This is a genomic window from Paraburkholderia sp. USG1, assembly GCF_031570135.1.
Taxonomy (GTDB): Bacteria; Pseudomonadota; Gammaproteobacteria; order Burkholderiales; family Burkholderiaceae; genus Paraburkholderia; species Paraburkholderia dioscoreae.
Genome location: NZ_JAMWXW010000027.1, coordinates 57,672 through 114,024, shown reverse-complemented (window position 1 = coordinate 114,024; position 56,353 = coordinate 57,672). Strand labels below are relative to the sequence as shown.

The 56,353-nt window shown below is 59.3% G+C and carries 57 protein-coding genes, 1 tRNA gene and 1 pseudogene (1 of these 59 running past the window's edge); 26 read left to right on the top strand and 33 right to left on the bottom strand.

Translation table 11 applies throughout. The annotated features are described in order from the left end of the window. The first annotated feature begins 42 nt into the window (after nt 1-42). Complete coding sequence (locus NE850_RS29465; RefSeq protein WP_007179430.1) at nt 43-426, top strand: nuclear transport factor 2 family protein; 384 nt, start codon at nt 43-45, stop codon at nt 424-426. A 227-nt stretch (nt 427-653) separates the two neighbouring features. Here NE850_RS29465 and ybiB read toward each other — a convergent pair whose 3' ends face one another. Continuing rightward, entirely contained in the window at nt 654-1,625 is a 972-nt protein-coding gene (ybiB, locus tag NE850_RS29460) for a DNA-binding protein YbiB (RefSeq protein WP_165184383.1), read from the bottom strand. 228 nt (nt 1,626-1,853) lie between these two features. On the opposite strand from ybiB, the gene NE850_RS29455 reads away from it, so the two are divergent. Continuing rightward, complete coding sequence (locus NE850_RS29455) at nt 1,854-2,552, top strand: fumarylacetoacetate hydrolase family protein (protein WP_310699761.1); 699 nt, start codon at nt 1,854-1,856, stop codon at nt 2,550-2,552. Nucleotides 2,553-2,578: 26 nt separating this feature from the next. Then, nucleotides 2,579-3,223 (top strand): maleylacetoacetate isomerase, encoded by a 645-nt coding sequence (gene maiA / locus NE850_RS29450; RefSeq protein WP_007179427.1) that lies wholly within the window; start codon nt 2,579-2,581, stop codon nt 3,221-3,223. 85 nt (nt 3,224-3,308) lie between these two features. Here the strand turns inward: maiA and ftsY are convergent, their stop codons facing one another. Next, entirely contained in the window at nt 3,309-4,466 is a 1,158-nt protein-coding gene (gene ftsY, locus NE850_RS29445) for a signal recognition particle-docking protein FtsY (RefSeq protein ID WP_310699760.1), read from the bottom strand. A gap of 241 nt (nt 4,467-4,707) precedes the next feature. Here ftsY and rsmD point away from each other — a divergent pair, with 241 nt between their 5' ends. From rsmD to NE850_RS29430, 3 genes are all read left to right on the top strand, one after another. Continuing rightward, a complete protein-coding gene (gene rsmD, locus NE850_RS29440) occupies nt 4,708-5,322 on the top strand; it encodes a 16S rRNA (guanine(966)-N(2))-methyltransferase RsmD (RefSeq protein ID WP_007179425.1) in 615 nt (204 codons plus the stop codon). 111 nt (nt 5,323-5,433) lie between these two features. Continuing rightward, the gene (gene coaD / locus NE850_RS29435) at nt 5,434-5,949 is read left to right on the top strand and encodes a pantetheine-phosphate adenylyltransferase (RefSeq protein ID WP_007179424.1); all 516 of its coding nucleotides are present in this window, start codon (nt 5,434-5,436) and stop codon (nt 5,947-5,949) included. A gap of 201 nt (nt 5,950-6,150) precedes the next feature. Continuing rightward, nucleotides 6,151-7,137 (top strand): site-specific integrase, encoded by a 987-nt coding sequence (locus NE850_RS29430; RefSeq protein ID WP_310699759.1) that lies wholly within the window; start codon nt 6,151-6,153, stop codon nt 7,135-7,137. 132 nt (nt 7,138-7,269) lie between these two features. On the opposite strand, the gene NE850_RS29425 is transcribed toward NE850_RS29430, so the two are convergent. Next, nucleotides 7,270-7,455 (bottom strand): hypothetical protein, encoded by a 186-nt coding sequence (locus NE850_RS29425; protein WP_310699758.1) that lies wholly within the window; start codon nt 7,453-7,455, stop codon nt 7,270-7,272. 354 nt (nt 7,456-7,809) lie between these two features. Between NE850_RS29425 and NE850_RS29420 the strand changes: the two genes are divergently transcribed. Continuing rightward, nucleotides 7,810-9,684 (top strand): hypothetical protein, encoded by a 1,875-nt coding sequence (locus NE850_RS29420; protein ID WP_310699757.1) that lies wholly within the window; start codon nt 7,810-7,812, stop codon nt 9,682-9,684. 148 nt (nt 9,685-9,832) lie between these two features. Here NE850_RS29420 and NE850_RS29415 read toward each other — a convergent pair whose 3' ends face one another. Beyond that, a complete protein-coding gene (locus NE850_RS29415; protein WP_310699756.1) occupies nt 9,833-10,273 on the bottom strand; it encodes a DUF6641 family protein in 441 nt (146 codons plus the stop codon). A 167-nt stretch (nt 10,274-10,440) separates the two neighbouring features. Continuing rightward, the gene (locus NE850_RS29410; RefSeq protein ID WP_310699755.1) at nt 10,441-12,870 is read right to left on the bottom strand and encodes a DEAD/DEAH box helicase; all 2,430 of its coding nucleotides are present in this window, start codon (nt 12,868-12,870) and stop codon (nt 10,441-10,443) included. A 444-nt stretch (nt 12,871-13,314) separates the two neighbouring features. On the opposite strand from NE850_RS29410, the gene NE850_RS29405 reads away from it, so the two are divergent. Both NE850_RS29405 and NE850_RS29400 read left to right on the top strand, forming a co-directional pair. Then, on the top strand, nt 13,315-13,881 hold the full coding sequence (locus tag NE850_RS29405) for a site-specific integrase (protein ID WP_310699754.1): 567 nt from the start codon (nt 13,315-13,317) through the stop codon (nt 13,879-13,881). Between the two features lie 161 nt (nt 13,882-14,042). After that, a complete protein-coding gene (locus tag NE850_RS29400) occupies nt 14,043-15,176 on the top strand; it encodes a porin (protein WP_405044907.1) in 1,134 nt (377 codons plus the stop codon). Between the two features lie 68 nt (nt 15,177-15,244). On the opposite strand, the gene NE850_RS29395 is transcribed toward NE850_RS29400, so the two are convergent. Next, nucleotides 15,245-15,592 carry a winged helix-turn-helix domain-containing protein gene (locus NE850_RS29395; protein ID WP_310699753.1) on the bottom strand — a complete coding sequence of 116 codons (348 nt, stop codon included), beginning with the start codon at nt 15,590-15,592 and terminating at the stop codon, nt 15,245-15,247. A gap of 108 nt (nt 15,593-15,700) precedes the next feature. Between NE850_RS29395 and NE850_RS29390 the strand changes: the two genes are divergently transcribed. Both NE850_RS29390 and NE850_RS29385 read left to right on the top strand, forming a co-directional pair. Next, on the top strand, nt 15,701-16,330 hold the full coding sequence (locus NE850_RS29390) for a hypothetical protein (protein ID WP_310699752.1): 630 nt from the start codon (nt 15,701-15,703) through the stop codon (nt 16,328-16,330). Nucleotides 16,331-16,432: 102 nt separating this feature from the next. Further along, nucleotides 16,433-16,768: a hypothetical protein gene (locus NE850_RS29385; RefSeq protein ID WP_310699751.1), complete on the top strand. Its 336-nt coding sequence runs from the start codon at nt 16,433-16,435 to the stop codon at nt 16,766-16,768. Here NE850_RS29385 and NE850_RS29380 read toward each other — a convergent pair. The 5 genes from NE850_RS29380 to NE850_RS29360 all read right to left on the bottom strand — a co-directional run bounded on the left by NE850_RS29380 (nt 16,736) and on the right by NE850_RS29360 (nt 19,832). After that, the gene (locus NE850_RS29380) at nt 16,736-17,188 is read right to left on the bottom strand and encodes a hypothetical protein (RefSeq protein ID WP_310699750.1); all 453 of its coding nucleotides are present in this window, start codon (nt 17,186-17,188) and stop codon (nt 16,736-16,738) included. The genes NE850_RS29385 and NE850_RS29380 overlap by 33 nt on opposite strands. A 24-nt stretch (nt 17,189-17,212) precedes the next feature. Then, nucleotides 17,213-17,566, bottom strand: a complete 354-nt coding sequence (locus NE850_RS29375) for a hypothetical protein (protein ID WP_310699749.1) — start codon at nt 17,564-17,566, stop codon at nt 17,213-17,215. 206 nt (nt 17,567-17,772) lie between these two features. Then, nucleotides 17,773-18,264 (bottom strand): hypothetical protein, encoded by a 492-nt coding sequence (locus NE850_RS29370; protein ID WP_310699748.1) that lies wholly within the window; start codon nt 18,262-18,264, stop codon nt 17,773-17,775. 241 nt (nt 18,265-18,505) lie between these two features. Continuing rightward, on the bottom strand, nt 18,506-18,787 hold the full coding sequence (locus NE850_RS29365; protein ID WP_310699747.1) for a hypothetical protein: 282 nt from the start codon (nt 18,785-18,787) through the stop codon (nt 18,506-18,508). A 499-nt stretch (nt 18,788-19,286) separates the two neighbouring features. Next, nucleotides 19,287-19,832, bottom strand: coding sequence for a hypothetical protein (locus NE850_RS29360; protein WP_310699746.1), 546 nt, complete (start codon nt 19,830-19,832; stop codon nt 19,287-19,289). Between the two features lie 317 nt (nt 19,833-20,149). Between NE850_RS29360 and NE850_RS29355 the strand changes: the two are divergent. Together NE850_RS29355 and NE850_RS29350 are read left to right on the top strand one after the other, a co-directional pair. Further along, a pseudogene (locus NE850_RS29355) lies at nt 20,150-20,392 on the top strand (tyrosine-type recombinase/integrase); the annotation flags it as partial. A 403-nt stretch (nt 20,393-20,795) separates the two neighbouring features. Beyond that, complete coding sequence (locus NE850_RS29350; protein WP_310699745.1) at nt 20,796-20,972, top strand: hypothetical protein; 177 nt, start codon at nt 20,796-20,798, stop codon at nt 20,970-20,972. Between the two features lie 110 nt (nt 20,973-21,082). On the opposite strand, the gene NE850_RS29345 is transcribed toward NE850_RS29350, so the two are convergent. From NE850_RS29345 to NE850_RS29335, 3 genes are all read right to left on the bottom strand, one after another. Next, nucleotides 21,083-22,687, bottom strand: a complete 1,605-nt coding sequence (locus NE850_RS29345; RefSeq protein WP_310699744.1) for an EAL domain-containing protein — start codon at nt 22,685-22,687, stop codon at nt 21,083-21,085. Between the two features lie 178 nt (nt 22,688-22,865). Continuing rightward, nucleotides 22,866-23,975, bottom strand: a complete 1,110-nt coding sequence (locus tag NE850_RS29340) for an EAL domain-containing protein (RefSeq protein WP_310699743.1) — start codon at nt 23,973-23,975, stop codon at nt 22,866-22,868. 920 nt (nt 23,976-24,895) lie between these two features. Further along, entirely contained in the window at nt 24,896-25,330 is a 435-nt protein-coding gene (locus tag NE850_RS29335; RefSeq protein ID WP_310699742.1) for a hypothetical protein, read from the bottom strand. A 781-nt stretch (nt 25,331-26,111) separates the two neighbouring features. Between NE850_RS29335 and NE850_RS29330 the strand changes: the two genes are divergently transcribed. The 8 genes from NE850_RS29330 (at nt 26,112) to NE850_RS29295 (ending at nt 33,692) form a co-directional block, all read left to right on the top strand. Further along, on the top strand, nt 26,112-26,795 hold the full coding sequence (locus tag NE850_RS29330) for a hypothetical protein (protein WP_310699740.1): 684 nt from the start codon (nt 26,112-26,114) through the stop codon (nt 26,793-26,795). A 180-nt stretch (nt 26,796-26,975) separates the two neighbouring features. Then, entirely contained in the window at nt 26,976-27,932 is a 957-nt protein-coding gene (locus NE850_RS29325; protein WP_310699739.1) for a hypothetical protein, read from the top strand. A 113-nt stretch (nt 27,933-28,045) separates the two neighbouring features. Next, entirely contained in the window at nt 28,046-28,672 is a 627-nt protein-coding gene (locus NE850_RS29320) for an AAA family ATPase (protein WP_310699738.1), read from the top strand. 1,051 nt (nt 28,673-29,723) lie between these two features. Beyond that, nucleotides 29,724-30,275, top strand: a complete 552-nt coding sequence (gene phaP / locus NE850_RS29315; RefSeq protein WP_310699737.1) for a TIGR01841 family phasin — start codon at nt 29,724-29,726, stop codon at nt 30,273-30,275. Between the two features lie 248 nt (nt 30,276-30,523). Next, nucleotides 30,524-31,267 (top strand): acetoacetyl-CoA reductase, encoded by a 744-nt coding sequence (gene phbB / locus NE850_RS29310; protein ID WP_310699736.1) that lies wholly within the window; start codon nt 30,524-30,526, stop codon nt 31,265-31,267. A 96-nt stretch (nt 31,268-31,363) separates the two neighbouring features. Then, nucleotides 31,364-31,522, top strand: coding sequence for a hypothetical protein (locus NE850_RS29305; RefSeq protein WP_310699735.1), 159 nt, complete (start codon nt 31,364-31,366; stop codon nt 31,520-31,522). A 344-nt stretch (nt 31,523-31,866) separates the two neighbouring features. Next, nucleotides 31,867-32,874 (top strand): DMT family transporter, encoded by a 1,008-nt coding sequence (locus NE850_RS29300; RefSeq protein ID WP_310699734.1) that lies wholly within the window; start codon nt 31,867-31,869, stop codon nt 32,872-32,874. Between the two features lie 560 nt (nt 32,875-33,434). Beyond that, nucleotides 33,435-33,692 (top strand): YfhL family 4Fe-4S dicluster ferredoxin, encoded by a 258-nt coding sequence (locus NE850_RS29295; RefSeq protein ID WP_007179423.1) that lies wholly within the window; start codon nt 33,435-33,437, stop codon nt 33,690-33,692. 84 nt (nt 33,693-33,776) lie between these two features. Here the strand turns inward: NE850_RS29295 and hisC are convergent, their stop codons facing one another. The 8 genes from hisC to NE850_RS29255 all read right to left on the bottom strand — a co-directional run bounded on the left by hisC (nt 33,777) and on the right by NE850_RS29255 (nt 41,021). Continuing rightward, nucleotides 33,777-34,856, bottom strand: coding sequence for a histidinol-phosphate transaminase (hisC, locus tag NE850_RS29290; RefSeq protein ID WP_007179422.1), 1,080 nt, complete (start codon nt 34,854-34,856; stop codon nt 33,777-33,779). Nucleotides 34,857-34,926: 70 nt separating this feature from the next. Continuing rightward, on the bottom strand, nt 34,927-35,529 hold the full coding sequence (pth, locus tag NE850_RS29285) for an aminoacyl-tRNA hydrolase (protein WP_310699733.1): 603 nt from the start codon (nt 35,527-35,529) through the stop codon (nt 34,927-34,929). A 147-nt stretch (nt 35,530-35,676) separates the two neighbouring features. Next, entirely contained in the window at nt 35,677-36,294 is a 618-nt protein-coding gene (locus NE850_RS29280) for a 50S ribosomal protein L25/general stress protein Ctc (protein ID WP_007179420.1), read from the bottom strand. A gap of 160 nt (nt 36,295-36,454) precedes the next feature. Continuing rightward, the gene (locus tag NE850_RS29275; protein ID WP_006048037.1) at nt 36,455-37,411 is read right to left on the bottom strand and encodes a ribose-phosphate pyrophosphokinase; all 957 of its coding nucleotides are present in this window, start codon (nt 37,409-37,411) and stop codon (nt 36,455-36,457) included. 46 nt (nt 37,412-37,457) lie between these two features. Continuing rightward, nucleotides 37,458-37,534, bottom strand: a tRNA-Gln gene (locus tag NE850_RS29270). A gap of 52 nt (nt 37,535-37,586) precedes the next feature. Next, nucleotides 37,587-38,468, bottom strand: a complete 882-nt coding sequence (ispE, locus tag NE850_RS29265; RefSeq protein ID WP_007179419.1) for a 4-(cytidine 5'-diphospho)-2-C-methyl-D-erythritol kinase — start codon at nt 38,466-38,468, stop codon at nt 37,587-37,589. Nucleotides 38,469-38,544: 76 nt separating this feature from the next. Further along, the gene (gene lolB / locus NE850_RS29260) at nt 38,545-39,180 is read right to left on the bottom strand and encodes a lipoprotein insertase outer membrane protein LolB (protein WP_007179418.1); all 636 of its coding nucleotides are present in this window, start codon (nt 39,178-39,180) and stop codon (nt 38,545-38,547) included. Beyond that, nucleotides 39,180-41,021, bottom strand: coding sequence for a tetratricopeptide repeat protein (locus tag NE850_RS29255; protein WP_007179417.1), 1,842 nt, complete (start codon nt 41,019-41,021; stop codon nt 39,180-39,182). The genes lolB and NE850_RS29255 overlap by 1 nt, the downstream gene beginning before the upstream one ends. Before the next feature lie 87 nt (nt 41,022-41,108). Between NE850_RS29255 and mutM the strand changes: the two genes are divergently transcribed. Beyond that, the gene (gene mutM, locus NE850_RS29250) at nt 41,109-41,939 is read left to right on the top strand and encodes a bifunctional DNA-formamidopyrimidine glycosylase/DNA-(apurinic or apyrimidinic site) lyase (RefSeq protein WP_007179416.1); all 831 of its coding nucleotides are present in this window, start codon (nt 41,109-41,111) and stop codon (nt 41,937-41,939) included. A 7-nt stretch (nt 41,940-41,946) separates the two neighbouring features. Beyond that, nucleotides 41,947-43,074 (top strand): A/G-specific adenine glycosylase, encoded by a 1,128-nt coding sequence (mutY, locus tag NE850_RS29245; RefSeq protein WP_007179415.1) that lies wholly within the window; start codon nt 41,947-41,949, stop codon nt 43,072-43,074. Nucleotides 43,075-43,100: 26 nt separating this feature from the next. On the opposite strand, the gene NE850_RS29240 is transcribed toward mutY, so the two are convergent. The 11 genes from NE850_RS29240 to kdsD form a co-directional block, all read right to left on the bottom strand. Further along, nucleotides 43,101-43,733, bottom strand: a complete 633-nt coding sequence (locus NE850_RS29240) for an LON peptidase substrate-binding domain-containing protein (protein WP_007179414.1) — start codon at nt 43,731-43,733, stop codon at nt 43,101-43,103. 39 nt (nt 43,734-43,772) lie between these two features. Then, nucleotides 43,773-44,666, bottom strand: a complete 894-nt coding sequence (gene rapZ / locus NE850_RS29235; RefSeq protein WP_035517717.1) for an RNase adapter RapZ — start codon at nt 44,664-44,666, stop codon at nt 43,773-43,775. A gap of 96 nt (nt 44,667-44,762) precedes the next feature. Next, the gene (gene hprK / locus NE850_RS29230) at nt 44,763-45,731 is read right to left on the bottom strand and encodes an HPr(Ser) kinase/phosphatase (protein ID WP_007179412.1); all 969 of its coding nucleotides are present in this window, start codon (nt 45,729-45,731) and stop codon (nt 44,763-44,765) included. A gap of 139 nt (nt 45,732-45,870) precedes the next feature. Further along, entirely contained in the window at nt 45,871-46,386 is a 516-nt protein-coding gene (gene ptsN, locus NE850_RS29225; RefSeq protein ID WP_007179411.1) for a PTS IIA-like nitrogen regulatory protein PtsN, read from the bottom strand. Nucleotides 46,387-46,677: 291 nt separating this feature from the next. After that, nucleotides 46,678-47,037 (bottom strand): ribosome hibernation-promoting factor, HPF/YfiA family, encoded by a 360-nt coding sequence (gene hpf, locus NE850_RS29220; RefSeq protein ID WP_007179410.1) that lies wholly within the window; start codon nt 47,035-47,037, stop codon nt 46,678-46,680. 248 nt (nt 47,038-47,285) lie between these two features. Beyond that, entirely contained in the window at nt 47,286-48,803 is a 1,518-nt protein-coding gene (locus tag NE850_RS29215) for an RNA polymerase factor sigma-54 (protein ID WP_007179408.1), read from the bottom strand. A 207-nt stretch (nt 48,804-49,010) separates the two neighbouring features. After that, entirely contained in the window at nt 49,011-49,796 is a 786-nt protein-coding gene (gene lptB / locus NE850_RS29210; RefSeq protein WP_007179407.1) for an LPS export ABC transporter ATP-binding protein, read from the bottom strand. Next, complete coding sequence (gene lptA / locus NE850_RS29205; RefSeq protein ID WP_007179406.1) at nt 49,793-50,464, bottom strand: lipopolysaccharide transport periplasmic protein LptA; 672 nt, start codon at nt 50,462-50,464, stop codon at nt 49,793-49,795. The genes lptB and lptA overlap by 4 nt, the downstream gene beginning before the upstream one ends. 20 nt (nt 50,465-50,484) lie before the next feature. Next, nucleotides 50,485-51,093, bottom strand: a complete 609-nt coding sequence (gene lptC, locus NE850_RS29200; RefSeq protein ID WP_007179405.1) for an LPS export ABC transporter periplasmic protein LptC — start codon at nt 51,091-51,093, stop codon at nt 50,485-50,487. Continuing rightward, nucleotides 51,090-51,650, bottom strand: coding sequence for an HAD family hydrolase (locus NE850_RS29195; RefSeq protein ID WP_007179404.1), 561 nt, complete (start codon nt 51,648-51,650; stop codon nt 51,090-51,092). Before NE850_RS29195 ends, lptC begins: the two co-directional genes overlap by 4 nt. Further along, nucleotides 51,650-52,633: an arabinose 5-phosphate isomerase KdsD gene (kdsD, locus tag NE850_RS29190; RefSeq protein WP_007179403.1), complete on the bottom strand. Its 984-nt coding sequence runs from the start codon at nt 52,631-52,633 to the stop codon at nt 51,650-51,652. The genes NE850_RS29195 and kdsD overlap by 1 nt, the downstream gene beginning before the upstream one ends. Nucleotides 52,634-52,794: 161 nt before the next feature. On the opposite strand from kdsD, the gene NE850_RS29185 reads away from it, so the two are divergent. From NE850_RS29185 to NE850_RS29175, 3 genes are all read left to right on the top strand, one after another. Beyond that, the gene (locus NE850_RS29185; RefSeq protein WP_007179402.1) at nt 52,795-54,795 is read left to right on the top strand and encodes a monovalent cation:proton antiporter family protein; all 2,001 of its coding nucleotides are present in this window, start codon (nt 52,795-52,797) and stop codon (nt 54,793-54,795) included. 86 nt (nt 54,796-54,881) lie between these two features. Next, nucleotides 54,882-55,448: an adenine phosphoribosyltransferase gene (locus NE850_RS29180; RefSeq protein ID WP_007179401.1), complete on the top strand. Its 567-nt coding sequence runs from the start codon at nt 54,882-54,884 to the stop codon at nt 55,446-55,448. A gap of 89 nt (nt 55,449-55,537) precedes the next feature. Further along, nucleotides 55,538-56,353 carry the 5' portion of an NUDIX hydrolase family protein gene (locus NE850_RS29175; RefSeq protein ID WP_007179400.1) on the top strand. Its footprint extends 33 nt past the window's final position, so the window shows 816 of its 849 coding nt (coding positions 1-816); its start codon is at nt 55,538-55,540; the stop codon falls past the right edge of the window.

Here is a 56,353-nt window from a genome sequence, read left to right as displayed (position 1 = left end):
GACCGTGGCCACGTTCGGCTCACCGGTGCGAGGGGCTGAGCGATGGCGGCAAAGATAATCGAAGCGATTCGCGGGCTCGAGCGAGAGCGTTTCCGGGCGATGGTCGACGGCGACGGCCCATCGCTCGACACGCTGCTCGCGGAGAACGTGAGTTACGTTCACACGAACGGCAAACGGGAAACGAAGCGGCAGTTCATCGACGGGATTGTTGCGGGTCGCCGCCGCTACCGTCAGATCGAGGTGCAGTCGCAAGACGTGTTGCCGGTTGGGCGGGAGACCTGCGTGGTCACCGGCAGGGCGCTGATCGAAATGGAAGCGAACAACGGGGCGCTGCTGTTTCCGATCGCCTACACGGCGATCCATACGCAGGAAGACGGGCAATGGCGTCTGATTGCCTGGCAGGCCACGCGTTGCGCAATCGAGTGAGCCTTTGGAGGTCACTCCAACCACCCGGTTGCGCGTTGTGGGCATCTGGATGCCACGAGCATGCGGGTTACGCGCTGGTGGTTCGCGTGTGCCTCGCCTAAGCGTTCGCTCATGCGTCACCGCGGCCTGATTCTCAGGCCGCGACGCTCTTCCGATCTATACGAGTTCTACTCGCGACTATCCGCCGCACCGGTTCGGGCCAGACTACTGGCTCCCGCACCGCGCCGTCACACCGGCGTTTTCGCGACGTCCACGATCAGTTCGACCTGCCGTTCAATCGCGCTCGGCACGGGCGCTTCGCCGCGCAGTACAGCGCTGATCCAGGCGGCGGTCGTCGGCGCATCTTTGGCTTCAGGCAAGTCGACTTCCGGCGCATCGGGCGACGAGCGTTCGTGCGGCACACGCGTTTCGCAGATGCCGTCGTGCAGCCAGTCGACCTGCACCTGACGGCGCGTGTCGGCCACCGCTTCGCCTTCGGTGCCGCGCGCGAGCAGGGCGCCGCCGGCGGCCGCGTCCGGATGCGTGTTGAACAACTGCGTCAGACTGTCGCGATACGGTGGGTGCGTGTAATTCACGAGGCGCAAGCCCGCCGGCGCGAACGGTTGCAGAATTTTCACCAGTGTGTGCGTCGAATTACGCACGCCCATGCGCCGACGCAGCCCGAGAAGGCGCGCAAGCTTCGGCGCGAGCACGTCGATCGGCGCAAACGCAAGACGGCGCTCGGCGAGACCGTCCTCGATGTCGGCGTGCGATTGCGCGTGAGGAATCTGCAAATGCGTGAAGATTTCCGCGCTCGTCACGCGGCCCGGATCTTCGGTTACGCCATGCACCAGCACCGGCACGCCTTCGCGCGCCAGCAGCAGGGCGAGCAGCGGCACGAGATTCGGCTGCTTGCGCGCGCCGTTGTAGGTGGGTATCGACACGGGCCGAAACGCGCCGTGCGGCAGATGCACCGGCTCGAACGACGCATGCGCGCCGGCCAGCATTGCCGCGAGTTCGTCGGCGGTTTCGCCCTTCACGCGGTATGCGAGCAGCACCGCACCGAGTTCGAGATCGGCCACGCGGCCGTCGAGCATGGCGGTGTAGAGCGCGCGCGTATCCTCGGCGGTCAGCGCGCGGGCGCCGTTCGGGCCGCGGCCGATTTCCTTGATGAAGCGGGCGCAGGGGAAGGGATTGGCGGTGTCGGCGGAGTCGGTCATCGGGTGCAGTGGGACGTATTGGCACGCCGCCTCAGAGCGGTCAGCCACGGTATTCAAGGGACGCTATCCGGTGTGAGTATCGCATCTATAGCGATCCGGCGAGACACCGCACTCGCGGCGCCAACCTTGCCGGCCCACGTGGAACTGCCGCGCGCGGGGCTTTGCTGCGCGTTACACTCGATGTTTTATCGCCGCGCTGGCGGCACACATCAAGGAACGGAGAACGGGATGAGTTACGTATTTGCACCCGCACCGGTGGTCGCGGTGCCGGTTGTGGGGGCCAGCGAGCAGTTCGCGGTGCGTCGCATCTACTGTGTGGGCCGCAATTACGAGGCGCACGCGCGGGAGATGGGACACGATCCTGATCGCGAACCGCCGTTCTTCTTCACCAAGCCGGCTGACGCGGTGCTGTACGTCGCGCCCGGCGCCACCGGCGAGTTTCCTTATCCGCCGCAGTCGAAGAACGTCCACTTCGAGATGGAAATGGTGGCGGCGATCGGCAAGGGCGGCAAGAACATTCCGGCCGAAAGCGCGCTCGATCACGTCTACGGTTACGCGCTCGGTCTCGATATGACCCGCCGCGATCTGCAGGCTGAAGCGAAAAAGCTCGGCCGCCCGTGGGATACCGCGAAGGGCTTCGATCACTCGGCGCCGCTAGGCCCGATTCATCCGGCAGCGACGGTGGGCCATGTCGACAAGGGTGCGATCTGGTTGTCGGTGAACGGCGAGGAAAAGCAAAGCTCGGACGTGTCGCAACTGATCTGGTCGGTGGCCGAGACGGTTGCGTATCTGTCGACGCTGTTCGAACTGCAACCCGGCGATCTGATTTTCACCGGCACACCGGAGGGCGTCGGCGCGGTGGTGCCGGGCGATCTGATGAAGGGCGGCGTGGACGGGCTCGGCGAGCTCAGCGTGCGCGTCGTCTGACGGCTGGTTTGGGGGAGACAGACAACATGAAGCTCTACAGCTATTTCCGTAGCTCGGCGTCCTATCGCGTGCGCATTGCGCTGAACGTGAAGAATCTGCCGTACGACTACGTGCCGGTGCACCTCGTGCGCGACGGCGGCGAGCAGCTGAAGCCCGAATACCGCAAGGTGAATGCGGACGGCATCGTGCCGACCTTCATCGACGGCAATGAGGTGATGCCGCAGTCGCTCGCGATCATCGAATATCTGGAAGAGACGCATCCTGAGCCGCCGCTTCTGCCCAAAACGCCGGTCGATCGTGCCTATGTGCGGGCGCTGGCGTTGCAGGTGGCGTGCGAGATCCATCCGCTGAACAATCTGCGCGTGCTGAAGTATCTGAAGCACACGCTGGGCGTCGACGACTATGCCAAGGACGCGTGGTACCGGCACTGGGTGGAAGCGGGTTTCGCCACGTTGGAAGCGCATCTGGCCGGCGATTCGCGCACCGGCAAGCTGTGTTTTGGCGATGCGCCGACAATCGCCGATACCTGTCTGATTCCGCAGGTGTTCAACGCGCAGCGCTTCAAGGTCGACACGGCGAAATTTCCGACGATCCAGCGCATCTACGATCACGCAATGCAACTCGACGCGTTTGACCGCGCGGCGCCGGGAGCGCAGCCCGACGCAGAGTAAGCTGGCCTCACTTGCCAGGCAGGATGCAAAAAGGGCACTCCGCGGAGTGCCCTTTTTGCCGCCTGAACCGCAAACGCCGTGGCGTTCAACCGCCCAGTAATGCGTCGGAAAACTCTTCCGCGCTGAACGGCTGCAAGTCCTCGACCTTTTCGCCGACGCCGATGAAGTACACCGGGATCGGACGCTGCCGTGCGATCGCGGCCAGAATGCCGCCTTTCGCCGTGCCGTCGAGCTTGGTCACGATCAGGCCGGTGAGGCCGAGCGCGTCGTCGAAAGCCTTTACTTGCGCGAGCGCGTTCTGGCCGGTGTTGGCGTCGATCACCAGCAGCACCTCGTGCGGCGCGCCTTCTTGCGCCTTGCCGATCACGCGCTTCACCTTGCGCAGTTCTTCCATGAGATGCAGTTGGGTCGGCAGGCGGCCGGCCGTATCCGCCATCATCACGTCGATTTTGCGGGCCCGCGCGGCGCCGACCGCGTCGAAGATCACCGCCGCCGGGTCGCCGCTTTCCTGCGACACCACGGTCACGTTGTTGCGCTGGCCCCAGATGGCCAGTTGCTCGCGCGCGGCGGCGCGGAACGTGTCGCCCGCGGCCAGCAGTACCGACTGATCGAAGCTTTGCAGATGCTTGGCGAGCTTGCCGATACTGGTGGTTTTGCCCGCGCCGTTGACGCCGGCGATCATCATCACGAGCGGCTGGGCGCGGCCCAGCATCAGCGATTTTTCCAGTGGCCTGAGCAGGTCGACGAGCAGTGTGCGCAACGCCGCTTTGACCTGTTGCGGATCGGTGAGGCGCTCGGCGCGCACTTTTTCGCGCAGCGCTTCGAGCAGGTATTCGGTGGCGTCGACCCCCGCGTCCGACATGAGCAGTGCAGTTTCGAGTTCTTCGTACAGGTCTTCGTCGATCTTCGCACCGACAAAGATGCCGGTCAGGCTCGAACTCGTCTTCGACAAGCCGGTTTTCAGGCGCGTCAGCCACGAGCGCTTTGCGCCCACGTCCGGCCGCGGCGGCGGAACGATTTCGACGGTCTCGGGCGCGGATTCTTCCGGCTCGCGCTCGATTGCGGACGGAGCGGGTGTTTCGACGCGAGCCGGAGCAGCCGCGGGGCGCGGGGTGGCCGGCGCGACAGGCGCAGGCGCCTGCACGGCGGCTCCGGGCGTCGGGCCTTCTGGCGCGGTTTGCGACTCTTCGGGCGCGTTATCGGACTCTTTCGAACCCTTGAATCGTTTGAAAAAGCTGAACATGATCTGGCGTAGTGAGAGCGCGCGCCGATGCGCGCAGCCGGCACAAGACCGGCGGGAGCGGCAGGCAGCGTTGCGATGCGGGATGCAAGGCGCTGGAAGCCGCACATTTTATCAGGCGCGCCGCTGCCCGTCGTATCGGCCGAACGGCCAGGCTGGACGCGCGGCGTCGCTGTGGTAACGTTGGCGCTCCGGCCCTCACGTATCGACGTCGCGGGCGCTTTCAAAACGTAATCGAAACTGCATGCCCCGTTCCGCACCTTCGCGCGCCCAAGGCGCTTCATCCAAAGGCGGCAAGCCGCACGCCATCCGCATCATAGGCGGCGACTGGAAACGCACGCCGTTGCCCGTGCTCGATCTCGACGGTTTGCGCCCCACGCCCGATCGCGTCCGCGAGACGCTGTTCAACTGGCTCGGCCAGAATCTGGCGGGCCAGCGCTGTCTCGATCTGTTCGCCGGCAGCGGCGCGCTGGGCTTCGAGGCGGCGTCGCGCGGCGCGGCCCGGGTATTGATGGTGGAGCGCAATGCGCGGGCCGTCGGCCAGTTGCGCGCCAACCAGGAACGCCTGTCGGCGCGCACGATCGAAATTGCTGAAGCCGACGGTTTGCGCCTTGCCGCGAGTCTCGCGCCCGGATCGTTCGACGTGGTGTTTCTCGACCCGCCGTTCGGCGCGGATCTGCTCGGCAAAGCGCTTGCGCTGGCAGTGCCGCTAGTGAGCGCTGACGGATTTCTGTATGTGGAAGCAGGCGAGGCGCTCGAACTCGAGGACAACGAGACGCTCGCCGGCTGGGAAATCGTGCGGCAAGGTAAAGCGGGCGCTGTCCACTTTCATTTGCTGCAGCGCGAAAATAAGGAATAATGCGCGTTCCAAAACAAGCGCCGGGCGGTGTGCCGTCACGCGCGCGGTCGGTGCCAAATGCGTCGCGTGGACGCTTTGACGTGCCCTTTGTCTGAAGAGAGGAGAAATCTCATGGTAGTCGCCGTGTACCCGGGCACGTTCGATCCGCTGACACGCGGTCACGAAGACCTCGTTCGGCGCGCGTCGAGCATTTTCGACACGCTGGTGGTGGGCGTTGCCGACAGCCGCAACAAGAAACCGTTTTTCACGCTGGAAGAGCGCCTCGACATCGCTCATGAAGTACTTGGGCACTATCCGAACGTTCAGGTCATGAGTTTCAAGGGGCTGCTGAAGGATTTCGTACGCAGCAATAACGCGCGGGTGATCGTGCGTGGCCTGCGGGCCGTGTCGGACTTCGAATATGAGTTCCAGATGGCCGGCATGAATCGCTATTTGCTGCCCGACGTCGAAACCATGTTCATGACGCCGTCCGATCAATACCAGTTCATTTCGGGCACGATCGTGCGCGAAATTGCGCAGCTAGGCGGCGACGTCAGCAAGTTCGTGTTCCCGTCGGTCGAGCAATGGCTGAAGGAGAAGGTTGCCGCGCTGGATCCGGCCAACGGTGCTTCGGCGGCGCAACCGTAACCGGCGTAAACTGTCGGTTTGACGGATCAAAGCCGGCTGCGGCCGGCGTGAAGTGAGAGAAGTATGGCCTTGATGATTACCGACGAGTGCATCAATTGGCTACCCTAAGCAATTTTTGTGCCAACCGTCCATTAAGGCTTCTAGCTTTTCCAATTGCCGGAAATTACCCTCTTGCAACTCAAATGCAACTCAGAGGGAAAAATGGCAACTTTCAGCCAACGAAATGGCCGTTGGCAAGTAAAAATTAGCCGAAAAGGATTTCCTGCGCAATATAAGTCGTTTTCGACAAAAGCCGAAGGCCAAGTTTGGGCCCGTGCGATCGAAGTAGCGATGGACGAAGGGACGTGGGTCGATCCAGCGGGCGCAACCGACATTACATTTCGTAATATTCTTGAGCGTTACAAAATGTCGGTCACACCGACAAAGTCCAGCAGGCGCAGTGAGGAATACCGCATCGCGAAGATCATGCGGAACAAGATCGCTGAGTACACGATGCGTAACCTTACAACGAGCGTGCTGGCCAATTATCGCGACCAGCGGCTCGAAGAGGCGTCAAACGCATGCGTCTGCCGCGAGCTCGCGACAATCAGCGCCGTTATCACGCATGCGCAGCGTGAATGGGGTCTCAATATCAACAATCCGGCAAAGCTTGTGAAGAAGCCGCGATTGCCACCCGGTCGAAACCGATTGTTGAAACCTGCGGAGCTTGAACGACTGTTGCATGAACTGGATGCAGAGCGTCACGAGTTGCGCAACAAGTGGCTGGTACCGCTCGCAAAGCTTGCGCTTGAGACAGCGATGCGACAGGGCGAACTGCTGTCACTGCAATGGAAGCACGTCGATTTCGAAGAGCGGACGGCCTATCTGCCCATAACAAAAAACGGCAAGGACCGGTACGTTCCGCTGAGCAGCGCAGCGATTGCGATTCTGGAGAGTCTGGATCGTGTTGACGAACGCGTAATCCCGATCAGTCAGAACGTCGTCTTGTGTGCGTGGCCGAGAGCATGCATGCGTGCCGGAATTGAAGACTTTCACTTTCACGATCTGCGGCACATGGCAACGAGCAATCTTGCAAAGAAACTGCCGAATGTGATCGAACTCGCGTCGGTGACGGGACATTCCAATGTGCAGATGCTGAAACGCTACTATCACGTATCAGCAAGGGAACTCGCGAGAAAGCTCGGGTGAGATCCGCGGGGAGTTGAGAGTCGTGTCGTGTACGGAATACACGACAAATCGCGGGAAAAAAGTTGTTGTCATTGCGACTCGCCCTTTGAATGCACTGGCAACAAATCAAAGAGCGAAGCGAGCATCAATGCCTCAAATTGGCTTCGAGTTGAGCTTCGCGAGTTGCTGTTGCAGCTTCTGCATCTTATGCTGGATGTCGGCGCGCTTGGCGGCTACCGTTTGTCGCTTGGCTGCCTGCTTCTGCGCTTTGATTCGTTGTTGCTCAAAATCTGCAATCTCCTGCAGACCGGAGTGCGTCAGAATATCGTTGTATCTCATGGGCATTGTCTCCATCGTTTTGTAAGTATTTATCGGCGGATGGAGGCTGCAACCACGGCTCTTCGGCGGTTTGCACCACGCGCAAACTCCAATATGATTTGCTCACCGGCGCTTTCAATGTCCGCTCGAATGCATCATACGTAAAAAATGAGACACAAGGCAAACCACTCTTTTCCGCGATTTGAGCGTTTCCGCTGTGCAACCGATAATGCGCTTCAATCCGTCGTTGAACCTTCAATCGATGACGCGATTGGCTACTCGGAAATCTATGAGTCGATTCGATCGGCGCTAGGAGGGCCAGCCGACCCCCACGGTGCCGCTATTACTCATGTGGTAAGTGACGTAGCCGCAGAGATGGGTGAGATAGCCAAAGAGGCTACACTCGCGCACCTTCTCAATGGTTCTCCATTGGAGCCTTACTTTGCCATTGCCCATGTTTTGCGGGACGCGTTGCGGCAGGATACCGAAATACCGGAACTCTCCGTAACAGACACTCGGTGGGCTGAGGCGATTCGTCATGCTTCGAAATTTACACCAAGGTGGAGGGAAATGCAGGGCCATCTGTATCGACCTGACCCTCGCCATGTGACCTTGGCGCGGGCCCTCGGCTTCTATATCGACCGGGGCCTCGCTCTCACATATAACGGCGATCATGTCGCAATTGAATCTCCACGTAGCGCGGCGACCCTTGCTGCAACCTTAACGACGCCTCTGTCCGCGCTTGGCGACACGCTTGCCATGCAAGCAATTGACCGAATGCTGACAGCGCAATATGAGCCGCTGGTCGGACGCATACACTTCCATCCGACGCCGGATATGATGGGCCGGAAGCTGGATAGGTCACTGCCATGCGGGTTGATTTATCGCTTCGGGTTGAAGACCCTTGGACGTAGCCGAAAGACGTTCGCGACGAAGGCGACAATTGAGCAAGTTCCAGAGGTGGCGACGCACTTTGCTGCCCTCCACGATGTCGAACCTTTCTCGGTCTACGAGACTACCTTCCCTCCGAAGCCGGGTCGAGTTCTCGAAGTACTGCAACGAGTGGCGACTTACGACGAACTATTTTCGATACCGCAGTGTCGTCCCGAAGTCATGAACCAATTGATCGATGGGCTTTTCGCGCGGGTCCTCACAGACGCGGCAACTCCGACATTGCAATGGAGCATCGAGGAGGCGAAGACGTTTTGGCGCTTACTATGCGAACTCTGTGTTCATCCGAGTAACTCAACATTCATCGATCGCGATAGATTCAAAAAGCTGCTAACTCAGCGTGTGGGCAAGGAGTCATGTGACGGTCTGCTCAGGTCTTTCTTGTTGAACACGCCAAACGCCCGCTATAACTTCCCTTCGGATGCGCACCGCTCGGAAACACGGGAGTGTGTCATTGCCATCGCGTCAAACAACCGCTACTGGCTTCCACCTCGTGTACTGTTGGGCCCGCCATTTTATGAGCGCCTTTTCGCTTCTTTCGTACAGCATGTGCCGACTATGAGCGCCAGTCTCGGGCGCGCGTTCGAGGCGCATCTTTTGGACCGTATGAAAAAGCTTGGAATCAATTGTCGCGGTGGCAATATCCGTGGCAAACGTAAAGGGGAGAGAGCGGGAGACGCGGATTTGATTGTCGAGACCGACGAAGTCGTAGGAATATTCGAGCTAAAGAAGAAGGGATTGCGCCGAGAGACCAATGCCGGCAACGACCTGCAACTCGCTGCCGACCTAGCGCAGGGATTTGTCCATGGAATTAACCAGCTGGCGAAACACGAAATAACGCTGCTGCGAGATGGGAAACTCGAGTTCGAGGATGGTCCAGATTTGGTCCTGAACGGACGACGGATTTTTAAAGGCGTGATATCCCTTGCTGACTATGGGGGACTTCATGACTCATCTGTCGTGCGCAACGCACTGCGCGCACTAAGCGGGGTCACAATTTCTTCGCGGCGTTCGATATCGGATGAACAACGAGAAGCAGTCGAAACCTCTAATAAGATATTTAAGACTCTTGGCGAGCGCTACTCAGCCTTTCAGGCGTTGGCAATCGAGGGTGTGGGCCGAGATCTCTTCGACAATGTTGTCTTTCACAATGTTTTTTTTATAGAAGAGCTACTTGTAACTGCGAGTACTTCGGAGCTATTTTTGAAGGCGTTGATGATGGGGACGAGGATATCTACCGGATCCCGTGACCCATTTTTCGAAAGGGCGCACTTCAGTGGCGCGTTGGGCTTGGGATAGATGGGATGGGTCAAAGAAAACCTGATGTGCGTTCGTCATGCTATCGTTCGGACCTGTAGTCCCACGAACACACCTCAGGTCTGGCTACCCGCTTGAGCGAAAGGTGGGCGGCTAGCGGGCGATGCTACGCGCGCATGCCCACTGCCAATTACTTCGCTGCGAAGCCACTGCGCATCGTTGCACTAACGGCTTCCAACGGCACATCAAGTTCGCCTGCTGCAACCGCAGCCTTCAGTGCATCTAGGGTCGGGATCAGATCGCTGATCGTACCCACTTCGATGGCTGTCTTACCCTTTGCCAGTTCCAGTGCCTTCGCACCATAGCGGACTTGCAGGCAGAGCTTGCCGTTTTCGGCGGTGAACCACCATGCGCGAACGCGCTTCTGCACTTCCACATTATGGCGCTCGCCGGTTTCTGCATCCTTCACGGAACGGTACTTCGTGGGCGAGAACGATTTTCCTTCCTGCTGCGCTTTCGCCAGTTCCGTCTGTTCCCAGATTTTCGCGATCAGTCGATTACGGCGTTGCACGATTTGCGGCAAAGCGCCTGGCCGTTTCGATGCTACCAGCTTCAGAGTATTGAGGCTCATGTAACTCTCCTGTGACGTGTATATGCAGGAGAGGATGCGTTCCGGCTACATAGAGATCAAGAAAAGAATGACGTATATATCGGATACCTTATCGAATTGTTGGCGGGGGCGAAAGTGGGCCGCATCCAACAATAGCAGCTAGCCTGTTCGACCCGCTTGCAACTGGCTCAACGGATTGTCTTCGACTGGGCCGACTTTATGACTCCCTTCAGCTCGTTACGACGTTTGGCTTGGCTACGTGCATACTGCAACTGGCTACGCATCTGCGTCTCGACCTCGATTAAATCGAGTCCGGCCCGGAAATAGGAGCATGCGAGTACGAACCATTCGTGATGGCCTTCACCAGCAGCGCATTGTTGCCAGCGTGCTTCCGCACGTTCGATAATACGTTCCCTTCTGTTGTTCTCGGTATCGGCTTCTTCGCATGCAGCGTTGGCGCGGCTCTTTATTGCATCGATCAGAGCCTTCAGCTTTTCACCCCTGTTGACCGTCGTTTCTACTTCTACATATTCAGGAAAATCGACGGTCATGTTTCCGATTGCATGTGGTACGTTCCATACTGGCTGATGCCAGTACTTGGTATCAAAGAACGACCACTTTTTGCCGAATACGGACTGGCAAGGAGCATAGTAAAAGCTGTTGGCGGGGCGCTTGCTGACATCGAGGCCAGAATTTCTAGCTTGCTCTGCTTTGTTGGGAGAGCGACCGACGAACCAGCCATCTGAACGCACGCGAACTGCGAGCACGTCCCAAAGCGCTTCGGCAATCTCAATCGTTACAGGTCTGTCGAATGGGATCACGATACGGAAACGCAGTGTGTTTTCCTTGCCGTTGTTGAAGCTGTTGTAGGTGAAGTGCTTAATGTCGCTGAGGATCGCGCTTGCCCTTTGCCAGGAGAGCATGCCGCTATCAAAGTCAAGCTGGATTCCGGTGACGTATTCGATGTCAGCCTTGCTCTTGGTCCGACTGTCGGACTTGAAGGACACGAAGTTCAATAGCGAGTTGTCCTTCTTGCTTCTGTACTTAACGTCAAAAGCCTCTGTGAAAAGCGCAAGCACTTCGTCCCAACGAGCCGCTGTAGCAGAGATGAGTTCGTTGTTACGCGAATAGATCGACGACTCGTGAGTAACAATAATGCCTTCGTCTATGGTATTTTTTGTTACTCGCTCCAGCGCCCGTTGGTATGCATTCTTCCGCTGATCGGATTCCTTCTTGCGCTCATTCTGGCTTTTCGTGATTTGCTGCTTGGGGCGACCGCGTGTCTTGTGGGCTTCGCCCCATGCGCTTTCGACCTGATCGAGGGCGAACACCTTTGCGTTGGTGAACAGGTCGCTGAGAAAGTCAGCCTGATCTTTGTCGCCAACTACGATACGGACCGTTTCCGTTGAGTGTGGCACACGTAGGGATGTACGCATCACAGCCTGATACAGTGTCTCAAGCGATTTCGCACGCTTCAGACTGCAATTATCGACGCCAAACCTGCGTGCCACAAATTCGAAGTGTGCGGGGACGTCGTTAAGTGCGCTGAGAAAGGCGATGTTATTGACTTCGCGGTATTCGTTGATGCCGTGGCAGATGTTGCTGATACGCGTGCTGTTCTCAACCTTCCATTCGGAATCGTTCACATCGTTGTTTGCGACCCACAAAGACCGCTGGCATTGGAACAGTTCGTCTACAGCAACGCTGAGGTTGTCAAATCGATTCGATGCTTTATCGCGTAGACTCTTCGACCAAATGCAGTCAGAAAAATAGTGGATTTCGATGCGGCGATTGGCAAGCTCCGGGTGGGTCTTCTTCAGTACGAATTTTTTGTCGTCCTCAAATTCGGCACCGTAGTGTTGCCACAGCATGTACATCATGGACGACTTCGCGTTCGCACCCATGATGCGGCACGTATTCCAGTCGTGGAATGCATCGGGCATCAAGAGCGAATGCATCTGCAACTGGTACTCATTGAAATCGCGCGTGTTCCAGCGGGCTTTGTTGAGGTACTTTTTGCGACCGGCATCAAGCGCGACACCGAGAAAATCGCGCACCTCCTTACCCTTCAGAAAGATGTCAGTTCCGGCCAAACCTGCTTCGAGCATTGATTCAATTTCCACATTGCTGCCGGGCCTAATACTGAGTTCAAGTAGATGGTTGTCGCCGAAATCGGTGACATCAAAATGCTGCTCGATGAAATCGTGGTGCTTTTTCACGTTGAGGTAGCTCGTGCTGTCTACCTGCGGAATTTCATCGAAGAACAGGTGAAGCTTGTGGCGTGTGGCGTCGCTCACGTGGTGCTGATTCGCAAAGAACGTGTGATGCGTCGTGATGACCACGCCGCCTGTCTTCAGGCTCGCTAACTTGCGAGCCGCCTGCTGATAGACCGCATATGTTTTGCCGGCCATTTTGGGATCGTCATTCGAGACGTAGGTGACGGAAACGCCGAGCTTTTCGAGTTGAGCGGTCGTCTCCTCGCAGAGTCGCTTGGTGGGCTGTGCGACTACGAACTTGAGGCCAGCTACATGTGATTTGCTGATGTGCTGGATCATCGCTTGGGTCTTGCCTGAGCCGCAGACTCCATCGACGAGATAGATTTTGGTTGTGTTGTCCATATTCTTATTGTTGAAAATACTGTTCAATGCCAGGAGCGCCCCTGACCTTCCTATTTAGTATTTCCTGTTCGGCGTCGTAATCGAAGGCGAGGGTGTTAACCCTCGCTTTCGAAGCGCTCTAACAGTGATCAACAACAAGATCGGATCGACCTGAGATCAGGTCTTCAGATTGCTGCAACAGGAATTGCTCCTGCCGCTCGTATTTATGCGGCGTGCGCAATGCTGGCCGGATCTCGTATGGACATTTTCGCCGCGTCGCGACGCGAGCGTATTTGCGAGCAAGTGATGCGCGGGGCGAAATCAAAGCTTTTCGCTAAAAGCTTTTGTTCCGGCGTAAGCTCTTGTTTCCTATGAAGGCCTCGCCTTGTCAACCGTTTGTTGATTATCCTAACCAAAGAATGCAACCTCGGGCGTGTGGAATTCATTGGTTTCGGAGATCAGCACGTGAAGCAGGCAAAGACGTTGACCGAAAAGGAACTCAAGCAGGTACTGACCTACATCTCGTTGCATCGACATGCACCCCGCAATCGGGCCATGCTGCTGCTGACGCATTGGGCCGGTATGCGAGTAGGGGAGGTGGCAGCGCTACGCATCGGCGATGTACTAAATGCCGACAACTCGATAAAGTCGGAAATACGGCTGACGCCCGAGCAAACGAAAGGGCGTCATGCGCGAACAGTCTTTATTGGGCAGCGACTTCGCAAGGAGCTTGCGTCCTACGTCGCGACGCTTAAAAAGCCTGACCCTGACAGACCGCTGTTCGCTACGCAGAAGAAGGCGGGATTCACTGCCAACACGATGTGCCAGTACTTCCACTGGCTGTACAAAGAGGTTGGAATCACCGGCGCGAGCAGCCATTCAGGTCGGCGTACGTTCATCACGAATCTGGCGAATAAGGGCGTGGGGGTCCGTGTGTTGATGTCGCTCGCAGGTCACCGAAATATCTCAACGACACAGGCGTACATCGACGTCAACGACGAGATGCAACGGGTGGCGGTCGATCTGGTTTGAAACAGCTCGATTTAATCGAGATGTGCAACTTGTGCCGACGTGCGCTTGTGGCGGCGAGTCCGATAGTCGGACTTTCTGATTTAACCGACGTGCTCAAGTTACCTGCTCGATTGCCGATATACACTGTTCGTCAGTAGACGTATCGTCAAAGAATATCCGGAATTCGCTTGAGAAGCACGGGAATCGCTGCCGCCGTTAGCGGCCTTACATTGGCTCTGGCTTGCCAGCATGTTTCGGCACAGAGTTCGGTGACGCTATACGGCATGACGGATTTGAGCATCCGTTATCTGACGAATGCTGATACACAGAACGACAGTCGGCTGTTCATGGCTAACGGCGCTGTCATCAATAGTCACGTTGGGCTGCAAGGGGCGGAAGACCTTGGAGGTGGGCTGAAAGCCGTCTTCCAGTTGGAAAGCAATATCAATCCGCAGAACGGTAGCCTTGGCGATAGCGGGCGACTTTTCGACAGTACTGCAGATGTTGGCTTAGCCGGTGACTTCGGTACGTTGACGTTGGGCCGTCAGACAACACCGCTGTTTAATCAACTGATCTTCACGTATGACCCGCTGACTTACGCCAACTATCCAGAAAATTCGTGGTTGCCTTATGCACTGGGTGCGGGGCTCACCGTAGATAACTCGATCAAGTACGTCGGACAATTTGGGGGCCTGTATATCGGCGCGATCTACTCGTTCGGCAGCAACTATGAGTCGAGCGGTGCAGGCGGTTTCTCCGGGCAGGTTCCGGGCCATATGGGAGCCGGCAATATGTTCGGGCTTCTCGCGTCGTATGCACATGGCCCGCTCAACATTGGTGCCGGTGTACAACAGGTCAGCGACAACTCGAACAATAAGCAGACGCTTTATCACGCAGACATCAGGTACGTCATCGGCCAGGCGAAGCTCTATCTCGGGTATATGCATTCGCAGGACAATACTGGCCTCGTCGATACACTCCTGGCGGAGCAGCCGATACGTGACATCGGCCAGTTGAAGAATACCGGTCGCATCGACGATGGTCCGTTTGCTGGCGTGTCGTGGCAGGTGAGCGGCCCGCTGTTGCTTAGTGGCGCGTTTTACTATGATCACATGCGGAATGCCGCGACCGGCTCCGATACACTTGGCAGCGGCAATCGCTACACGGTCGTCGCGCTCGCCGAATATTCGCTGTCGAAACGCACCGAAGTGTACGGCACGGTTGATTTCAACAAGGTCAATGGAGCCGCGACAGTGGAGTTGCCGGGACGCAGCAACCAGACGGGCTTCGCAATTGGCCTGCGAAAGTTCTTCTGACCGCTGACGCATACGAAGACAAGTCCGATTGTCGGACCTGACCGGTTACACCAACAGTTGTGGGAAAGTCATGTTCCCTTTGCAGCCTTTGCGAATGCGTCGGCAAGCTTGTCGAAATGTTTGAGCGCGGCAGGCGTGAGGTCGATCTGTTTGCGACGAGCGTCTTCCGTATCGGTGAGCTGCAACCAGCCCTTTTCTCGCATCGATGTGATTCGGGCGTGTAATGTAGCAGGCGACCCCAGCTCGCTTTGCGCCATCATGTCCCGTACTGACAGCCGGTTCTTGGTCTGTGACGCGCGAGCTACAAACTCAAGTATCCGCTCTTCCAGCGGATCGAGCGCGGCAAGCGTAGGCAAACCGCGCAATGCCTCGGTCAGTTGCAGGAATCGCAGGTAGATATCAGCAGGACGTGTCATTGCTTACGCACTGTTGAGGATAGGCTGTTGAAGATAGGCGCTCGCGGGACGACATGCAGGCGCGTTATGATTCGCTCGATAATAAACATGGAAGGGTAGTTTACCGCAATGTCTAGCTTACGATTGCATTTCTGGTCGATCACCGGGACTCTGATCGCGTTTCTGGTCTCGCTGTGGATCAACCAGGAGGTGTTCACTCACACGTCTTTCGTTCGAGGCATAAACTGGATTTTCCTGCCGTCCGGTGTTCGGCTTCTCAGTACGTTGATGGTTGGGTTTGATGGATTCGTTGGCCTGCTGGTTGGCGGTCTGCTGATGGACTTTTTCTATTGGTTTCCACACGACCCGGTTCGCTCAATTGCGGGAGCCATTCTGGGTTCGCTAGCGCCCTATCTCGTTTATAGGCTTGCGCTGGAGCGCTACGACCTGAAGGCGTCACTGACAAATCTCACGCCCAAACGACTGCTCGTACTGACGGTTGCGTACTCGGTGGCAAACCCGCTGTTGCACCACATCTGGTTCGCGCTGCAAGGCAATACGCAGCACATTGGCGAAAGTTTCGTCATGATGCTCGTGGGCGACCTGACCGGTGCGCTGATCATGCTGTATTCGATGAAGGGAATTCTGGCCCTGTTGCCGAAACAACCCGGCAATTCCCGCATGTCGAATGGCATGTTCAGCATTCAACTGGCCTTGAACAGGGCATATAACAATCAAACAGCAGGCCACGTCACGTAACTCGCTTACAATTCCCTCCTGATCCCGTTCGCGCTATTGTCGGCGCGAACATTGTTCAGCGGGACCTTAGCTGTCTATTGTCTTGCACTTGAGCGCGACGGCTTGAAAGAATCTTTGACGAATCTCACGCCGAAGCGACTGCTCGTACCGGCGCTCGCGCATTTGATTGCAAATCCCTTGCTGCATGACATCTCGTTCCTTTTGCAAGGCGATACGCAGAACGTCGTGAACCGGTTTTTCGCCGTGTTTATGGGCAATCTGTCTGGCGCCCTGATTGTGCTGTATGCGGTAAGGGTATTCGGGTGCTGCTACCAAGAAGAAAAGCCACCGACATCTGACGCTCGATGGCGCGTCGACAAATGCAGGGGCGAGTCTCCGGTCCTCGCTCCCTGCCCGCGCATTGCATCAGTGAATGTTGGCGTTGTTGTAGGTGAATGACTTGTTCCCGACTTTCAGGACGATTTTATTGCCATTTTGGGACACCTTGTAGATGTCGCTGCAATGGTCATCGGAGATAGGCTTTGTGATCGTGGTTCCCTTGGACGAAACCGTGACAAATGAATACGTCATTGGGCAGCCTGTGCCGCCAGAATTTTCTTGGACCAGGATGACATCGGATTCGCCAATAGAGAATTTCTTGCCAAATGCAAGTGAGGACGCGTCCTCGATGACACCGTAATCCGGCGTTTTGGGATAGGTCAGCGCTTTACCGTTCAGCGTAATTTTCGATTGGCCTGGGTCCGAAACCACCGCAAGCGTGCCGAACCGCGTTTGTACTGTGTCGTCGCTCTGAGCGTAAGCAGTAGAAGCTAACGCAAGAGCGGTCGTGATTAGAGTAAATGTGCGAAGCAGTTTCATGATGATAATTGCTTATAAAGTGAATTACTTGCAGTGGGAAAGTGCGTCAGAATCGTTGTAGCGTAGACCTCCTTTTGTCCTTTTAAGACTGATCGTCTCGCTCGACGTATTGCCTTCAACCGAGCATGCAAACTGTCCGGTAAAGGTGATCGCGTCAGCATGGATGATTTTTCCAAGCGAACAGCCGGTTTCGTACTGCTGGATCGCTGATGGCATAACTTCGATGCCACCGTCTGTCACGCCAGACTCCTTATAGCTCTGACATTCAGACGGCTTTGCCCACACCCCTTGGAACTGCGCCGGAATGGACAGTACCATCTCTGCCGCGTGTGCCCCGCAAGCGATACATAACGAGATTGCAAAGATAAGTTTTTTCATTTTCACGGTTCCTATTTAATGGACAAGGGTATTTAAACGGGGCCAGTCTATGGTGCAGGACTCTGTGCAGAGGGCGCTGCATTGGAGTTCTAACATGCGCAGTCCCACGAATAGCGGAACTGGCGGCTGACTGGACGCCTTCACAAAAGGCTGCATCTTTTGCAGAACTTGTCGCATCGATTTGACCATTTTTCTTTCGCGCGATTTCAATTGTTCTCTTTCCGCACACGGTCCTCGCACTTGCTGTATTGCTGCTTCCGTTCGGCTATTGCATCATCAAGGTGATCCGCGGAATTTGTGTAGGCGCCCACGGAGTTGTTGTAGTCCTGGGTGGCGTGAGCCACGTTTAGAATTTCCTTCGGCACATAAGGATAGTCTCCGCAACGTGATTTAATTAACGAATCCAGTACGGCCGATTTTTCTTGGTTAAATTTTGCTTCTTTAGCTGCCTGCTGAGACTCCATATCGTCAACATTTAAGCGATGCTTTATTCCGGCGGGAAGCAGGATCGCGCCAAACACGAGTAAAGCAATTTGTGCCTTTGAGCTGGAGATGACTCGACCACGCTTTTTCAAGAGAAAGAGCGCGGCAGAGGCAATCAGGCATAACGTACCTGCTGCACTCAACACGGTGCTAAAGAGGTAGTAGGCGATATATAGGAAAACCAGAAACCCAACTAGTCCGGCTAAGAATTTCAATTTATACCTCAAATATGTAACCGATATCGATAAAGGCACGTAGGAGCGCGCGATAGATCGGGTGACGGTGTGGAACCGATCTATCAAAGCCAAACTACTCTTCTGGAGTTTGACGACCCATACCTTGCTGCTTACGGCGATCGACGCTGCACCTCTGCGAGCGCAGGGTGTGCTCGATATTTGCTTCGATTCGTTTGTTATCTTTTTAAATTAACGGTTTTATCGATTTTAAAGGCCGCTCTCAGCGCACCGTGACAGAATGGCTTACATCCCAATAGCCAGACGGGTACTTTTTTTGTATCCACTCGGCGACAGGTGCCCTGATATTGACATCTTTTGCTTCGCCCGGCTGTAGGCCTTCTTCGGCGCTACCGGTGCCAATGACATGTTTGCCGTCAGCGTCTTCAATAAAGACCTTATAGTTGATCGTCGCGCTCACAGGTCTATTGCAGTGACTGATGATCGTTCCGTGCACAGATACGCCTGCTGAATAAGTGTCCCATTCTGGTGTCGGATAATCCACGCAAGAGGAATCGTCAGGTGCTGCGGCGGGTAAGGTGGCCGCTGCTGCCGCTGCGCTCGCTTCTGCGACAGCTTTGATGACGTCGGGCGGAAGTTGAACTGCTGAGCTCGGAGCGGATTCGGTCCCGGTCGCGTTGGAGTCAACCGACGGTCCCGGAACAATTGCGGACTTCGTCGGAGTAGACCCGGCTTGTGGTTGATTAGTTGCCGTTGCGACGGGCGCGGCTTGTTGGGCCGCCGATTCGGTTTTGCTACAACCCGCTACTGCGGTAATTAGGATTAGGAGTCCAACTCGGCTGACCTTACAAAGCTCAATCATTAATTTTGTTCTCGGGGGGTTGAAAGGAATTTATAGTGCTCGGCGATGTGCCCACACGGTCCATGGGTCACGTGTTCCTTGGGCCGGGCAAAAGCATGCCGCTTCGCGACTATGTGTGGCGTTATCACTCCGACACTGGCGTTTCGGTCCTGGGTTGCATTGCGGCCCAGAGAGCTGGTCCTTATGACAAACGCAGGTACAAGGCTGGCCAATCGACCGCAAGTATCGGTATTGTTTTATCGTTGCGCGACCAATACGCAAAGAATCGCGCCCAGCCGATGAGGAAGATCGCATTGCCGGGACTGAGCAAGCAAGGTTGCCTCGCAACTAAGGGCACGCACATTGGCGGAAATTGCGCGGCGAGAACTTCAAGTACTGCCGAACCAATGTCCTCTAAGTTTTCGCTGTTTGTGCCGGCTGACAGGTAGCCTTCTATTGCCTCTGCCACACGAGTCGTACCGAGTTCAACGTAAGCGACCCGGACTTCGTTAAGACTGGCCGCTGTAACAGCTGATGAGTCTGCTCCCGTGGCTATGCGCTTCAGTACCGGAAGCTTCGCACAATGAGGCAGCGCTCGGAAGTTGGTCTCCCCGCCTTGCAGCGCGTCTTGAAACGTCGGATAGCACGCTAGCCACGAAGATGAAACGCAGCCGCCCGGTCGAGATTCTTTGACTATTGCACCGACCGAGACGGCGCGTTTCTGTTGCTGCAGTTCTCTCAGGTTCATTGTTATAAAAACTATAACTATAAGTCGACGGGTTCGCAAGGGTTGCCGTGCAAGGCAATGACTAAATCTAGGTTGTCGGCCGCGTCAGGACGAACTTTAGGGGGCAGCGCGAGTTTTTTTGGCTTGGATCACTTGGCCGCGCAGCCGTCGGTGCAAACGCGGCGAGTGCTACGTGCAACTCGATCTACAAAGGGCAGAGTGTCTCAGAATCGCATAGATTCGTCTGAGCACTGATGCGCCTGCGCCGCGGAGAGAATTCTTTTCGCAGACAATCGTCGGTAGCGGTCGAGTCGTGCGGAGCCGATTGTGCGTCAAAGCAGGGGCGCCACGGGTTTTCAGCCAATACACTGTGCCAGTACTTCCACTGGCTTTATAGGCAGGTCGGCATTGACGGGGCGAGCAGCCACTCAGGCGGACGCTCGTTCATCACGAATCTGGCGAGCAAGGGTGTCGGCGTTCGCGTGCTGATGTCGCTTGCAGGGCATCGAGATATTTCGACAACGCAGCGGTACATCGACGTCAATGACGAGATGCAGCGAAAGGCTGTTGATCTTGTGTGACAAATAGGAGGAATGCAATCATGGGAAGCTGCCCCGGTCGCATCCAGAGCCACGCGGGCCAACACGGTGGGAACGTCTACCGCTGCATCAAGTGCGGTGCGGTCGGCTGCAGGGATCATCGCTGCACGAACCATAACTGGAGCAGCGGCGGCGGTTGCCTACGTTGCGGCGGTCACGGCACGATGAAGCTCGTGTAATCGAATTGAGATCGGCGGGCGGGCGACTGCTAGCGACCCGACTGGCCCTTTTTGGCAGGTTTTTCGGATGTCGCCGCTGTCTTCCATAGCGGTCCGCTGTGCCATGGCGGTCGCGCCTAACCAAAGGCCACCAATTCTTCCACCTCTTCGTCGGGCCGCCCAATCAAGTGTCTAAAGTCCTTGCTTCTGTTGCCGTTAAAGCATCCATGAACACCGAACTGCCATTCATATCCGGCGGACTTCTCCTTGAGCTGGCCGCGCTGATTACGACATGGGAAGCGATTCGCAAGGCGAAGGGAATCGGCTCGATAACGGAAGATTCTATTGAACTGCGCCATGAGGTCGCGAAGCTTCTTGCGGCATTTGACACCAGTTCGCCGTGACGGACGGCGACCAGATGTCGGCTGCTTTCAGAGCATCGGGTCGCAATCACAGCCGTGTCTTTATCCGCAAGCCGTGTACGTCGGTCGCGTCCTGGATGGGCCGCCTGCGGCTATGCGGTTGACTGACATGGCGGCACGGGGCGCGCGTCCGTGTCGTTCCGCGACCGGCGGTACATCTGCTCAAACGGAACGATCCCAAGCGGTCGCCCGAAAAGAAAGCCCTGCGCGAAAGCGACGCCGATTTCCTTTAACGTTTCATACTGTTCAACCTCTTCCACGCCTTCTGCGACGATGAATGCGCCCAGCCTGTCCACAAGGAGACTGATGCCCTCGATCAGCTGGCGGTCGCGGCTCGCGACACGATGAACGAACTGCCTGTCAATCTTGATGTAGTCGAAAGAGAAGCGCTGCAGCAGCGAGAGGTTGCTGTTCGCGGTGCCGAAATCATCGACGGCAAACTTCACCCCCTGAGCGCGGAGTCTCGCCAGACTGTCGTGAACTGCACGCGCGCCGGTGAACAGGCCGCGCTCTGTGATTTCCAGCACGACCTGCAGGCGCGTCGCGCTGCGCGCCAGTGTAGAAATGATGTCTTCGGGGAACCGGCGTAGCCCGATGTGGTGCGGTGCCAGGTTGACGCTGATCCGGAAGCCCTTCGGGAACGCAGAAAGCTCGGCTAGCGCGGTATCGAGGATGAAGTCGGTCAGCGGACCGATTACGGAAGTCTGCTCAATCTCGCTGATGAATTTTCCGGGCATCACCAGACCCAGGCGCGGATGGTTCCAGCGCAACAGCGCCTCGGCACCGATCCACTGGCCGCTCCCCACGTCAATGATAGGCTGATATTCAAGGAAGAATTCGCCGCGCCGCAGGGCCGCCCGGACCTGTCGTTCCAGTCGTTGTCGCGGGGTGAAGCCTGCGCAGTATCCTGTGACCACCACGCCGAATGCCGACAGTCCGGTCACCACCGCAATGATCTCGGTAACCAGAAGGTTGAAGCCTAACCTGGCGGGGTCGCTCTTTACCGCGACGGAAATTCCGGCCGACCCGGCTGTGGCTACAATGCGGCCCTGCACCGGACCTGCGGCTCTTAACCATCGTCCCTCGCTGGTCAGCACACCCCCCGATTCGCCAGAGACCGACGCGCCTTGTGCTCCCGATGCTCTTGCGCGCGCCAGGATGTCGGTGATATACACACCTTCGACGAAATACAGGATGCCGTTGCTGGCGTCGATCCGGTGATACATCACCATGACCGGCACCTGTGGCATCAACGCGTTGCCGCCCACGAAGGCAATCTGCTGGTCGGCGCCCGACGCAGTCAGATACGCGGAGAGCGGCGTCGCGCGCGGTCCGAGGATGGTCGAGCAGTACAGCGTGCCATTGCGGACCATCACGGCTGAGCGAAGGTAAGGAATGAACGCGTCGGTGAACGTCAGCTGTTTCTGGATCTCCGCACATGAGCGGCCGGCGAGGCCGGTGAGCTTGCGTTCGTTCGCACGGACTTCCGTCAGCACGCGCCTGATGGATTCGTCGATGTCGGCGGCAATGGCGGCTTGCTGGTGCTGCGCGCGGCTCTCAGCAATCCGGTAGCCCACGGCCAGCGAGACCAGGATCACGGCGACGAGCGAGATTGCTATAACGAGGTACGGCCGCAGCCAACCCGGCGCTACCTGCCGCCACGAGGCTTGCCCTGTTGCTGCCCGTTCGGTATTCATGCGGTCCTCCCGTTACCTGTTCTTGCAGCCCGGCGTGTGGGCACACACCGGCTGGGAGCATGGCGGTCATTTCGCGACCGCCTGGATATGACCGTCGTTGCCGAGACATGCGATGCAGCCGGACCCGCGAGCCCGTCTCCGGCAGGTATCGCGCCTGCGGTGCAAGTGGCGGCTCTCTTCACCACAACCGCGCCCTGCGCACACGGAGTGACGTTCCGCCCGCCTCAAGAAACGTGCGCAGGAGATGAATCACCATCGCCCGACCGTAAAAAAATCCTTGCCCAAACTCCGCTCCTGACTGGCTGATCACCATGTGATGGTTCGCGCTTTCCACGCCTTCCACGATGATGGTTGCGCCTGACGCGCGCACCGCATCGGTGACCGCTACCAGACGCCGTATGCGTTCGTCCGTATCGAGTGCAAGTACCTCCCGGTCGGTCTTGACCAATTCGAATCCAAACGTGGCAAGCAAGTCTGCCCGGACGGGGCTCATACCAACCCCGGAAAGACCAAAGCGGACCTTTTTGTCTCTCAATGACGCGAAGGCATTGAGGATGTTCGCCGTGGGCACCGGGCAATGTCCCTGCGGCACATGCAGGACCAGCCGGGGCAAGATCCCTTTGGCCGAACGACGCACATCTGACACAAACGTTTTGCTCTCCATATGCGGTGCGCAGATATCGATCCCGATGTACAGGGACCTGGCCTCTACCAGCGGTCCGAGCTCGCGGCTGGCCGTCGAGAGCATGAACCGGGTGAGCGGGCCCATTACCTTCGTATGCGCGAGACGACTCATGTAATGCAATGGCCCCAACGCGCCGTACTCCGTATTGTCCCAGCGGATCAGCGCCTCGACGCCCACGCATTTGCCTTCACCGAGCCGGACCACTGGCTGGTACTCCAGCCGGAACTCGCCTCGCCTCAATCCCGCCAGTGCTGAGCGAATCAGTCTCGCCTCTGGCCCGAACCGCCGCCTGTAGACGATCCAGCAGCCCCCGCCCAACAGACAAAAAAGCGCGAGCCACAGCAACAAAAACAGCCCGACCGCGGCCAGCAGATGGCCGTCGGCAGCTGCTTTCGCCGGACCGGGCGGGCGCGCTTCCGGTTCCTGCGGTGGTGGGTGCGTGCCGGTCACCGCGTCAGAAGGCGTCGGCGCTCCGCGCAGGTCGCATGCTTGATCCTCTCCGCAGTCGATCGCCTGCAGCGGTCTGGCTGAAGCATCGGCAACCGTCGGCACGCGAACATTGTTATCTCGCAAGGAGGCTGACTCTGGGACGTCACTGGCCATGCTCGCTGATACGCCAGTCGACCCGGTTGCCACCATGGCCATCGCTATTGACGGGACATGAAACACGCGGCTTTCCGGTGCAACGGCGCGGGTCCGGCGCCCAACGAGCGAGGCCCCGTCTACCGAGAGGCAATACAGTGGCCCGATCGCGGTAGCGGAGATGGCGGACGGCTGCAGCCCCCCTAATGCTGCGGGCGTGAGCAAAGAAGCAGTAGGCGGGCAGACGGCGCTGAATGGATAGGGTGGCTTTAGTAGCGGCGGGGGGATCAGATCGATGCCGGGTCGCGCCACTGCTGCCCGGTCGCCGCTGGTTGACAGTGCGTCGGCATGGACTGGCAGCAGCATCAGGATGGATAGCAAAACGGTGGAAGACTTCCGCCGCACACGACTCGACCAGAGCCCAACGCCCGTCGTTAACAGATTGTCATTACGCATCATTGATGTCTACGCCTATCGGGAGCGCGTAGTACTCAATGGAATGCCATGCAGCGGCGCTCTCTCGCTGACACGCCTCAACAGCTCGCGGCAAAAGGGCGGAATTGTAATGTTTGTAAAGAGGTAAAATGGCTACGACTTTTACAAAACACTATGCGTGAAAATGTAAAAGTGCCGCCTTTGCATACAAACTAGCTGGCCATGTTCTTCTCCCTGTGTCATTGCGCAAGGGCGATCGCGCCACGCATCGAATGCCGTTTTTCCCGGCGAGCCTGTAGGCAACAAAGGGACAATTGCACAAAAGGAAGCCGCCACCAGCCTGCATGGCCATCGAATCTGAGCCGCCGCACGCAGCACTTAGAAGGAAGCCGGCTCGACCGACGAATCGTCGATCGTCGCTTCAGCGGACGGCCACTCGTCACTCATCCGCAGGCGGTCGCCATAGAGTGGGAGAGACCGTTTATGGCCCGTCTGCGGGCAGATTATCAATGCCTAATCTGCTTCGAGTCCAAGGCAGTGAGTGCTTCCAGGAAAATCGCCTGCAAGGATGGCAACGCTTTCTCAAGCACATCGTAAAGGCCCCTATCTCGGCTGAGCTGTTCCAGCTTCGCGCGATACATCCGGGCTGCTTCGCATCGCTTGTCGATGGGAACGAGGAAGTATTCGCCGCTCCGGCTGTTCGTGGATTCGATGTGCTTGGCCAATCCCTGCTCCTGTAAGTCGAACGCGGCACCGATTGCCTGTCCGCGACTACAACCCAGCAGCAGATGCAGCTTATCGAGCGAGATTTCGCCAGTGGACAGAGCAATGTCGAGTGCTTTTGCCGAAAACACCGACGTGTTTAGCGCTTTCGCAAGGGCGGTTGCATACCGGCCTTGATATAGGGACATGAAATTGTGAAAGCGTGTGATCGCGAACATTTAACCCCGAGCTACAGCTGTTGATATAAGGAGGGTAGCGAGGGGTTGCTGGATCATCAAGAAACGATTGACGTGAGTCCGTCCGGGTAAGTCTTCCAAGACAATTTGTCGACGGCGACGGGCTAACGTGTGGGCAAGCGCTTGCGCTTAGGTACGCGCAGCTTAATGGACGACGTTTTGGCGCGTTGGCCGCCCGGGACATGCCCAACTTCATAGTCGCTCTGCGAGGCGCTTGGTGGCTCTGCTGGCAAGTTCTCGTTTAACCAACATCCTGCGTTGGCCACGGATGGGATACTGTCTCGGCGCTTCGTCGGCGGCATATCGCAACTGCGCACAGGCCAAGTCCGATAGTCGGACGTGGAGAGAAGTGCGTTGGCGTGCACGCATATGTTGATGACGGCAACGAGTAACAAAAAATACCATAGACGAAGGAATAATCGTTACTCACGAGGACTCGCCACGTAGATCGTTGGGTTTCGCATTCGGCGTCGAGGCGCGTTTGCTGCTGAAGGTGGGGCCGGTGTTGCTGCAACTGCGGGTACTGCTGCCGCAGTTGGTGCAGGCGCTGTCGAAGTAGGCCCGCTGCCGGTAATGGTTCAGGTAAGCTACATGCCCGGTTCTGGTGGCATGATGAACCCGGCAGTGTCGTCCCAAGTATTGTATTGATCTCGATTTAATTGAGTTGGGCCGCCGCATACTATTCGGTTGCACCGCCGGATGGCTGTTTTCAACGATTACTCCAGAAGTCATTCAACATTAGTCAACACGTACTCAACACCGCATGTCCGAAACAGCTGAAACGCAGAAAAGCGCTACCGGTGGTGGCTATCGCAAGACGTTCGACAAAGAGTGCAGTTCGTTTCTGCGAGCAGCCGTTCGTACTTACGTTCTCTGTTCAGGTCGGGAAGGCGCGGAGAGCGAGTTTCTGGAGTTCATATACAACCCGATGCTGACGAATTTCACGCTCGATCCAGCAGCGATGCTACGTGCATACGACAGCTTAGAAAGAGAAAAGCGAGACTATAAAGAGACGTTGCGGTTAGCTTGTGCCTATCAAATTGCAGCAGCGCAGGCATTTGATGCTGGAGGGGGCGGTCAAGCATGGATTCGGTTGTGTCGCGCTGAGTACTACCTTGGAAGAACGCACCAAAGGCTGATCACGCCAGTCATGCTCAAACGTATTGGCAAAAAGAGAGCCGGATCGGGTGGGGACGCGAAGAACGTCGCGCGAAATCTAGCCAGGGAGCGTGCGCGACAGTTGGTACTGCAGAACCCCGGCAAGTACACAAGTGCCTCGCATGCGGCAGAGCGGTTGCAGAAAGAGGTCTATGACTATGTGATTGAAATCTATGAAGACCCAGCACGGCGAGAGAAGTACGGTATCCAGTCAAAACCGCCGCATTTCGCAACCAGTACGATGCGCAGGTGGTTCGACGACATCGATTTTTCAACATGCAAAAGCTAACAATACGCTAACGTTTTACCTTGCTGGAACCTGTCTGCAAATAGTTGGCAGGTGCTAGTACTGCTCGTAGACGGCATTATCCGATGTCCATACAATTCAATTCATCGAATTAACGTAGCAACGCAATTCGATGCCGCAGTAAAAACCAGTCCGTAGTTTAGGCATCAACCAGACGTGGCTATGCGCCAACGACTGCGGATTAACTTAGCCGATTTTAAAGATGAACTAAATTTACTGACGAAGGAGCTTCCCAATATGCACATGCAAGTTAATGATGGCAGCCAAACTATTAACTCGTGCCGCGTCACTGTTTCTGGTGCGTACAATGATGAGGAACTGTGTGGGACCGAGAATAAGGAGCGTACGTTCGCTCAAGAGCCGAGTGACGACGATCATTCGCCAGTTAATATCGACGCGAATGAGGATTCGACTTCCGAGTCGGATTCTTTTGAGTCGAAGCCGGATAAGATTTCCGGTCTGGAATCGCAACCAAAAACTCCGCTCGATAAGTTTTTGGCTCAACTGGATGACGCGACTGCATCCGTCGAAAAATACCGGGACCAACTTTACGAGACGTTGACTGCTGCATACGAGCCCTGCCTGTTTTACTTCGCCCAAAATGCGGCGACGCAGAAGCAGCTGAAAGCTGAACTCGTAGCTCGCTACGAAGCGGCAGGCTTCAATGTTACGAAGAAAACGACGATCGAGCACATGGTCTTGAAGTGCGCGTTTGGTAGGTTGAGCGATGCGACCGTCTCGACCCGCGCAATCGCGCTCAAAGCGGCGCGGGAAGGGGACATTTCCGCCGCTCATTTTGCTGGCTGGGTTGGGAAGGATGGTATCCAAGCGGTAGTCAACGAGTACCGTCAGAAAAACAACGGCGGGAAGAGTGGCGCCCCCGCGCTGCCGCGCTCGGAACTGATCGAGCTGGGAAAAAAGCAAATCGCGAGCACCACCATGAAGACCTTCAAGGCGGACGACATGGGCGACTTCGAGGCTGAAACGGTCAACCAAGACACGGAAGCAGTCGCGATTGTCACGCGTCATCCAGGCGGCGGTTTCACGCTCAAGGGTTTCGTGATTTCGGATGCCGCAATCAACGAGGCCTACGCAACACTCGGCAAGAAGCAGAAGTAGGCTCACAGAGCGCAAGTTGGCACGAGTTAACGCGAGATTTCGTATGTAGTACTGACGGAATTTTTCGCGCGACCTCAATTTAATCGAGATTTTTTCAAAAAAGGAGCAATACCATGGCAGCACCGCAAAACATTCATCAGGTCGCACTCCCCAATGACAATGCAAAGGACCTGATTTTGGGCATCGCTACTGGCAAGATTCCGTTTCCTGGAACCAGTGGTATTAACGGAATTATTCTCCACGGGAATACCGGAAATGGAAAAACCGCCTGTGCGAAACTGTTGCCGCAGGCAATTCAAAACACATATAACTCGGTCCCTATCAAGGCAGCGTTTTATGATTGCACGCCTCCCAATAACGGCAAAGATCTGATGGAAACCATTAAAACGCAGATCTCGATGTGCGCGCTAAATGGGGAATACCACTACATCATTCTCGACGAATTTGATAATCTGACCGCTGGCGCAATGAAGCAGCTTAAGTCGGTGATGAATTTTGGGCAGGACCACGCGGTGTTTATCATGACGACCAATCACCTTGGCAAAATTCCCGATGCAGTCCAAGAGCGCTGCAAGATTATTGATTACAACCCGTCTTGTCCGACTGTGTGGATTCCTCCGGTTAGCCAGGCGCTTCAGGCGCGCGCGAAGACTATGTCGAACACTGACATTGTGAACAAGCTGATTCTTCCAGAAAATAATCTTCGCCGTGCGCTTGACCGCGTAAGTGCGCTTCCGTAAGACAATGTTTTAGGCAGTAAATCATCCTGACAAGGATGACTCCAGCAAACACCTCTTGGGATTTCACCATGAAAGCCCAGCACGCAGGAATCAGAAATGGCGTTTTGGCGCGTTCTCTAGCTTTGCACATGCTACGCTGCGAAGCCGTTCAGCCTGACGCTTGGCGGCTCTTCTGGCAAGCCAGCGCGCAGCTTATGTGAGGGGCTGTTGTCGATTTAATCGAGTTGTGGTGTTGTGGCGGTCGACCGATGCTTCCTGCGCTTGCGCCTCGACTGGGTCAAGTGGCGTTCGTCTCGTCCATCTATGTGTTGGCGTGGGGTTCGATTATTTCGACGGATGTGTGCTGCGGCGCTACTGGCGCACGCGAACGCTCGTAATTGCCGATGCGGTACGTCCGGTCGAAAAAAAGCCGACCGGGCTAAGGTCGGCTAAGGATTCTAGCTATTCCGAGGGCCGTGCCAGAACCTGAGAGAGCCACATTATGCGGTACTACGCCGCAAACTGGCACAACAAAGGTTGTACGCTGCCAGCACGTCAGCGTAAGGCACCCATGCAAAAAAGTTGTGGGTCAGCTGGCGGCCACGAAGGACCATTGGCTCAAGCTGTCGCCCTGACATTGGTCGGCAGGTGCTCTCAAACAACAGCCTTTCACGAACGCGCGTCCGCACCGAAATGAGGGTATCTACTTAGCGCCCCAGCATTTGGATTTAACAATTCCCGGTTAGAATGGAAACTCTAATATTTATTCGTAAGTGAATACATACATTTGAGGCGCCGCAACCGAGGGCGTCCGCACCAGCAGCGCGGCCGGACAAATCGAGTGTTACGCCTAACTGGGCTGGCGCCCGCGATGCGGTCGTCAGAATCGCGCCATGTTTCGTCTGTTGGAGGTCGGGTCAAGCGGTGCTGATCCGGGTTGGGCTGCCTTCCAGTCAATTAGTCATACTAATGATGGCCTTGAGGGCGGAAGCCCTGACCGCCCCCCAGTTAGAGAATTAATAGCAAGCGCAATTGGCGAAGCGGTGTTTCGAATATAAATCCGGGAGAGAAAATGGACCAATTTCCGTTTGAAAATCTGATGCAATTCTACAAGTCGACTGCTTCGACTTTCTTTTCGCTGGCCAACGAGGCGGTTGAGGGAGTGCAGAAGCTAGCTGAACTGAACCTGCAGGCGGGCCACACCGTGCTGGCAGAAAGCGTCACGCGTCTGCGGGAAACCCTACCCGATGCGGCGGGTGCTGCGTGGCTGGCTTCGCCATTGCACCTTGCCCAGTCTGCTGCTGGGAAGACGCTGGCATACCAGCAGCATGTCAATGCCATTGCGGTCGCGACCCAGTCAGCCTCGGCGAAGATCATCGATGCACAATACGACCAGTTCGGCCTCGACCTACAGGCCGGCATCGATAGCTGGGCAAAGCATGCGCCGGCTGGTTCAGAGACGGTTGTTATCGCCGTGAAGTCAACGTTTTCGACGGCTAGCAACACGGCGGAAACGGTGCGCAAGTCGGTCCGTAGCGTCGTAGAAGCCGCGCAGGCCAATGTCTCCGCGGTCGCCGCCGGAGTCAGCAGGAACGTTGCGCCGCAGTCGGGCGCGCGCGCCTGATTATTCGGGACATCCGGAATTTCTAGAGCAGTGCGCCGGCGCGGCATGTTGTAGCTCGCCGGCGCACCAGACTCCATTCGCGCAATACCACAAGCCTGTAAAAACCCGCGCAGTTCAATCGATGCTGAAGCCGTTCCTCCCACAACGCTGGAGGCGGCAACGCATTGTGGCAAACCAGTGGCGGGTTGTGCGAGCTGGCCATTGGGTATTCATGATCCTCGCCGATAACACGATCACGGATGGAAAGGATGACGAAACGAATCGCTTTGGTGACGGGTGGTATGGGCGGCCTTGGAGAAGCAATCAGCACGAAACTGCATGACGCCGGTTATGCAGTGGTAGTCACGCACTCGCCGAACAACACGGGCACAGCAGAATGGCTGGCTGGCATGGAAACCCAGGGCCGAACCTTTTGCGCCTACCCCGTCGATGTATCCGACTACGACTCATGCCAACACTGCGTAGCCAGAATTCAGGTCGAAGTCGGCCCCGTCGAGATTCTGGTGAACAACGCGGGCGTCACGCGGGACATGACGCTCAGGAAGATGGACAAGGTCAACTGGGACGCGGTCATCCGGACCAATCTGGATTCGGTCTTCAACATGACCAGGCCGCTATGCGAAGACATGGTTGCGCGTGGCTGGGGCCGGGTCATCAATATTTCGTCGGTCAACGGCTCGAAAGGTTCAGTCGGCCAGACCAACTACGCCGCGGCCAAGGCGGGCATGCACGGCTTCACCAAATCGCTGGCGTTGGAAGTGGCGCGCAAAGGGGTCACCGTCAATACGATCTCACCGGGCTATCTGGCGACAAAGATGGTCACCGCGATCCCGCAGGAGATCCTTGATACAAAGGTCCTGCCGCAGATCCCGATGGGGCGTCTGGGCAAGCCCGAAGAAGTGGCGGCGCTCGTGGCTTACCTGTGCTCGGACGATGCCGGCTTCGTGACCGGCTCCAATATCGCGATCAACGGCGGCCAGCACATGCAGTAACGCGAGGCGCACGCCGGCCGGTTCGTGAAGGGACACCGCACGAACCGGCGTGATCCATTCACGCAATACCCTGTGCTTCCATGAGAGGAATGTGTCATGAGTGAAACCTGGATGGGCCTGATTATCGGGGGCTCGGCCCTCAGTATCGCGATGCTCATGGTGATGGGTCACTATCGCCGGGAGCGGATGCGGGCACGAATGCTACGACATCTGAATCATCATGAATGGTGGCATCAAACACGCGGGCGGATGTAATCGAACCGCCCGAGCGGGTAGGTGCCGGCCCGCTACGCGAATGTTATAAGGCGACGGTCGGCCAACTGCAGTCGATCGACATTTTCACCATTCAGTCTTTGGAGCGGCCGCTTCTCCCGGCACACAGAGGTCTTTCACGTCCACAACGTCTCAGGTGGCAGCGTTCTCGTGCGGGGCCTTCAGCACTTGATAGACAGTCATCCGAAGCGACTCAGCGTTCGATTGAACATGTCGCTCCTAGACAAATGAGCGTTTCTTTTCGTCAAGTTTCCGGAACTGAAGGCGATAGCCTGTCAATAGTTGCGTTCTGCAGCTTTGATGTAAATCTACCGGGGGACGCGACAATGTCCAAGCAGTGGCTGGTTGGTGTGACTGCGGCAGTGTTCGCGGCGTTCTCCTGGTCCCTCAACTTCGTTGCACCATACATTCTCGGCCCGTACTCTATTTACGACCTTGCGGTCTGTAGGTTCGCGATCTCGGGGCTGATCGGTCTGGTGCTTCTTCAAAAATTGCGCGGGCGCGGCTCCCGACTTGCTCTACACGACTGGCTCGTTGCAGCGTGGCTTGGATTTGTGGGCTACGTGGGCTACTTCCTCATCATTATGGCGGCCGTCCTATTTGCTGGGCCGATTATCCCGCCCGCTTTCGTCGCGATGGTGCCCGTCGTACTTTCGATCGCCGGGAATCTTGGCCGCCAAAAGGTGCCGTGGCGCGGCCTGTGCACGCCGCTTATGCTGATGACACTGGGTTTGATACTCGTAAACCGAGCTGGTTTCGCACAAGCCTTGGATGGGTTTTCTTTGCGTATCGGGATAGGCATCGGCTTTTCGATCTGCGCCGTTGCGCTCTGGACAATCTTCGCAGTGACGAACCAAGGTTCTTTGCGTAGTCGCCCAAACATGGACGCTCGCAAGTGGACCGCCGCCATGATGGTCGGCGGTGCCGTCGAGATTGCGCTGTTTGTGCCGTTCGGCGAGTCGATGGGACTATTCAACGCGACGCGAATCGGGCTTCACTCGGGCGCTTTCGGACAGGTCCTACTCGCGTCCGTTGCGCTCGCCGCCATCGGGTCGCTCGCCGGTTCCTGGTCATGGACGATCGCATCCAAGAACATTCCCATTGGTTTGGCGGGCCAGTTGATAGTCACGGAAACCGTCTTCGCAACGTCCTTTGGTCTCCTCGCATTACGTCGCTGGCCTACGTGGGAAGAGGCAACGGGAATTGCATGCATGGTTGTCGGAGTGGTTGCCGCCCTAAGGACCTTTCGGGGTGCGGTGGGTACCGATACGTTCAGCCATCCGGGTTCGGGCGATTCCCCCGGTACCATTCGCAGCGCCGATTTTCACGGCTAAAGAGCGATGCGAGTCTGGGACGGCAATTTCGCTTGCCAGCCCGCGTGCTCATCACTTAACCCGCTGGCAAAGTCAACGTTGGTCGACCGTTGTGCTCCCCCAACGAGACCTTGGGACCGGCATGTGATGACCGGCTGAAATGGGTCGATTTCGGCTATTGGGAAAGGGCAGCGCTTGCCACGTTGAAATTCCGCGACCTTGATTTGTCGGTCGACCGACAACTTGCGTTGAGATGACGTTCGATGCTTGTTGCACTAACTTTTAATGGGGCTCTATCATTTCAATCTCAAGGTAAGCAAATGTCCGGTAGATTCAGAGGATTTCCGGGCCCATCGAAATCGCGTCGTTCGGGCACTCGGGCTCGCATACGTCGCAATTGTGTCTAAACGTCTTGCTGGTCATGGCCTGGCATGCTATCTGGACTTTGCGCGCTGCACAATTTGCAACACCTATGCAACTCAGCCGCAACACGCAAACGTGATTTTGGGCAATCATGCGCGACCGTCGATAGGCTGAAAAAGCTATAATGTATTGTTTTTTCTAAAGAAGTTGGTGGCAGTATGGCCTTGATGATTACCGACGAGTGCATCAATTGCGACGTCTGCGAGCCCGAGTGCCCGAACAACGCGATTTCGATGGGCCCGGAAATCTATGTGATCGACCCGAAGAAGTGTACCGAGTGTGTCGGGCATTTCGACGAACCGCAGTGTATTCAGGTGTGCCCGGTCGAGTGTATTCCGCGCGATCCGGAGCATCTGGAGACACCCGGTGAGTTGATGGCGAAGTACCACGCGCTACAGGCTGCGAAGGGCGAGTGAGGTGCGAAGTCTGGAAAAACGGCGAGACCTTTTGGCCTCGCCGTTTTTTTGCCGCAACGTTTCTGCGCTGCGCTGTTCGTCGTGTTAACCGACGTACGCGCTGAAGATGTCCCGCAGCGCGTCCAGAAGAATGTCGCATTCGGCGTCGGTGCCCACTGAGATCCGCAAATGCTGGTCGATTCGCGGAGCCTTGAAATGGCGCACGAAAATTTCCTTGTCCCTCAACCGCAATGCGAGCGTTGCGGCGTCGTAACCTTCGTGGCGTGCGAACAGCAGATTGGCCGCCGACGGCAGCACCTCGAAGCCCAGCGCCGTCAGTCCCGCGGCCAGTCGTTCACGGCTTGCAACGACCTTGGCGCAGGTGTCGCGAAACCATGTGTCGTCTTCGTACGCCGCCGCGGCGGCGGCCTGCGCGAGGCGGTCCAACGGATAGGAGTTGAAACTGTCCTTCACGCGGTTCAGTGCGCCGATCAGATCCGGATTGCCAAACGCGAAGCCGACGCGCATTCCCGCTAGCGAACGCGACTTCGACACGGTCTGAACGACCAGTAGATTCGGATAGCGATCGATCAAACCGATGGCCGACTGGGCACCGAAATCCACGTACGCTTCGTCGATCACCACCACGGACTCGGGACTGCTCGCCACCAGTCGCTCGATATCGGCAAGCGGCAGCGGACGGCCGGTCGGCGCATTCGGATTCGGGAACAGGATGCCGCCGTTCGGCGACATGTAATCGTCGACGTTGATCGCGAAGCTATCGTCGAGCGGGATGGTCCGGTAGTCGACTTCGAAAAGCCGCGCATACGTCGGATAGAAGCTATAGGTAACGTCCGGAAACAGCAAAGGTTTGTCGTGCTTGAGTAGTGCCTGGAACGTGAGCGCGAGCACTTCATCCGAGCCGTTGCCCGCAAAGACCTGCTCGGCGCGGATGCCGTGGTACGCGGCAACTGTTTCGCGGAGCTTCTGCGCCGTAGGATCGGGGTAGCGGCGCAGCGATTCGGCTGCGTCGCCCAATTCCTGCCGGATCGCTTCGAGCACACGGGGCGACGGCGGATACGGATTCTCGTTGGTATTCAGTTTCACCGGATGCGCAACCACGGGCTGCTCGCCAGGCACATATGGCGTCAGACGGTGAACGATGTCACTCCAATAGCGGCTCAAGCGATTCTCCCCATGCAAGAAAGTTACGGTCGATGGCGGCACAGCAACCCGGTTCCCGCAGCGGGGCGGTCTACGGATTGCGGTGCAGTTGCATCATCGCCCATTCGAGCTCGCCTTTGATGACTTGCGGCATCACGGCGAGTGCACGTTCGATCGAGGCATCGATCACGTCTTGCTCTTCCCGTCGCGGCGGTTTCAGCACGTAGTTGGCGACGTCCGGCTTGGCGCCGGCGCGCGCGCTCTCGGGAATCAGGTCACGCGGATGGCCGATGCCGATCCGCAACCGCCAGTATTGCTGTGACGACAGATGCGCGGTGATGTCCTTGAGCCCATTGTGGCCGCCGCTGCCACCGCCCAGCTTCAGCTTGACGCTGCCGGGCGGCATGTCGAGTTCGTCGTGCGCGACCAGAATTTCGTCGGGGAGAATCTTGAAGAACTGTGCAACCGCTACGACCGACTGGCCCGAGCGGTTCATGTACGTTTGCGGTTCCAGCAAGTGCACCTCCTCGCCGTGAAGCCGTGCCTTGGCGTAGAAACCGTGGAAACGCCGCTCGTCGCGCAGCGTTGTGCCGGCTTCGCGCGCCAGTTGATCGACCAGCCAGAAGCCGGCGTTGTGGCGCGTCGCGGTGTATTCGGCGCCCGGATTGCCGAGGCCAACGATCAGCTTGATCATGATTGCGTAGGTCCATCTGGCCCGGAAGCGGAACGCGGCCGAGCCGAAAAAAACCAAAAAAAACCCGCCGGGGCGAACCGCGGCGGGTCACATCGACCGTTTCATGGAAACGGATCGAGAGGATACTTGCTCAGTGCCTCGTGGCGCTCAAGCAGCCGGCGTTTCGCCTTCAGCAGCAGCGGCCTCGCCTTCGGCGATCGCACCAGCCGGGATCGTTGCAGCTGCGATCACCGGGTTTTCTGCTTCGACGTGAGCGACCAGCGTCACACCTGCCGGCAGCTTGATGTCCTTGGCGTGAACCGAGTGACCCGCTTCGATGGTCGCCAGATCGACTTCGAGGAATTCCGGCAGTGCCGACGGCAGGCACTCGATTTCGATTTCGTTGATGACGTGCGAGATCACTGCGCTCGCCAGCTTCACTGCCGGGTTCGATTCCTGGTTCAGGAAGTGCAGCGGCACCTTGGTGTGCAGCTTCTTCTTCGCGTCGACACGTTGGAAGTCCACGTGCAGCACGAGCTGACGGAACGGGTGGTATTGCACGTCGCGCAGCAGAACCTGTTGCGACTTGCCTGCCACTTCCAATTCGAGGATCGACGAATGGAAAACTTCTTTCTTCAGCGCGTGCCACAGCGCGTTGTGGTCCAGTTCGACCAATTGCGTTTCAGCACCCGCGCCATATACGATGCCCGGGGTCTTGCCCGAGTTACGCAGGCGGCGGCTCGCACCCGTACCTTGCAAAGAACGCTCGAAAGCGACTACTTTCATGTTGAATCTCCATTGCACTGCCCGCGACCAGGCAGTAAAAACGGGGCCTCCAAGCCAGATGGCTGAGGCCCCAGAGCTGCGGCACGAACCTTCGTTCGTTCATGCCGATTGTGCAAAAGCGCAGTGTGCCGCCTGAAGCGGCGCGCGCCTTCGCAAATACTTAACTTTCAGCGAACAGCGACATCACCGAATCGCCGCGGCGAATCCGCGAGAACGTTTCGGCTAGCAGACCGGCGCTCGTCAACGAACGGATCTTCGCGCACGAGCGGGCTTCTTCGCCGAGCGGGATCGTGTCCGTGACAACGAGTTCGTCGAGTGCGGAAGCCGCGATACGCTCGCCTGCGCCGCCCGACAGAACCGGGTGAGTGGCGTAAGCGAACACCTGCTTCGCGCCGCGTTCCTTCAGAACCTGAGCTGCCTTGCAGAGCGTGCCGGCGGTATCGACCATGTCGTCCATGATCACGCAGGTACGGCCTTCGACTTCACCGATGATGTTCATCACTTCGGCAACGTTGGCCTTCGGGCGGCGTTTGTCGATGATCGCGAGATCGCAATTCAGCTGCTTGGCCAACGCCCGGGCACGCACCACGCCGCCGACGTCCGGCGAAACGACCAGCAGGTTCTCGTAGTTCTGCTTGCGCAGATCGCCGAGCAGCACGGGCGTAGCATAGATGTTGTCGACCGGAATGTCGAAGAAGCCTTGAATCTGGTCGGCGTGCAGATCCATCGTGATGATCCGCTCGACGCCGGCGATTTCCAGCATGTTCGCCACGATCTTCGCCGAGATGGCGACGCGCGCGGAACGCGGGCGGCGATCTTGACGGGCATAACCGAAGTAGGGGATGGCTGCGGTGATCCGGCCGGCGGATGCGCGCTTGAGCGCATCGACCATGATCATCAGTTCCATCAGATTGTCGTTCGCCGGTGCGCACGTGGACTGCAGGACGAAGACATCCTTGCCACGCACGTTTTCCTGAATCTCGACCTGGATTTCACCGTCCGAGAAACGGCTAACCATTGCTTTGCCGAGGGGAATACCGAGGATTTTGACGACTTCCTGTGCAAGCGCGGGATTTGCGTTGCCAGTAAAAACCATCAGGCCGTCATGGCTGCTCATCGTGCACCTACTTCAGGCTGGGGGCGAGGGGAAATGCGAGAAATTTTGGCAGGGGAGAAAGGATTCGAACCTTTGCATGCCGGAATCAAAATCCGGTGCCTTAACCAGCTTGGCGACTCCCCTACACTAACTCTGAGCTCCGCCGAACGTGGAGTTTCGTTCGACGATGCAAAACTTATGACGCGAAAGTAAAGAGTGGATGCTGATCGAGACTTGGGGCCGCTGCGCTGTTCCATTCGGCTGGCAGTTTGGCTTGCACCGCTTCTGCTTCAGCTTTACTACGGAACGCTGCAAAGACACTTGCACCTGATCCAGACATCCGCGCTGGCGCGACATTTTCAAACCATCGCAGCACTTGCGCTACTTCCGCGTACTTTCCTACGACAACCTGCTGCATGTCGTTCCGGCCGAAACTTTCTGGCCATTCAGTGTTGCAGCTAAGTTCTGCAGGAAAGTCCGTAATTGTGAGGGGTTTTGAATCTCTTGTCAACGCTTTTTCAGAGAAAATCGCTGCAGTCGGAACATGAACCCTCGGCGTCACTACCAGGAAATGGCGCGGCGGCAATTGTACAGCGTCTAAAGCCTCTCCGACACCCTGGGCGAACGCATTTTTTCCAAACACAAAAAACGGTACATCCGCACCGAGTTTCAACGCCAGCGCCTGCAATTCGAGGCGAGGCAGGTCGAGCTTCCACAGACGGTTCAGCGCGAGCAGTGTCGTCGCTGCGTCGGAGCTGCCGCCGCCGAGACCGGCGCCCATCGGCAGGCGTTTGTCGATTTCGATATCGACGCCTTCCGGCGAGCCCGTATGCGTTTTGAGCAGCGTCGCGGCGCGCACGGTCAGGTCGTGTTCCGGCGGCACGTCGGCGATCTCGGTGCGGCGCGTGATGAGCCCGTCGTCGCGCCGCGTGAAGTGCAGCGTGTCGCCCCAGTCGAGCAGCTGGAACACCGTTTGCAGCGTGTGATAGCCATCCGGCCGGCGGCCGGTGATGTGCAGGAAGAGGTTGAGTTTCGCGGGCGCGAGGCAATCGCGCAGCGAATCGGTCGTTTCAATCATGAGTCGGGGCTACATGCGCCAGGTGGCGCTGAAGAAGCGGCAAGGTCGCGCGAAAAGGTGCGTGAAGCGGCGCGGGTTACTGATGATCCAGGACGAGCTTGATGTCGAGCGGCGGCTCAGAGCGCGTCAGGTTGACGCGCTTCACGCCGGTGGCCGGTGCCTCGGCATACGCCAGGTAGTCGATCGTCCAGCCGTCTTGCGTGATCTCTTTCAGCCGCGACGGTTGGTCGGGATCCTTCTCGGTCCTGGCGCGCGAAGTGGGTGCCGGCGACGGTTGCAGCCAATAGCGCAGCCCCTCGACCGGCAGTGCGAAGCCGAGCGCATTCTGCATCAGTGTGGAGACGTTATCCGCTGTGAGCGGCTGGCGATTCGGCAACTCCAGCGTGGCCGAAGCCGGCGACGACGTCACCACCGCCAGCGTCTGGCCGAGCGGATTGCGCAACTCCAAGGTCACTGTGTCACCGGTTTCCTGCCAGCTGAAATTGCCGTAGGCGTTGCGCTGCTGGCCGTTCTGATCGTCGTACTGGACCGCGAAACGGCCTTGGTAAGAACGGCTCGTCTGCGCGGTGACGGAGGTTGCGGCATTCGACGTGGACGGCCCCTGCGGTTTCACCGACGCACAACCGGCCAATGCGACAACCACCGCCGCTGCGAATCCGAGCGCCGCGCCACGCGGCGCCCGGGGAAAGGAAATCAGACGGGAAAGACGCATCAAAGATCGTTCACCTGAAGACGTTGGAGCGTTTTGACCAGCGTATCGTTGTCCGGTTCGAGCTTGCGCGCATCGCGGAACGCGGCGCGGGCCTGATCCTGATTGCCCGTTTTCCACAATACCTCGCCGAGGTGCGCGCCGATTTCGGCGTTCGGCTGCATGTCGTAGGCTCTGCGCAGCAGCTTGATCGCATCCGACGTATCGCCCATCCGGTATTTGACCCAGCCGACGCTGTCCATGATGAACGCGTCGTTCGGTGCCAACGAGGATGCCTTCTCGACCAGCTTGTCGGCTTCGGCGAGGCGCTGATTGCGATCAGCCAGCGAGTAGCCGAGCGCGTTATACGCCTGCGGATTGTCGGGCTGCGTCTGGATCAGCTTGCGCAACTGCGCTTCCATCACGTCGTAATGGCCGGTTTTTTCGGCGGACATTGCGTAGTCGTAGGTCAGATCGGGGTCGTCGGGGAACTGCGCCGTGGCTTGCTGCAGGCGCGTTTCGGCCTCGGGGTAACGCCTGGCGTCGAACAGGATCGCCGCGTCCGTGCGCGCGATCAGCGCCTGGTCGCGCGGGTCCGGCGCCGACAGATTGGCGAGCAGCTTGCGCGCGTCGTCGGCCTTGCCCTGCTTGGCGAGCAGTTGCGCGCGCGTGATCTGCGCGGGCACATATTGCTGGCTCGACGGCGAGATTTTGTTCAGCCAGTCGCTCGCGGCCGCGTCGTTCTTCTGTTCGAGCGACAGTTGTGCAAGGTAGATATACGCCTGACCGGGATCCGCGCCCGGCGTTTTTTCGGCTTGCTGTGCGTACTGGGTCAGGTACGTTTGCGCTTCGTTGAAATTCTTCTGCTGGATCTTGATCAGCGCCAGCGCCATGAGCGGCGTGAGATCGTTCGCGTTGTTCCTGTGCATGATCTCGAACTGCTTCTGCGCGTCGTCCAGACGGTCGCTCGCAAGATACATCTGGGCGAGCGCGAGACGGGCGTCATGCGATTTCGGATTCTGCTGCACGTACTTTTCGAGCGAGGCGATGCCTTCCTTGCGCTCTTCCGGGCCCATTTGCGACAGCATCAGCGCGGCCGGCAAATAGTCGGGCTTGAGCGCGAGCGCCTGTTCGAGCGACTTGCGCGCACCCGGCGCGTCGTCCGATACGAGCTGCTGGCGTGCAAGTGCCAGTTGCGCTTCCGGCCGGTTCATGTCGTTCTTGAGCAGATCCTGCAGCACGTGCAGGCCGCCGATCCGGTTTGGGCCGCGCGAGAGCAGCAACTGGAGCGCCAGAATCGCGCTGCCGCGATTGTCGGCGGGCACCCGTGCGAGTTCGCGGGCGAGGATCTGCTCCGCGTCGTCAGGCCGGCCGGACAGCACGAGCAGCGACGCGTCGAGTTGCGCGGCGCGTTCCGAGTTCGGTGCATACTGCTGCCACAATTGCGCGGCGGCCAATGCGTCAGACGGGCTCTGCGCGGCCAGCGCGATTTCGGTGGCGCGTTGCGCCATGCGCGGATCGTGCGTGTCGCGTGCAAGGGCGAGGTAGGTCTGATAGGCCGGCGCCGGCTGGTCGCGCTGCAGTGCGACTTCGGCGGCGAGCACCTGGAATACGATCTGGCTCGTCAGCGGCACACCGGGCAGCGACTTCTGATCTTCCGCCGAGGCCGGGCCGAGCGGGTCCGGCAGGGTGACGGAGGTGTCATCCGAGTCCGGCGATGAATCCTGCGCGTGCGCGGGAACGGCAGCCAGCGCCCAGACGGCGAGTGCCGCCGCGCCGAGCATCCGGCGAGCGGACACGGCGTGCGGTACGCGGAATGCGCTAGCCGGGCGCTTCAAAAACAGCTTCACGAAGGACAAGTTCATGGAAATCCGTTCAATGTTTCGGACGATTGTAACGCGCTCGCTACAATACGCGCACAACCACTCACGCAAGTTGCAGACCAGTTAGACATGCCAGAGTTGCCAGAAGTTGAGGTTACCCGACGGGGAATCGAACCGTATGTGTCCGGGCGCAAGGTTGAACGCGTCGATGTGCGTACGCCCGCGCTGCGCTGGCCGATTCCGGCGGATCTTGCGAAAACCTTGCGCGGCCGCGTGGTGCGCAAGGTCGAGCGGCGCGGCAAGTACCTGTTGTTCGAGATCGACGCGGGCTGGTTCATTGTGCATCTTGGCATGACTGGGACGCTGCGGGTGCTGCGCCATGTACCGCATCCGCCGGCCGCGGCGAAACACGATCACGTCGACTGGATCTTCGACGAGTTCATTTTGCGCTATCGCGATCCGCGGCGCTTCGGCGCAGTGCTGTGGCACCCGCGCGAAGCGGGCGACGTGCTCGAGCATCCGCTGCTCGCGGGCCTCGGCGTCGAACCGTTTTCGCCCGCGTTCTCCGGCGCGCTGATGCACCGGCTCACGCGCGGGCGCAAGGTGTCGGTGAAGCAGGCGCTGCTGGCCGGGGAAATCGTCGTGGGCGTGGGCAATATCTATGCATCGGAAAGCCTCTTTCGCGCCGGCATCCGGCCGACTACCGCGGCAGGGCGCGTTTCGCTCGTGCGCTATGATCTGCTGGCGGACGCCGTGCGCGTGACGCTCGCCGCCGCGATCGAGAAGGGCGGCAGCACGCTGCGCGATTTCGTCGGCAGCAATGGCGAGAGCGGCTACTTCCAGCTCGACTATTTCGTCTATGATCGCGCGGGGCTGCCGTGCCGCGTGTGCGGAACGCCGATCAAACAGATCGTACAGGGGCAGCGTTCAACGTATTTCTGTCCTACCTGCCAGCGCTAAACCGTCAATGCCTTCTCGCTTAACTCCGCGTTCAACCTCGTCCGGCCCACCTGCGGCGGCTGCTTTTCCGGCCATGCCCGATTTTTCCTCGCGTCTGATCGCATGGCAGCGTCAGCATGGCCGCCATGATTTGCCGTGGCAGAACACGCGGGATCCGTACCGCATCTGGCTGTCGGAAATCATGCTGCAGCAGACCCAGGTGTCGACGGTCATTCCCTACTATGCGAAGTTCCTCGCGCGTTTCCCGACCGTCGCCGCGCTCGCCGCCGCGCCGTCTGACGACGTGATGGCGTTGTGGGCCGGCCTTGGCTACTACACGCGCGCGCGCAATCTGCATCGCTGCGCGCAAGTCGTGGTCGAGCAGCATGGCGGCGCGTTTCCGGCATCGGTCGAGGAACTGGCCGAGCTGCCGGGCATCGGTCGTTCGACGGCGGCGGCGATTGCATCGTTCGCATTCGGCGCACGCGCGACGATTCTCGACGGCAATGTAAAGCGCGTGCTGGCGCGCGTGTTCGGCGTCGAAGGTTTCCCCGGCGAAAAGAAAGTCGAAAACGCAATGTGGACGCTGGCGGAGTCGCTGCTTCCGTCGAATGCATCGGATGCCGAAGTCAGCGCGTACACGCAAGGCTTGATGGACCTCGGCGCGACCCTCTGCGTGCGCGGCAAGCCCGACTGCCTGCGTTGCCCGTTCGCCGTCGACTGCGTTGCGAACGTGACGGGACGTCAGCGCCTGCTGCCCACGGCACGTCCGAAAAAGACCGTGCCGACGCGCCGAACATGGATGCTGGTGCTGCGTGACGGCAACGCGGTGATGCTTGAGAAGCGGCCGCCGTCGGGTATCTGGGGCGGCTTGTGGAGCCTGCCCGAAGCCGCCGACGAAACCTCGCTCGCCGAGCGTGCGCGCGCTTTCGGCGGCGACGGTGCGGTCTCGCCACTCGCGCCGCTCACGCATGTGTTCACGCATTTCAAACTGGATATCGAGCCGCGGCTCGCGGAACTGGATCGCGGCGTGGGCGCGCTGGGTGCGTTAGGCGATGCGGACACGGCGTGGGTCGCGCTGAGCGATCTCGATTCGTTCGGTGTGCCCGCGCCGGTGCGCAAACTGCTGGACAGTTTGCAGGGTTCGCTGATCTGAGCAATCCGGCCGGATTGCGGCCGCCGTCAGAGCAATTGATGTTGCTGCATGTAGTGGTGAACGACATCGATCCGCGCGCCGGCGTCCTGCAACTCCATCAACTTCTGGCGAGCGCGCAGCGCAATCGGCAGCACTTCGGCGAGACGGTTCGACACCCACGAGGGATCTTCGAGCCTGAACGGTTCTGCAAACGGCAGACTTTCCGGATCACGTTCGCGGATCGTTGCGATGATCCGTTCGAGCACTTCCGCGCATGCGCCGAATCTGGCCAACTGCTCGTTGCCTTCGAGCGGTCTGTCTTCGCCGAGCGGTTCCGCCATGCCGACCAGCAAGCCGCTCGATTCGACACGGTGCGAAAGCAGGCGAAATCGCCGCGTGCCGCGTGCGCGAATCAGCAGCATGCCGAACGCTTCGACATCGCACTCCTCGATTTCGGCGAGGCAGCCGATTGCTTCGGGCACCGAAGGCTCTTCTTCGCGCGCCACTTCCGCGCCGCTTTTCAGCAGACACACGCCGAACGGAGTTTTTTCACGCAGACAGTCGCGCGCCATGTCGAGGTAGCGCGCTTCGAAAATCTTCAGCGGCAGCAGTCCGCCGGGAAACAGCACCGTATGCAGCGGAAACAGCGGCACATCGGCAAGCACAGTAGAAGAAGACATGGCGCAACGCTTCGAGTTGAGGCCGCGCGGTGCGGCCGGTTAAGCCACTAACTTCGATGATTCGCCGGCTTCGACCGGCGCATCGCGGTGTCGCACAATGACATTCGCCGACGCCGCGAGACGCGCGGCGAGCGTCTCCGCAATGAATACCGAGCGGTGCTGGCCGCCCGTGCAACCGATCGCGACGGTGAGATAGCTGCGGTTGTCTTCGCGGAAATGCGGAAGCCATTTGGCGAGAAATTTCTCGATGTCGTCGATCATTTCATGCACCACCGGCAGCGCATCGAGAAAATCTATCACCGGTTTGTCGAGGCCCGTGAGCGGCCGCAACTCATGATCGTAGTACGGGTTCGGCAAGGTGCGCACGTCGAAGACGAAATCCGCGTCGAGCGGCACGCCGCGCTTGAAGCCGAACGACTCGAACATCAGCACGAGCCCGGAATCCTTCTGCTCGATGAAGCGTTTGACCCAGGCGCGCAGCACGTTCGCGCGCAGATTGCTGGTGTCGATCTGATGGCCGAATTCGGCCAGCCCCGCCACGAGTTCGCGTTCGCGTTCGATCGCCTCGGCAAGCGAGTTGAGCAACCCGACATCCGCGTCGTGCGAGGTGGAACCGGACAGCGGATGGCGGCGGCGTGTTTCGGAAAAGCGTTGAATCAGCGACTGTGTGCTCGCGTTCAGGAACAGCACCCGCACGTCGTGGGCACGCGACAGGTCGCGAATCATGGCAGGCATTTCGTCGAGCGAGGCGCTCGAGCGCGCGTCGATCGCGACGGCAAGGCGATCTTGCCCGTCCTCGGCGAGATAGGAAGCCAGCTGCGGCAGGAAACGCGGCGGCAGGTTGTCGACGCAGTAGTAGCCTGCGTCTTCAAGCGCGTTCAGGGCAACTGATTTGCCGGAGCCGGATATACCGGTGATCAGGATTATGCGCATGGAGTCGTCGAAACCGTAGATTTCATCATAGCATCTGGTCCCCATGCGCGTACCCGCACCCGCCGCTGGCCGCAGTCACGGCATGGTCTTATCGACTCAGATCAGTTTGCCCGGAAACTGGCTGTCGGGGTCTTGCATCGCGAGGCGCTGGCGATCCATGAAGTCGCGCAGCGTGTCGATGCCGCGCAGTTGCAGGATCGTATTGCGCACGGCGGCTTCGACCAGCACGGCGAGGTTTCGGCCGGCAGCCACCTGAATCGTGACTTTGCTGATGGGCAAGCCGAGCACGTCCACAGTCTGGCTCTCCAGCGGCAGCCGCTGGAATTCGCCATCGGGACGGCGGACCAGTTGCACGATCAGCTTGAGCTTCATTTTCCGGCGTACCGCGGTTTCGCCGAAAATCGTCTTGATGTCCAGCAGGCCGAGGCCGCGCACTTCCAGCAGGTTTTGCAGCAGCGGCGGGCAACGCCCTTCGACGAAGTCGGGACCGAGGCGCACGAAGTCCACTGCGTCGTCGGCCACGAGACCGTGGCCGCGGCTGATCAGCTCCAGCCCGAGTTCGCTCTTGCCGAGGCCCGAGTCCCCGGTGAGCAGCACGCCCATGCCGAGGATGTCGAGAAACACGCCGTGCAACGTGGCGCGCGGCGCGAGAATGCGCGACATGTAGAGGCGCAGGCTGTCGATCACCGCGGCGGCGGACATCGGCGTGGTGAATAGCGGCGTGGACGAGCGCGTGCAGCGCAGCACCAGCTCCGGCGGCGCGGCAACGCCGCCCGCCACCACCAGAAACGGCGGTTCCAACGCGATCAGCTCGGCCATGTGGCGCGAGCGGTCTTCGTCGGTTTGGCGCTTGTAGTAGTCGATTTCGGCGTCGCCGAGCACCTGGATCCGGTTCGGGTGGATCAGGTTCAGGTGGCCGACGAGGTCGGCGCTCGACGTGGCATTGGCGACCGATTCCGAGGAAAAGCCGCGCTCCCAGCCTTCATGCCCCGTCAACCAGCTGAGCTTCAGCGTGGCGGCGTTATCGTCGAAAATGCTCTGGGCGTTGATGCTGGACGTATCCATGAGTCAGTGACTCCAGTGTGGGCCGCTTGCCGGGCAACATGACGGCCGCGCTAGCGCGGGCCGTTTGCGTTGCCGGACTGTATCCGCATGCGGGTTGATGACCGGGCGGATAACCGGCGTGCGGATAACCGCCGATGCATCAAGGTTGCCACTGAGTGAGCAGGCGATGCAACGTTTCGCGGTCCTGTTCCGTGTGCAGGCGCTCGCGGGTTTCGCGATCGGACAGCAACTGGGCGATTTCCGAAAGGATTTCGAGGTGTTGCTGAGTGGCCTGTTCAGGCACGAGCAGGAAGATGAGCAGCGAGACCGGCTGACCGTCGGGCGATTCGAAGGGAATGGGTTCGGCAAGGCGGACGAATGCGGCGAGCGGCTGCTTCAAGCCTTTGATCCGGCCATGCGGAATCGCCACGCCTTCGCCAAGGCCCGTCGATCCGAGGCGCTCACGCGCGAACAGATTGTCAGTGACCGTGCTACGGGCGATGCCGTTCTGGTTCTCGAAGATCAGGCCCGCTTGCTCGAACACGCGTTTCTTGCTGGTGACCGATAGACCGACGACGACGTTCTCGAGGGGAAGAAATTTGGCTAAACGATTCATGTTGACAGGCGAAAACGTGGCCTGGGTTCTCCTCGCAGGGGCATTTGAGTGGCGTTCCATTCGTTTGATGCTCACGACGGCGAGCGTGTAAGTCCAAAAACACAGGACTCCGGCCGACCGATTTTCCGCTTGAGCTAACTTTGACCCCGATGGTAACCGGAACATTATAGAACAGGGCAGCCACGGATGGTGCGACGCGCCATCAATGCGCAGTGAGTTCGTTCAGGCATGGGCATATGCTGCGCCGCCGTGGGGGCAACGGCGCCCGGAAACAAAAAACCGCCCGGTTTCGGGCGGTTTCGCTGGCTAAGGGAAAACGAAGATCTGCGGAAGAGAACCTTCTGATTTCCCTTATTGCGGCGGCACGTCGAGTTGCGGCGCCGGTTGATACTTGATCGCCTCATGCGCATGGCCTTGCAGGCGATCCTTGTGGCGAATGACTTGCCGGTCGAGCTTGTCGATCATCAGATCGATCGCAGCGTACAGGTCGCTGTCACAGCTCTCGACAAAGAGATCCTTGCCCTTGAGATGCAGGTTGATTTCAACCTTTTGACGCTTTTCCTTTTCCTTGTGGTTGTTGTCGACCGAGAGGACCACACTGCCGTCGATGACCTGATCGAAATGTCTTAGCACCCTATCCAGTTTGGTGATCACGTATTCGCGCAACGCAGGCGTTACTTCGAGGTGGTGTCCACTGATCTGCAGATTCATAGTGCTTCTCCAAGCTAATGGCCGCTTGTTCCGCACGATGACGAAGGTCCGGTCGATCTGTCGGCTTGCCTGAGTCGCCCCCCGGTGACTGACTTCTGGCAGGTCGCATCGGCCGGCCTGTCCGCCAACTGCGGAGCGGCCGGTAAATGCCCGCCACGGAAGGCGACGGGCTCAAGACAAACGCCGGGCCGCCCCAAGTTGTCTTGCCCCTTGAGGGGCTGGCGCGAAGCAACAGCTTTGGGGGCGCGCTATAAAGACTTGCGCAGGTTGACTGCCGGAATCTTGAGCGCTTCACGATATTTCGCGACGGTACGCCGTGCGACCACGAAGCCCTGTTCCGCCAGCAGTTCGGCTATGCGGCTGTCTGAAAGAGGAGATTTCGGGTTTTCCGCTCCTATCAGTTGCTTGATGAGCGCACGGATCGCCGTTGAAGACGCCGCGCCGCCCGTGTCAGTCGAAACGTGTGATCCGAAGAAGTACTTAAATTCAAGCGTCCCGAATGGGGTCAGCATGTATTTACCGGTTGTCACACGCGAGACAGTTGACTCGTGTAGGCCCAGCGTATCAGCAATTTCCCGCAAAACCAAGGGGCGCATGGCAATTTCGCCGTGCACAAAAAAGCTCTTTTGACGCTCCACAATAGCTTGCGCCACTCTGAGGATCGTCTCGAAACGCTGCTGGATATTTTTGATCAGCCAGCGCGCTTCCTGCAGTTGCTGGCGCAACGAACCGCTGCCCGGGTCGCCCCGGTTATTGCGCAGAATATTCGCGTAAAGATGGTTGATACGCAGCTTCGGCACGACTTCGGGGTTCAGCTCGGCCTGCCAGCCCTGTGCCGTTTTACGCACCATGATGTCCGGCACGACATAGTCCGCTTCGGCCTTGCCGTAGGCGGCGCCGGGGAACGGTTCGAGCGAGCGGATCAGCACGTGTGCGTCGCGCAGATCGTCGTCGTTGGCCTTCAGATGCTTGCGCAGACGCGTGAAGTCGCGCGCCGCGAGCAATTCCAGGTGGTGCGCAACGATTTCGAGCGCGAGCGTGCGGGTAGGTGAGGCATCGAGCCGCAGCAATTGCAGCTTGAGACATTCCGACGCGGAGCGCGCGCCGACCCCGGCCGGGTCGAAGCTATGCAGCAGCGCAAGCGCGGCATTCAGTTCGTCGAGATCCACTTCGAGCTCTTCGGGCAGGTCGGCCAGCACTTCTTCGAGTGTGGCGGCAAGGTAGCCGTCGTCGTCGAGCGATTCGATCAGGAAGGTGACCAGCGCGCGGTCGCGCGGACTCGCCTGGGTGACGCGCAATTGCGCCATCAGGTGATCGCGCAGCGAGGTGCTCGATTCGTGGATTTGCAGCGGCGGCAGGTCGTCGTCGTCCGAGGCGTTGCCCGAGCGGCCGTAGTCGTCGAGATTCCATTGCGACGCGTCGCCGTTACTGTCGCCCGCGAGGCCGTTGTATTCGTCCACGCCCTGCGGCTCGCCGTTCTCGGCGCGCTCGCTGCTGCTGCTGGACGATGACGACGTGCTGCCGCCCATCTGGTCGGGCGGAGCGGAAGAATTGGGCGCCTGGGCGATCAGCGAGCCGTCGGCCGCCACGCGCAGCGGGCTCGCGATCCAATCGTCCTCGTTCTCGAGGAGCGGATTCTGCGAGATCGCCATTGCGACTTCCTGCTGCAATTCGAGCGTAGACAACTGAAGCAGCCGGATGGACTGCTGCAGTTGCGGCGTCAGCGCAAGATGCTGCGATAGGCGGAGTTGGAGGCTGGCTTTCATGGCAAGTTGAGATTCATTGTAGAGAGTTTGCCACGACCGCGATACATTGCGACATTCGCAATTACACGTGCGCCTCTCGCGTGCGCCCTGCATGAGTTCCTTCAGGCGGCGCTGGGCGCGAAGCGGCCCGGGTCAAAACGGGGTGTGCGGTTGCCGCACAAGGAGCCGGCGGGTGCGCGCTCGCACAGCCGGCAATCCTTTGTGCGCTTACATGCGGAAGTGCTCGCCCAGATAGACGCGCCGCACGCTTTCGTTTTCGATGATTTCGCCCGGTGCGCCGGCCGCCAGCACACTGCCGTCGCTGATGATATACGCGTGATCGCAGATGCCGAGCGTTTCGCGCACGTTGTGGTCGGTAATCAGCACGCCGATATTGCGCTGCTTCAGAAACTTGACGATCTTCTGGATTTCCAGCACGGCGATCGGGTCGACGCCGGCGAACGGTTCGTCGAGCAGAATAAAGCTCGGATTGGTGGCCAGTGCCCGGGCAATTTCGACCCGGCGGCGCTCGCCGCCCGAGAGCGACAGCGCCGGATTCGCGCGCAAGTGCGCAATCTGCAATTCGTCGAGCAAGGCTTCCGTGCGGCTCGTGATGGTGTCCTTGCTGAGCCGCTTGCCGTTGTCTTCGTGCTGCAATTCCAGCACCGCGCGAATGTTTTCTTCGACGCTGAGCTTGCGGAACACCGAAGCTTCCTGCGGCAGATACGAGAGCCCAAGCGAAGCGCGCTTGTGGATAGGCAGCAGGCTGATCGACTTACCGTCCAGATCGATTTCACCGGCGTCGAGCGGCACGAGGCCGACGATCATATAGAACGAGGTGGTCTTGCCCGCGCCGTTGGGGCCGAGCAGACCGACCACTTCGCCGCTTTTCACGTCGAGCGACACGTCTTTGACGACCGTGCGCGAACCGTAACGCTTTTTCAGGTTGCGCACCACCAGTGAACTACTGGTGCCGGCGGGCTTGCGATTGGGGAGAGACGCAGAGGTGCTCACTGGTTCGGCGCTCCCTGGATCGTCGTGGACGGCGCGAGCGTGGCCGATGCGCCGTTCAGCGGCGCAGCGCCGCCGTTGCGCGGCGCCAGCATGGCGCGTACTCGACCGGTGGGGTTGCCGGGGCCGGCGACGTCCTTGCCTGCCTTCGCGGTATAGAAGTCGCTCTGGCCGTCATACGTAATGACGCTGCCGTGCACCTGGTCCATCACCGTGGAGAGGCCTTGCAGGCGTTTCACCGTGGCGTTGGTGGTGAGCGTGGTCAGATCCTGCTTGCCGTCGTAGTCGATACGAATGGCCGTGCCTTCGATGTATTCGTCGAGGCCTTCGCGCTTCTGGCGGAAATACGACAGATTGCCGCCGCTCGACGTGCCGGTGGCGTACTGATAGCCCTGCGGGTCTTGCGTCACTTCGACGCGGTCGGCCTTGATCACGATCGTGCCTTTGGTCGCAACCACATGGCCCGTGAAGATGTTGACCTGCTTGAGGTCGTCGTAAGTCATGTTGTCCGCTTCGATGTTCAGCGGCTTGTCCTTGTCGGCGCGGTCCGCGTGCGCGAGCGGCGCGAAGCCGGCGAGAGGCAGCGCGACGATCAGCGCGGCGAGTCCGGCGCGGCACGCGGACAGGGAGCGCGAGCGGCCGGTGTCAAAACGGGGGAACGATTCGTTCATGCAGTCACGCCTGGAATGGATTACCCGGGTTGCTTGGGCGAGCTGCCGCCTGCTTCGGACGGGGCGATCGAGCCTTTTACGTTGCCGAACAGCTGCATCACCCGGGTGACGTTGTTGTAGTTCATGCCGCTGGCAGTCATCACCGACATGCCGCGCTGAAGTTTAACCGGCTTTTCGGTCTCGATCACATCGTCGTTGACCAGCACCCTAAAATGCTGGGAATCCGCCTGCATCTGCGGATCTCCGTAGCCGGGCGCCCGCAGGATGCGCGCGTTGTCGTACAGATCGACGATGGACGCGTCGCCGTTCACCTTGCCGGTGTCGCCGGTTGCGGTGACGATCGGCTTGCCGGGCTGGAACGCGCGCATGGCCGGCTTGACGAGGTCGCTCAGTTCGTCGTCTTCGTAGTGGATCAGCGACTGGGCGGTCAGCCGGTATTGCGTCGAGCCCGACTGGTCGAGTTCGGAAATCGAGAAGTTGTCGGCGAAGTAGTCCGGCGTATGTTCCTTGGGACGCACCACGCCTTCGTTCTGCCGGGGCAAGGTAGCTTGCAGCAGCCACCACGTGATACCGGCGAGCGCGGCCATCGCGACCAGCGGAATCAGCGAAGTCAGGCGAAACTGGTTCATCCGACGAGGCCCCGCTGTTCGCCGCTACAGGCGGCCGCCAGCAACGCCTCATACTTATGTTGTGCACGCAGCAGCGTGTCGCAGACTTCGCGCGCCGCGCCGTGGCCGCCGCGCGCTTCGCTGACCCAATGGGCCCGCGCGATCACTTCAGGATGCGAGTTGGCCGGCGCCGCCGCAAAGCCGACCTTCAGCATCACGCCGAGATCGACCCAGTCGTCGCCCATATAGCCGCATTCTCCCGCCGTCATGCCGGTTTGCTGCAGCAGGTCCGCGAACGCCTGGGGTTTGTCCTGCACGCCCTGATAGACGTGCGTGATGTTCATTTCCTTCGCCCGTGCCGCCACGATGCCCGACTTGCGCCCGGTGATGATCGCCGTTTCGATGCCGGCCTGGCGCAGCAGCTTCATGCCGTGGCCGTCCATCGAATTGAAGCCCTTCATCGTGTCGCCTTCCGCCGTGAACAGCAGGCCGCCGTCGGTCAGCACGCCGTCGACGTCGAAAATCATCAGCTTGACGCGGCTTGCGCGCTCGGTCGCGGTAGCAGGGGCGAGGGCCATCAGATCACCTTCTTCGAGAACAGGTCGTGCATGTTGAGTGCGCCGATCAGCTTGCCTGCTTCGTCGACGACCAGCATCTGATTGATGCGGTGGCGCTCCATCAGTTCCACGGCTTCGACCGCCAGTTGATCCGGGCCGATGGTGCGCGGGCCGGCGGTCATCACGGAGGAGATCGGCAACTGACGGAAATCGCCGTCGCGTTCGAGCACGCGGCGCAGGTCGCCGTCGGTGAAAATGCCGGCCACGTGGTCGTCGTGATCGACGATCGCGGTCATGCCCATGCGCTTGGCGGTCAACTGGAACAGCGCGTCGCGCACGGTGGCCTCAGGTGTGACCTTCGGCAGATCGTCGCCGGTGCGCATCACGTCGCGTACATAAGTGAGCAGACGCCGGCCGAGCGCGCCGCCCGGATGCGAGCGGGCAAAGTCGTCGCGGCCGAAGCCACGCGCGTCGAGCACCGCGAGCGCGAGCGCGTCGCCGAGCGCGAGCGCGGCGGTCGTGCTGGCGGTGGGCGCGAGGTTCATCGGGCAGGCCTCTTTCGCCACGCCGGAATTCAGGTGCACGTCGGCCAGTTGTGCGAGACTCGAAGACGGACGGCCTGTCATTGCAATCAGCTTCGCGCCGAGCCGCTTGATGAGCGGCAGGATCGCCATCAGTTCTTCGGTTTCACCGGAGTTGGACAGCGCGATGAACACGTCTTCGGCGGTGACCATGCCGAGGTCGCCATGACTGGCTTCTGCGGGGTGCACGAAGAACGCCGGCGTGCCGGTGCTGGCGAGCGTGGCCGCGAGCTTGCGGGCCACGTGGCCGGATTTGCCGATGCCGGAAACGACTACGCGCCCGCGGCAACCCAGGATGAAGTCGACCGCCCCGACGAAGCCGTCGTCGAGTTGATCGCGAAGCGCGCGCACGGCGTCCGCTTCGATGTCGAGCACGTCGCGAGCGAGCGCGAGTGCCCGGTCGCCATTGATTTTCGCTATCATTCGCGAAGTATAGCAAAGGCGCCTGTTCGCCGCGCCGGGCCTGCTGTGCCAAGCCGCTGTCTTTATTGCTGACTTTAACGGCCCCTCAACCTTGTCGCACGGCGTTTGGCGTGCGCGGTTCCGCTGACGAACGAGGACGCTTTACCCATGCGTTTTTGCCGATGATTTCCCCGCTCGAAATGACGCTGTTCCTGCTGCTGGCATCGGTAGCGGGCGTGGTGACCTTTCGCTTTCTGAATCTTCCGCCAATGCTCGGCTATCTGACGGTGGGCATCGTCGTCGGGCCGCATGCGTTCGGTTTGATTCCCGACTCGGCGGGCGCGCAGAACCTGGCGGAATTCGGCGTCGTGTTCCTGATGTTTTCGATCGGGCTGGAGTTCTCGCTCGCCAAGCTGCGTTCCATGCGCCGCCTCGTGTTCGGTCTCGGCCTGCTGCAGGTGCTCGGCACGATCGCGGTGGCGGTCACGCTCGGCTTCGTGCTGGAGCGCTGGGTGCATATCACGTGGCAGGCGAGCGTGGCGCTGGGCGGCGCGCTCGCCATGTCGTCGACGGCGATCGTCAGCAAGATGCTGGCGGAGCGGCTCGAGATCGAGACCGAGCACGGCCGCAATATCTTCGGTGTGCTGCTGTTCCAGGATCTGGCGGTGGTGCCGCTGCTGATCATCATCGCGGCGCTGGGCGGCAGTTCCAGGGATCTCGTGAGCTCGCTCGGCGTGGCGGCCATCAAGATCGTCGTGGCGCTGTCGCTGCTGCTGATCGTCGGGCAGCGCTTCATGACGCGCTGGTTCAACGTGGTGGCACGGCGCCGTTCGCAGGAATTGTTCATTCTGAACCTGTTGCTGGTGACGCTCGGTTGCGCGTTCATCACCGACAAGTTCGGGTTGTCGCTCGCGCTCGGCGCGTTCATCGCCGGCATGTTGATCGCCGAGACGCCTTACCGGCATCAGGTGGAAGAAGATATCAAGCCGTTTCGCGACGTGCTGCTCGGGCTCTTCTTCATCACCACCGGCATGCTGCTCAATCCGCGTGTGATCTGGGAGCATCCGCTGATCGTGCTCGGCTTCCTGGTTGGGCCGATCCTGCTGAAAGCAGTCATGGTGACGGGCCTCTCGCGGCTCTTCGGCGCGTCGCCGGGCGTCGCGATGCGCACCGGCATCGGCCTCGCGCAAGCGGGCGAGTTCGGCTTCGTGCTGCTGAATCTGATTCTCGACAAGCATCTCGTCGACGCCACCCTGCTGCAGGCGATTCTCGCCGCCATGCTGCTGTCCATGCTGGCCGCGCCGTTCCTGATCCAGAACGCGGACCGCATCGTGCTGCGCCTGTCGTCGACTGAATGGATGATGCAGTCGTTGCAGATGACGCGCATCGCCACGCAGAGCCTGAAACAGAGCGGCCACGTGATCATTTGCGGCTATGGCCGGGCCGGGCAGAATCTGGCGCGCATGCTGGAGCACGAAGGGTTGTCGTACGTCGCGCTGGACCTGGATCCCGACCGCGTCGCGGCGGCGGCGGCGGCGGGCGAGTCGGTCGTATTCGGCGACGCCGGGCGCCGCGAGTCGCTGCTCGCCGCCGGTATCCACCGCGCGGCCGCCATTGCGATCACCTACGCGAACACGCCGTCGGCACTGCGCGTGCTGCACAACATTCACGAACTGGAACCCACGCTGCCGGTCATCGTCCGTACCGTCGACGACTCCGATCTGGAAAAGCTGCTGGCCGCGGGAGCGACCGAAGTGATTCCGGAAATCGTCGAAGGCAGTCTGATGCTCGCCTCGCACACGCTCGTGGTGATGGGCGTGCCGATGCGGCGGGTGGTGCGCCGGGTCGAGGAAATGCGCGATGAGCGCTACGCGCTGCTGCGCGGCTATTTCCATGGCGCCGACGACGTGGACGACGACGACGGTCACGAACAGGTGCGGCTACAATCGGTGCCGGTCGACGAAAACTCGGACGCCGTGGGCCGCACGCTCGCGGAACTAGGCCTTTTCGAGGTGGGCGTCGAAGTGACGGCGATTCGCCGGCACGGCATTCGCGGCGTCGAGCCGGATCCGTCCACCAAGCTGCGCTCGAGCGATATCGTGGTGTTGCGCGGTTTGCCCGAACAGCTGGCGGAGGCCGAGGAACGGCTCTCGAAGCATCGGCGCGCGGGCGCCGCCGCCTAGCGCCTGTACCCCGGCGGGGCGCGTTCCTGCCGTGGCGTCCTGGTTTGGTTTTTCATCGGACCTGTCGAGGTCCATCCGGAGACATCATGTCCAACGCGCTTCCGAGCGCGCCGCTCGATGCGGCCGATTACATCAAAAGCCACATTCGCACCGTGCCTGACTGGCCGGAGCCGGGCGTGCAGTTCCGCGATATCACACCGCTCCTGCAGGAGCCGAAGTCGCTGCGCGTGCTGATCGATCTGTTCGTACAGCGCTATATCGAGGCGAAGCTCGACTACATTGCCGGGCTGGATGCGCGCGGTTTCATTATCGGGCCGATTCTCGCGTATGAACTGAACCTCGGCTTCATTCCGATCCGCAAGGCGGGCAAGCTGCCCTACAACCGGCTCGCGCAATCCTATGAGCTCGAATACGGCTGCGCAACCGTCGAGATTCACGAAGACGCCTGCAAGCCGGGCGACCGCGTGGTCATCATCGACGACCTGATCGCCACGGGCGGCACGATGATGGCCGGCAAGATCCTGCTCGAACGGCTCGGCGCGGTCGTGGTGGAAGGCGCGGCGATTATCGATCTGCCCGAACTCGGCGGCTCGAAGCTGCTGCGTGACGGTGGCCTGGCGCTCTATACGGTGACCGGATTCGAAGGGCATTGATCATTGGCGGTCAATCCGCTGTGAACTCGTTCTTTATGCCCACCGAGCAGTGCTCACCCGCCAGGACCGCGAACAGTTTGGAGCTTTACATGACTTTGCCTTGCATCACCGCCGCGCGCCGCTTCGACGTGCAGGCCCACGTGCCGTTCTGGATCGACACCGGACAGGTCGGCTGGATCCGCGCGAGCGACGTGCCGTCACTCGCGCGCTGGCCCGACGTGTTCGACCTGGACAATGCCCGTGTGACGCTGACGCCCACGTTCAATACGGTGGATTTGCGCAGCGCCGCGCTCGGTTCCGTGATCGGCGCGCTCGCCGCCGAAGGCCGCATTCCGGGCTGGCGCAACGAAACCTACGCGATCCGCAATGCGTTCGATGCGCCGCCGCTCGCGTATATCGAACGCGCGGCTTCGCGCTTCTTCGGCACGATGACCTACGCGGTGCATCTGAACGGCGTCGTAGAATACGTAGATGGCGCACCGCAATTGTGGATCGCGCGCCGCAGCGACACCAAGGCGACCGACCCGGGCATGCTCGACAATGTCGTGGCAGGGGGGATTGGCTGGGGCTTTGGTGTCGAGGCGACGATCATCAAGGAGTGCTGGGAAGAAGCCGGCATTCCCGAGGAGATCGCCGCCCGCGCCGTGGCCGGCCGCACCGCGCATGTGCTGCAGTCGTTGCCGGAAGGCACGCAGGCCGAGCAGATTTTCATCTACGACCTCGCGCTGCCGGCGGATTTCGCGCCGCGCAATCAGGACGGCGAAGTGGGCGAGCACCGGCTCGCGCGCATCGACGAAGTGGCGCGCTGGATCGAGGAGGGCGCGATGACGGTCGACGCGAGCCTGGCCACGCTGGATTGCCTGTTGCGCCGCCGCTGGATCGATGAAGACGCATGCGCCGGGATA

Coding starts and splice junctions, on each gene's coding strand:
- NE850_RS29465 (WP_007179430.1), top strand. CDS start 43: ATGGCGGCAAAGATAATCGAAGCGATTCGCGGGCTCGAGCGAGAGCGT.
- ybiB (WP_165184383.1), bottom strand. CDS start 1,625: ATGACCGACTCCGCCGACACCGCCAATCCCTTCCCCTGCGCCCGCTTC.
- NE850_RS29455 (WP_310699761.1), top strand. CDS start 1,854: ATGAGTTACGTATTTGCACCCGCACCGGTGGTCGCGGTGCCGGTTGTG.
- maiA (WP_007179427.1), top strand. CDS start 2,579: ATGAAGCTCTACAGCTATTTCCGTAGCTCGGCGTCCTATCGCGTGCGC.
- ftsY (WP_310699760.1), bottom strand. CDS start 4,466: ATGTTCAGCTTTTTCAAACGATTCAAGGGTTCGAAAGAGTCCGATAAC.
- rsmD (WP_007179425.1), top strand. CDS start 4,708: ATGCCCCGTTCCGCACCTTCGCGCGCCCAAGGCGCTTCATCCAAAGGC.
- coaD (WP_007179424.1), top strand. CDS start 5,434: ATGGTAGTCGCCGTGTACCCGGGCACGTTCGATCCGCTGACACGCGGT.
- NE850_RS29430 (WP_310699759.1), top strand. CDS start 6,151: ATGGCAACTTTCAGCCAACGAAATGGCCGTTGGCAAGTAAAAATTAGC.
- NE850_RS29425 (WP_310699758.1), bottom strand. CDS start 7,455: ATGAGATACAACGATATTCTGACGCACTCCGGTCTGCAGGAGATTGCA.
- NE850_RS29420 (WP_310699757.1), top strand. CDS start 7,810: ATGGGTGAGATAGCCAAAGAGGCTACACTCGCGCACCTTCTCAATGGT.
- NE850_RS29415 (WP_310699756.1), bottom strand. CDS start 10,273: ATGAGCCTCAATACTCTGAAGCTGGTAGCATCGAAACGGCCAGGCGCT.
- NE850_RS29410 (WP_310699755.1), bottom strand. CDS start 12,870: ATGGACAACACAACCAAAATCTATCTCGTCGATGGAGTCTGCGGCTCA.
- NE850_RS29395 (WP_310699753.1), bottom strand. CDS start 15,592: ATGACACGTCCTGCTGATATCTACCTGCGATTCCTGCAACTGACCGAG.
- NE850_RS29390 (WP_310699752.1), top strand. CDS start 15,701: ATGTCTAGCTTACGATTGCATTTCTGGTCGATCACCGGGACTCTGATC.
- NE850_RS29380 (WP_310699750.1), bottom strand. CDS start 17,188: ATGAAACTGCTTCGCACATTTACTCTAATCACGACCGCTCTTGCGTTA.
- NE850_RS29375 (WP_310699749.1), bottom strand. CDS start 17,566: ATGAAAAAACTTATCTTTGCAATCTCGTTATGTATCGCTTGCGGGGCA.
- NE850_RS29360 (WP_310699746.1), bottom strand. CDS start 19,832: ATGAACCTGAGAGAACTGCAGCAACAGAAACGCGCCGTCTCGGTCGGT.
- NE850_RS29350 (WP_310699745.1), top strand. CDS start 20,796: ATGAACACCGAACTGCCATTCATATCCGGCGGACTTCTCCTTGAGCTG.
- NE850_RS29345 (WP_310699744.1), bottom strand. CDS start 22,687: ATGAATACCGAACGGGCAGCAACAGGGCAAGCCTCGTGGCGGCAGGTA.
- NE850_RS29340 (WP_310699743.1), bottom strand. CDS start 23,975: ATGGCCAGTGACGTCCCAGAGTCAGCCTCCTTGCGAGATAACAATGTT.
- NE850_RS29335 (WP_310699742.1), bottom strand. CDS start 25,330: ATGTTCGCGATCACACGCTTTCACAATTTCATGTCCCTATATCAAGGC.
- NE850_RS29330 (WP_310699740.1), top strand. CDS start 26,112: ATGTCCGAAACAGCTGAAACGCAGAAAAGCGCTACCGGTGGTGGCTAT.
- NE850_RS29325 (WP_310699739.1), top strand. CDS start 26,976: ATGCGCCAACGACTGCGGATTAACTTAGCCGATTTTAAAGATGAACTA.
- NE850_RS29320 (WP_310699738.1), top strand. CDS start 28,046: ATGGCAGCACCGCAAAACATTCATCAGGTCGCACTCCCCAATGACAAT.
- phaP (WP_310699737.1), top strand. CDS start 29,724: ATGGACCAATTTCCGTTTGAAAATCTGATGCAATTCTACAAGTCGACT.
- phbB (WP_310699736.1), top strand. CDS start 30,524: ATGACGAAACGAATCGCTTTGGTGACGGGTGGTATGGGCGGCCTTGGA.
- NE850_RS29305 (WP_310699735.1), top strand. CDS start 31,364: ATGAGTGAAACCTGGATGGGCCTGATTATCGGGGGCTCGGCCCTCAGT.
- NE850_RS29300 (WP_310699734.1), top strand. CDS start 31,867: ATGTCCAAGCAGTGGCTGGTTGGTGTGACTGCGGCAGTGTTCGCGGCG.
- NE850_RS29295 (WP_007179423.1), top strand. CDS start 33,435: ATGGCCTTGATGATTACCGACGAGTGCATCAATTGCGACGTCTGCGAG.
- pth (WP_310699733.1), bottom strand. CDS start 35,529: ATGATCAAGCTGATCGTTGGCCTCGGCAATCCGGGCGCCGAATACACC.
- NE850_RS29280 (WP_007179420.1), bottom strand. CDS start 36,294: ATGAAAGTAGTCGCTTTCGAGCGTTCTTTGCAAGGTACGGGTGCGAGC.
- NE850_RS29275 (WP_006048037.1), bottom strand. CDS start 37,411: ATGAGCAGCCATGACGGCCTGATGGTTTTTACTGGCAACGCAAATCCC.
- ispE (WP_007179419.1), bottom strand. CDS start 38,468: ATGATTGAAACGACCGATTCGCTGCGCGATTGCCTCGCGCCCGCGAAA.
- lolB (WP_007179418.1), bottom strand. CDS start 39,180: ATGCGTCTTTCCCGTCTGATTTCCTTTCCCCGGGCGCCGCGTGGCGCG.
- NE850_RS29255 (WP_007179417.1), bottom strand. CDS start 41,021: ATGAACTTGTCCTTCGTGAAGCTGTTTTTGAAGCGCCCGGCTAGCGCA.
- mutM (WP_007179416.1), top strand. CDS start 41,109: ATGCCAGAGTTGCCAGAAGTTGAGGTTACCCGACGGGGAATCGAACCG.
- mutY (WP_007179415.1), top strand. CDS start 41,947: ATGCCTTCTCGCTTAACTCCGCGTTCAACCTCGTCCGGCCCACCTGCG.
- NE850_RS29240 (WP_007179414.1), bottom strand. CDS start 43,733: ATGTCTTCTTCTACTGTGCTTGCCGATGTGCCGCTGTTTCCGCTGCAT.
- rapZ (WP_035517717.1), bottom strand. CDS start 44,666: ATGCGCATAATCCTGATCACCGGTATATCCGGCTCCGGCAAATCAGTT.
- hprK (WP_007179412.1), bottom strand. CDS start 45,731: ATGGATACGTCCAGCATCAACGCCCAGAGCATTTTCGACGATAACGCC.
- ptsN (WP_007179411.1), bottom strand. CDS start 46,386: ATGGAACGCCACTCAAATGCCCCTGCGAGGAGAACCCAGGCCACGTTT.
- hpf (WP_007179410.1), bottom strand. CDS start 47,037: ATGAATCTGCAGATCAGTGGACACCACCTCGAAGTAACGCCTGCGTTG.
- NE850_RS29215 (WP_007179408.1), bottom strand. CDS start 48,803: ATGAAAGCCAGCCTCCAACTCCGCCTATCGCAGCATCTTGCGCTGACG.
- lptA (WP_007179406.1), bottom strand. CDS start 50,464: ATGAACGAATCGTTCCCCCGTTTTGACACCGGCCGCTCGCGCTCCCTG.
- lptC (WP_007179405.1), bottom strand. CDS start 51,093: ATGAACCAGTTTCGCCTGACTTCGCTGATTCCGCTGGTCGCGATGGCC.
- NE850_RS29195 (WP_007179404.1), bottom strand. CDS start 51,650: ATGGCCCTCGCCCCTGCTACCGCGACCGAGCGCGCAAGCCGCGTCAAG.
- kdsD (WP_007179403.1), bottom strand. CDS start 52,633: ATGATAGCGAAAATCAATGGCGACCGGGCACTCGCGCTCGCTCGCGAC.
- NE850_RS29185 (WP_007179402.1), top strand. CDS start 52,795: ATGATTTCCCCGCTCGAAATGACGCTGTTCCTGCTGCTGGCATCGGTA.
- NE850_RS29180 (WP_007179401.1), top strand. CDS start 54,882: ATGTCCAACGCGCTTCCGAGCGCGCCGCTCGATGCGGCCGATTACATC.